The following is a 57,671-nucleotide window of genomic DNA, read 5'->3' on the forward strand; positions in this document are numbered from 1 at the left end:
TGTAGGTACAACTACCAACGATTTGCAGTTTGACCTGCGCGAAACCAAATACCTGGCAACCAACATTTATGCCGAGTTTGAAAATAAATTTGGTAAAGATCATTACCTGAAAATAATGGCTGGTTACAACTACGAGCAATCAACCTATAACAGGTTATTGGCGCAACGTAACGGTATTATTTTTGAAGACGCTATCGATATCAACCTTGCACCCGGCCAATCTGTTACCACAGGTGGTGGTTATGAGCAATGGGCTATATTAGGCGGTTTCTCAAGGTTAAACTATACGTTTAAAGACCGTTACCTGTTAGAGGTAAACTCACGTTATGACGGTTCATCAAAATTCCCGGCTAACCAGCGTTATGGCTTCTTCCCTTCGGTATCTGCCGGTTGGAGAATCAACAGCGAACCGTTCTGGCATGTATCAGACAAATTGATATCTGACTTTAAATTAAGAGCATCATACGGTTCATTAGGTAATGGTAACATTGGTTCATACCAGTTTACCGAAAACTTTAACATCGGCCAATTAGGCTACATCCTTAACGGTGCAAGGCCGCAAAACATAACCAGCTTTAACATTATACCTGATGGCTTAACCTGGGAAACATCAACCACAACCAACTTTGGTTTGGATTTGAGCATGTTGCAAGGTAAATTAAACTTTAGCGGTGATATTTATACCCGTAAAACCACCAACATGTACACTACCGGTTTAACATTACCGGCTGTATTTGGTGCCGCCCCACCTAAAGGTAACTATGCCGACCTAACCACCCGCGGCTGGGAGCTATCATTAACCTGGAGTGACAGGATCGGCGACAGCGCGAAACCCTTCAGCTATAATATTAGGTTTACTTTGGCTGATAACATCACCAAAATTGACAAATACAATAACCCTACTAAACTGTTAAGCGATTACTATGTAGGCCAAACCATTGGCGAGATATGGGGTTACGAAACAGAAGGTTTCTTTATTGATGCGGCAGATATCGCATCACACGCTAAACAAGATCCGCAGATGCGTGCTTCGCCTTCAGGCTTATGGTTCCCGGGTGATATTAAACTGCGCGACTTAAATGGCGACGGTTTCATCAACGTTGGCGAAAACAAAGCTGATAAATCAGGCGACAGAAGAATTATTGGTAACTCGGCTCCACGTTATACTTATGGTTTAAACCTGGGTGCTAACTGGCACAATATCTCGTTCTCTGCTTTCTTCCAGGGTGTGGGTAAACAACAATGGTATCCAAGTACCGAAACCGAAATGTTCTGGGGACAGTACAACAGGCCATATAACAACGTTCCTAAATTCCATTTAGGTAACATGTGGACGCCTGATAACGTTAATGCTTATTTCCCGCGTACCATGTCTCGTGCTGCGTCAAGCAATACCAACCGTACTTTGGGTGTGGCTCAAACCCGTTACTTACAGAACGTGGCTTACCTGCGTATGAAAAACATACAGGTAGGTTACACCTTGCCAAGCAAATGGGTTAACAAAGCAGGTATGCGCAGCGCTAAAGTATTCTTCAGCGGCGAAAACCTGTTCACTTACTCGCCTATGTACAAAATTGTTAAAAACACTATCGACGTAGAGAACGCTGTACCAACAGACCAGGACCTGAACTCGGGCACTACCAACGGTGATGGTTATAACTACCCGATTTTGAAGAGCTTCTCTTTCGGTTTAAACCTTGGCTTCTAAACAGAAACATTTAAAATTAAGATCAAGATGAAAAAATACACCCTATATATTTTGCTGGCCTGCCTTAGTTTTGCGGCCTGTAAAAAGCTGGATCAAAAACCGCAATCCACAGCCTCCAAAGAAGCTATTTTTGGAAGCGAGACCGGGTTGAAATTATACACCAACGCGTTTTATAACATGGGCTTCCTGCCACGTAACTCAACCGCGCAGGATGCGATGAGCGATTACCTGGCTGTAAAATCAGTACCCGATTTTATCCGCGAAGGTGGTTTTAGCGCTAACAACAGCTCGGGCTGGGGCTGGGGCGATCTGCGTACCATCAACTACTTCATCCAAAACTGTACCGACCAAAATGTACCTGCAGCAACGCGCAGAAACTACCTGGCCCTGGCACGCTACTTCCGTGCTTATTTTTATTATGATAAAGTAAAACGCTTTGGCGATGTACCATGGATAAACAGGGCACTTGATCCTTCCGATCCTGCCGTATACGCCGGTCGTGATAAACGCGAGTTAGTAATGGACTCGGTATTGGCCGACTTAGATTACGCTTGTGCCAACTTACCTGCCGCTAACGATGCTAGCCGTACCACCGTTACCAAATGGGTGGCTTACGCTTTTAAATCGCGTGTTTGTTTGTTTGAAGGTACTTACAGAAAATACCACAACGAATTAAACCTAACCGGTACTGCCGACAAATGGTTAAACGAAACTGCTTCGGCTGCCGATGCGATCATTAAAAACGGTGGTTACAGTATCAATACCGCCGGTGGCGCGGGTGCATCATACAGGGCTGTATTTACGCCTGCCATACCTTTGGCTGCCGAAGTATTGCAAGCCGCTGTTGCCGATGTGAACTTAGGTATATTAAGCGAAGCCAACTGGTGGTGGACCAGCGGTACCTATGGTGCTAAAGCAAGCTTTACCCGTACCTTTATCAATACTTACTTAAAATTGGATGGTACGCCTTTTACCAACACAGCGGGTTACGAAACCATGTTGTTTAAAGATGAGGTTAAAGGCCGCGACTTGCGCTTAAAACAAACAATCCGTTTGGGCGATTACAAACGTTTACGTAACGGTGTTGCTGTGGCTGCTCCGCCGGTATTTTCATACACCTTTACCGGTTATCAGCCAATAAAAATGACGCTAGATGACGAGTCGTTAGATAACGGTGCATTAAATACTAATGCTGTACCATTGTTCCGTTATGCCGAAGTATTGTTAAACTTTGCCGAAGCTAAAGCCGAACTAGGTACTTTGACCGATGCCGAGTGGGCCGCTACTATTGGTGTGTTACGCACCAGGGGTGGTATAACCGGTGGCCTTACTACCAAACCAACCGTTGCCGACCCTTACCTGGTAGCTAATTATTTCCCGAATATTGCCGACCCTACCATTTTAGAGGTACGCAGAGAGCGCGGCATTGAGCTAAGCCTGGAAGGTTTGCGTTTCGCGGATATTTTACGTTGGAAAAGAGGTGAATTGATGACACAAGTGTGGAATGGTTTTTATGTACCGGCTGTAAACACCCTGATGGACCTGAACGAAGACGGTGCACCAGATGTTTACTTTTACCAGGGCGCGGCTCCACCGCAAGCAAGCAGGGTTGCAGGTGTTACTTATGTTGATGTTAATCCTAAAGTGGGTGCTGCTACCAACTCACAACTACTGAAAAACGGTACATCAGGCGAATTAACCTGGATGAACGAGATACCACGCAAATGGCTGGATAAAAATTACCTATATCCAATCCCATTGAATGATTATCAAATGAATCCTAAATTAGGACAAAACCCGGGCTGGCAATAAGCCTGGGTTTTAAAAACCCCGATTACCATGAAAGTGAAATTTTTAACCCTGGTAGCCCTGATGTTTGTCCTTACTGCAAGCGCGCAAAAGCTTACCATCGGCACATTTAACATACGTTACGATAATCCGCGCGATAGCGGTAACCTTTGGGTAAACCGTGCGCCTGTTGTAGCTAACTTGATCCGTTTTCACCAGTTTGATATATTGGGTGTGCAGGAAGGTTTGTTAAACCAACTGAATGACATCAGCGGCGCACTACCTGAATATGCACGCTACGGCAAGGGCCGTGACGATGGCAAAGATGCCGGCGAACATTCGGCCATCTACTACCGTAAAGATCGTTTTAAACTACTTAAAAGCGGCGATTTCTGGCTATCAGAAACACCTGATAAACCAAGTATGGGCTGGGATGGCAAATGCTGCCACCGCATATGCTCATGGGTGCAGTTGCAGGATCTGAAAACTAAAAAGCAATTCTACGTTTTCAACGTGCACTTTGACCACCAGGCCGTAATTGCCCGCCGCGAAAGTGGTAAGCTGATGATCAAAAAGATAACCGAAATTGCCGGCAGCGCCCCTGCCCTGCTAACCGGCGATCTGAATGGCGGTCGCGACAGCGAATGGTACAAAACCATTGCTACCTCAAACACGGTGTTTGATACCCATAGCAAAGTGGAGCATCCATATGCCAACAATTCATCATCAAACGGCTTCCGTATACCACGCGGTACGGGTGTGATAGATCATATTTTTATGAGCAAAGCTTTCACCGCCACCCGCTGGGGTATTTTAACAGATACTTATTACGGCAAATACCCTTCAGATCACTTCCCGGTTTTAGCGGAAGTGGAGTTGAAGTAGGATATCTTATTTAGATTGATTGAAAACCCCTTCGCGAGAGATCGTGAAGGGGTTTTCTTGTTTTTTTAAGAGCCACAATAATATCCCGCTGTCCGAAGTCTCCAGCCTTCGGACTATTATGCTTGTAGTCTGCGACTACAATATCAAACACTAGTTCACATAAAACCCCAAACATCAAACAACAAAAATTAAATAAATACTACTAAATCCATAGACAAGGTAAATTATATTATTAATTTAGCCGAATGAAAAACACATTATACACACTTTACCCTATGGCAAACATCATCTTATCCACCTCCCACCTCCCCCAAAAATCACCGAGACATTACCACTTCAAAATGAGACGATTAGTACACGAGTTGAGAGAATTGTAACATTCTTGTTTGATAATATTGTAATGAACTTAAAATAAGCGGGATCCTTTCCCGCATGAATCCAATTATTAAACTATTTGTATGAAAAAAATTTTACACAAAATTATTTTCACGCTGTGCTTTGTATTTGCCTCGGTAACGCTGGCGTTGGCACAAACGCGTGTTAGTGGTACGGTAACTGATGACAAGGGAGAAACAGTTATTGGCGCCACTGTAACGGTTAAGGGGACGACGAACGTTGTCACCACCGGTGTTGATGGCACCTACGCCATCACTGCTCCACAAAACGCTACCCTGGTTTTCTCGTTTGTAGGCAGCACCACACAGGAAGTAGCCGTAGGCTCAAAAACCACAGTAGATGTTAAATTAAAAGCCGACGACCGATCATTAGACGAGGTAGTGGTTATTGGTTACGGTACCGCTAAAAAGAGCGACGTAACCGGTTCACTGGTTTCGCTAAAAGCGTCTGACCTTACGCCCGGTGCCAACGTTAACGTGCAGCAAATGATACAGGGCCGCGCGGCTGGCGTGCAGATAGGCCAGCGTAGTGGCGAACCGGGTAGCGCCATGAGCGTTAAAATACGCGGCGTAAGCTCCATATCAGGCGGTAACGATCCGCTGTATGTTATTGATGGTATGCCGGTAAACGATGGCGCGCCGGTTAGTGGCACTGGTGCCCAGTTTGTGGCAAACCCAAATCCGCGCAACCCGCTAAACTCACTAAACCCGTCGGATATCCAGTCGATCGAGATCTTGAAAGACGCTTCGGCTACCGCTATATACGGTTCGAGGGGTGCCAACGGTGTGGTACTAATTACAACCAAACGTGGTGCTACCGGTGCCATGAAGGTTAATTACAATGCTTATTTCGGGTTTCAACGCGTGGCAAACAAAGCCGATGTACTGGCTCCGCAAGATTATCACGACGTATTAAACGCCATTGTTGACGCCGGTGGCGGATCAGCAGCCGAACGTGTTGCTGATAACTTTGGCACAGGCACCGATTGGCAGTCGCAATTGTTCAGAAGCGCTAACACTCAAAGTCATGACGTATCGGTATCGGGTGGTAATGCCAATACACGCTACTTCGCTTCATTAGGTTATTATGACCAGGATGGCGTGGTGTTAAGCTCGGGATTGAAACGCTATACAGGCCGGGTTAATATTGAAAGCTCTGTAGCCGGTAAATACGCGGTAGGCTTTAACCTGTCATCATCTTACATTAAAGATAATATCGCTTCGGTAGGTACAGGTATTAACGAGTCGGGCAGTGCTTTATACTCGGCTATTTATTATGATCCTACATCGCCTATCTACAACCCGAACGGTACTTTTTACCGCTCAACATTTATGACCATGGATAACCCTGTGGCATTAATATACGGGCAAACAGCAAACAGCGACTCGTACCGCACTTTCGGTACAGCTTATGCCGAATACTTTATACTGCCATCATTATCAGTAAAAGCGCGTGTAGGCGGCGATGTTAACAGCAGCCAAAAAAACGTTTTCATTGATCCGTCGACCACCTTAGGTGTACAGGGCGGCATTGCCTCTATACTAACAGGCACACGTAACTATTACGTAGGCGAAGGTACTGTGGCCTATAAGCAAGGTTTTGGCAAGCACGATATTAATGCTGTTGCCGGTGTCACTTATGAGCATTTTGGCTCGTACTCTTTCAGCGGTAACGCGCGTGGTTTTGCCCTGCCGGATCTGAGCTATAACGCGCTGGGATCAGGCAACGCGGCTTTAAACCAGTTGGGCAGCGGTCGCGCGTCGGCCATCCTGGCATCATACCTGGCACGTGTAAATTATACTTACAATAACAAATACCTGTTAACGGTATCATTCCGTGCGGATGGTTCGTCTAAATTCGGGCCAAACTACGCTTTCGGCTATTTCCCGTCGGCGGCCCTTGCCTGGAAACTACAGGAAGAAGATTTTATCAAACAATATGACTTCATCAGCGAGTTAAAGCTGCGCACCAGTTACGGTGCCATTGGTAACCAAAACATTGCCAACTACCTGTACATCCCTACCTTCTCAATAGGTGGCGACGCGGTATTTGGCCCTAACAGGTTTACAACCATCGCTCCCTCAAGAAACGAAAACCCCGACTTGAAATGGGAAGCTGCAAAGCAGTTTGATGTGGGTGTTGATTTTGGTTTATGGAACGGTCGTGTTAGAGGTAGTATAGAATATTACAAACGTAACACAGATGACCTATTGCTGGCGCTTCCGTTGCCATTAAGCAGCGGCTTTGGCTCGCGTACGGTAAATATTGGCTCTATGACCAATTCGGGTGTTGATATACAATTGAGCGCTACCGTTATACAAAAAAGCGGTTTTACCTGGAGTGTTGATGGTAACGTATCATTCCTTAAAAATAAAGTGCTTGATCTTGGCGGCCAGCCACGTATCATCACCGGTGGTGCCGGCTTTATCACTAACGCCACTATCATCACCCCGGGCGAATCAATAAACTCGTACTATGGTTATGATATCGTAGGTACCTGGCAAACGGGCGATGATTTTTCGGTAGTAAAAGCGCCGGCGGTTGTAAAACCGGGTGACGTAAAATACCGCGACGTAAATGGCGATGGAAGCATTACCGATGCCGACAGGGTTATTTTAGGTAAACCGCTGCCGGATATGAACTATGGTATTACCAATACCTTCTCTTACAAAGGCCTTTCATTAACCGCTTATTTTGAAGGTACCAAAGGCAGCAGCATACTTAACGCCATGATGGTTGATACGTATTTCCCAATCAGTTTCCGTCGTAATAAACTGGCGGATGCTTATTTAAAACGCTGGACGCCGAACAACCCGACTAACGAGTATCCATCATTCGTAAATCCTACATCGCAGGGCCAGCGCCAGGTAAACTCAAAAACGGTTGAAAGTGCTGACTACCTTCGCCTGCAATCGGCAAGGTTATCTTACAACGTGCCTATCAAAAACACCTTTATTAAAAGCCTGAATGTGTATGCAACCGGTAATAACCTGTTCACCATTACAAAATACAAAGGTGTTGATCCGGCCGTTAACTCTACCGGCGACGATGTGCTTAAGATAGATTTTGCTTCTTATCCATATTCAAGAACTTTCTTATTTGGTTTAAACGTTCAATTCTAAATAACATGAAAACATTAAAATATATCCTTTTATCAACCTGCCTGCTGCTATCCACCACGGGTTGCAAAAAAATGCTGCAGGTAACGCCCGAAGCCGAGTTTGCGCCGGACAACGTATTAACTACCGAGGCGGGTATCAAAGCCCTGCTTTTTTCGGCCTACCAAAGCTACCAGGATCAGCCCGCTATGCGCGATATACTGAACATTGCTGATGTAACCACAGATGTGGGCTTTAACACAGGTGGTAACGAAAACCTGTTTTTAACCCAATTCATCAACTTTGCCTGGGATCCATCGATGACGCAGTTCCAGGGCGATAACTGGGGCCCGTCATACCGTATCATCCGCGACGCTAACCTTGTTTTGGAAAACATTGGCAACGTAAACGCGGCCGATGCCAGCAAAAAGCAGATTGCCGCCGAAGCAAAATTTTTAAGAGCCCTTGCCTACATTACCTTGTATAACTGGTACGGCCCGGTGCCTTTGCGTACCAGTAGTAAGCAGGAAGCTAACCTGGCCAAGGCTACAGACGACCAGATGAAAACCTTTATTGAAACCGAAATGAACGCCGCGGTGACCGATTTGCCTGATCCGGGTAAAGAGGAAGCTACCGGCAGGGCATCAAAAGGTGCTGCATTGGGCCTTTTAACCAAGTTTTTGTTAAACACCAAACAATGGCAAAAAGCCGCCGACGCTGCCAAACGGGTAATGGATTATAACTACTACCAGTTATACCCGGTGTTTAAAGACATGTTTAAGGTGGAGAACGAAGGCAACAAAGAAATGATTTTTGTAATGCCATGTATTAACCAAACCGACCAGGGCAACTGGATGGCTGCAGGCGCTATGCCAACCGCTTTCCTGTCAACCGCGCAATTGCCTGAATATAAATGGAACTCGGCTATTCAAAACTTTGCCACCATGTACCGCCTGCGCGATGCCTTTGTAAATACTTACGATGCAAATGATACCCGCTTTGTAATTATCCTGCGTACCTATGTAAACACTTCTAATGCAACCGTAAACTTAAAAACCACTGTTGATAATTGCCGTTGCCTGAAATACTTTGATAATGCTGCCGTGAAAAACGATCATGGTAATGATTTCCCGATCATTCGTTATGCCGATATTTTGTTAAGTCGTGCCGAAGCGGTGAACGAACTGAACGGCCCTACTTTAGAAGGCCTGGGCTACATTAACCCGGTTAGGGTAAGGGCAAACCTGGCGCCGTTAACGCTGGCCGACGTACCTACCAAAGATGCTTTCCGCGACGTGATATTACGCGAGCGTGGCTGGGAGTTTGTGATGGAAGGCAAACGCCGCGAGGACCTGATCAGGCAAAACAAATTTATTACGTTTGCCAAAGCCCGTGGCCTAACCTCGGCTAAAGATGAGCAGGTATTGTTCCCTATCCCGCAAACAGAGATCGATGCCAATAAAGCCATTGTGCAAAACAAAGGCTACTAATTTTTCCGGAGATGCTAAAAATAAAAAAGCCCCGCTTGCACGGGGCTTTTTTATTTTTAAAAAGATGTGATCACGGGGCTTCAAATTTCCAAAGTTGTGGGTTTGCGCCGTTCCATGTCCATGAGCGTACGTTGGCGCCGGGTGTAGCGCTGCCATTCTCAATATCAAGCACGTTGTTGCTTTTCTTGGACATGATGCGGTAGTTACCGTTGCCGCGGCTTTCTATACGCCATAGCTGGCAGTCGTTGTTCAGGGCGTCAAAAACGCGCACATCGGCACCCGGTGTTAATGAGCAGGCATCCAGGTCAAGCGCTTTATGTGTTGATTGTTCGGATATGATCTTATAAAAACCGTTTCCCTGGTATGTAATGCTCCAACGCTGGCCGGCACATGTAGGTGATCGGGTCCAGGTGCGTACATCATCATTGCCTGTACCGCATGCCGGGATATCCAGGTAAAGCCCCGCCCCTGCCGACGTATTGATAACCGAACGAATGGTGTATATACCATTAGCAATAGGGTTAGGCACAAAGCAAGCCGTTGTACCCGGCGATTGTGTAACACCCGAAGTTGTGATATTTACCGGCATTATATTGCCCGATGCATCAAAAAACATTCTGTCGATAGCTACCTGGCGCTCGTGTATATTGGTGCTGGTGCGCCTGTGGTACACAAAGAAGTATTCTTCGGCACAACCAGGCTTCCGGAGTACAGCGTGGTGGCCCGGGCCTTTAATTGCACCCAACGGCGAGGTAATACGGCCTTTATATGTCCACGGCCCCATTGGGCTGGTTGAGGTAGCGTACTCCACATGATAATCATCGCTGCTAAAATCGTTTATAGAATACATGAGGTAATAGGTACTGTTACGTTTAACAACATATGGCGCCTCAAAGTAATTAGAAGGCTTGTTATGCCCCAGCGCACCGGTAAAAGATATCATATTGGTGTTTAGCTGCTGTATGTTAAGCGTAGTGTTACCCCAATATAAGTACGGTGTATTGTTCGAATCAATAAACACCATCGGGTCAATCGGGTCCGGGCCATCGCCAGCAGCCAGGGCACTGCCCTTGTCAACAAAAGGGCCTTTAGGGGTTGCGCCGGTGGCTACGCCTACCTTTTTTTCGGCAGTAAAGTAAAAGTAATATTGCCCGTTGCGCGCCACTACGCTGGGTGCCCAGCCGCCGGTATGCGCCCAGCTTACGTTGGCCAGGTCAAGTATAATACCTTCGTCGGTCCAGTTCAGCAGGTCGGTTGATGAATAAGCGTGAAACTGGCTGGCGTTTGGTCCGGTGGCGGTTGGGTATATCCAATACTTGCTGTTAGCGTAAATAATATCCGGATCGGCAGTAAAAAGTGGTAAAATGGGGTTGCCGCTCATCAGGTCTATCGCGGCAGCAAGCTGCAATTTTCCTTTTGCCACACTGGCCGAATCGGCACCGTTTAATCCTTCAGCCGCCACAATGGACGCGTCTTTCTTACTGCAGCCCGCAAAGCACAATGCCGCGCAGACTACCGCATAGGTTAGTAGTTTTCTCATGGTTTTTAATTTATGTTTACAAATAGTTTTTCATAAAGCAGATGCCCGCGGCAATAGGTAACAGCGCACATCCTTCGCGAAAAAATCGCGACAGCATATTAACAGAGCTATTTGTATGATTGAAGCATACAAAATCCCCTATCCGCGAAGCGGAAATAAATTGGCATACACCCTTAAGTGCTTAAAATCAATAGGTTTATAATTGCAAGGTAGATACAATAACGACCGGATGAATCGTAGTTTTGTATCGATGTTTCAGAATATCGTCTCAAAATTAACCGTACCGGAACTTATAACTAACTAGTCAACAGCCTTTTTGTTTCCGATCCGCTTCCTTATCCGGCTTAGCGAAGGGTTGGTTATGCCCAGGTATGATGAGATATGATAGGCCGGTATACGCTCCACAATATGTGGGTGTTCTTCCTGTAAGCGAAGGTAACGTTGCTCGGGCGAGAAAAATATAAACTCTTCGGTACGGCTTTGGGCTACGGTGAAGAAATGTTCGGCCAGCAGGCGGCCAAACCTGGCCCAGTTGGGATGCGTATCGTACAGGTTGTTCAAATCTTTGTGCGAGATAAAATAAATCTCTGAATCCTCCATCGCCTCGATAAAATACCAGCACACCTTGCGGGATACAAAACTGCGGAAGGATACCACAAACTGGTCTTCCGAGAAAAAGAAGATGTTTTTGTCCTCTTTCGTCTCCGGGTCGCGGTAATAAATGCGGAATATGCCTTTTACCACCAGGCCCAGGTCATTGCACACCATGCTTTGCATATTAAAAAAGTCGCCTTTGTTAATTTTGCGCGGCTTCCAGTAAGGTTTGCTGTCGCTGATATCTTTATCATTTAGCGGGGCGAAATTTTGGAGGTATTGTGCTACGGTGTCTGTCATCCGGGTATGTTTAATCAAATATAGCAGGAATTATCTGCTCCCAATTTTCACTTAAGTTAAAATCGCGCCAGCTATAAAACGGTAATCCCTTCGTCAGTTTCGACGGCATTTTCACTTAAGTGAAAAACCGGGCGCTGCATCAGCTCCAACTTTGGCCCTGTAAACATTAAACACCAACATCGTTATGACAACTCATTCATCAACCACTACAGCTAACACACAGGCAACTGAAACAGCCATATCATTACGCAACCTTTATTTTACCCGCGCGGGATTTTCTATCATCTGGGTGATATTAGTATCGCTTTTTGCAAAAACACATGCGGGCCTGGCCGGCATACTTCTTATTATTTACCCGGCTTGGGATGTGATAGGCACTTTCCTTGACATCCGTGCTAACCAGGGCCGCACATCGGCTACGCCGCAATATGTAAATGCCGTTATTAGTGGGATTACTACCTTGGCGGTAATTTTCGCTTTACAACAAGGCATCCCCCAAACGTTGATCGTTTTCGGTGCGTGGGCCATAGGTACCGGGCTTATACAATTAATATTGGGCCTGCGCCGCCGCAAAGCTTTAGGCGGCCAATGGCCCATGATCATTAGCGGCGGTCAATCTATGTTGGGCGGCACGTCGTTTATAATACTGGCGCATGATCCTACAAAAGGCATTACCAGCCTGGCCGGTTACGCCGCGTTTGGAGCGTTTTATTATTTGCTGGCGGCTTACAGGTTGCATAAAAAAGCTAAACAAAGCATGTCATAATTAACCCCAATGTTGTCGTTTTTGCCCTTTTGCCGGTGTATGACACTGGCGTACCTTTGGGTAAATCAAAAAAGAAAATACTTATGGCAACTCAAATTTTTTTAAACCTACCGGTAAAGGACCTGAACAGATCTATAGATTTTTTTACCAAACTGGGCTATACTTTTAACCCGCAGTTTACCGATGAGAAAGCAACCTGCATGATCATTAGCGATACTATTTTTGTTATGTTGCTGAAGGAGGCATTTTTCCAAACGTTCACCACAAAACGAATTATTGACGCGCATACCGAAGTGGAGTGTTCGATATGCATATCGGCAGATAGTAAAGATGCCGTTAATGCAATGGTAGACAAAGCCGAAAAAGCAGGCGCGGTTGTACCAAACCCGGCAACCGACTATGGCTTTATGTACCAACATAGCTTTGCCGACCTTGACGGCCACCACTGGGAATTTGTTTGGATGGACCCAAATGGTGTACCTGAGCATCAAGCGTAATAACAACCACTCCTCCCGCTGTCAATTCGAGCGATAGCGGGAAATCAAGGCATCCCGATAGAGGACCCTGCGTTGTGCCAGGCAAATCCCGACGCAGAGTCCCTTTCAGGATACCTTACTGAAACAAGATCGAATTAGTTTCGGTGTCAGTGAGTCTAGCCTTATCAAGTCACCTATCGTTCCGTCCCAGCAGGGTCTCTCGATAGAGGACCCTGCATTGTGCCGGGCAAATCCCGACGCAGAGTCCCTTTCAGGAGCCGCTGCTGAGGCACGAGTTTGGTGTGCACCCTTATTGCTCTTTATGATCGCGCTCTACCGTAATTTTCAGGGCTTCGGGCAGGCAGGGGTTACTTTGCAAAAATGCCGCACGCTCGGTGCCACTTAGGTCGGGGTTAAGCCAGGTTTTTATCTGGTTGCGCTCTAAAATGGAGGGCATGCGGTCGTGTATTTCGGCCATGGCGCGGTTGGGCGGCATGGTTATCATGGCAAAGGTGGGCAGCAATACGTTGGTTTGTATATCAATCCAAATGTCCCACAGGCCGGCAATATAAAATGGTTTGCCATCGGCACGCTCTACCCGGTACAGCTTTTCCTGCAGTTTATTGTACTCAAAAAAAGCCTGTATGCGTATTACGCAATGCTTTTTGCCCAGCAACTGTCGCCACAGGCCCACACTGTGCAGGTTCTCTATTCGCGCGTGTTTGTTTTTGCTGTGGATCTTGTCATCGTCAATAGTGAGCAAGCCCCACCTAAACTGCTGCACCTTATCGGGCATGGCATCGGTTACTACCGGCAACATGGAGCCGGGATTGCCCGCACCATTTGCTTTGGGCTTGTACTGGTGGCCATCCCTGCCGGTTATTAATATGTCTTTATTTTCGCCTACTAAAACTCTTCCGCACATAGTATCAAATTAACGCACAAAAATACTAATTATTTTAGTAATTAAATAAATTTCTTACAACTTAACGGGTGGTGATAATATCTGTCCACTGCGTGGTATACTGCTTGCTCAAAAAGTCCTGTTTCATGCGCCAGGTTTTATCAAAGCCTTCGGCAGCCAGCCTTAACGAACCGCGGCCGTAACGCGCGTTTATATCATCAATTAAGCCGCTCAAGGCTTGCTGGCGCGAATTATCATAATCATTAAAAACGTTAAACTGTACTTCGCCTGCCGGGATTATGCCCGTGGCGCGCACCCCTGTTTTAAGGTAGTTATAACCCGGCTGCCAAATAGCCCGCAGCGCCTGCACGCAAATTTTGGTAAACTCCTGCGTGCTGTTGGTGGCAAAAGGTATTTTTATGGTGATGGATGGATAATGCTGATCATGCTTAACGTTATGCTTGTTGGTGCGCAGGTAAACGGTAAGCGTTAGCGCCATGCTTTTTTGCTGCCTTAGTTTAAGCGCCACGGTGCCCGCGTGCATAGCCACGGCTTCCTCAATTTGTTCCTGCCGGGTTTGGTAGGTGTTAAAACTCTGACTGCTTTCAATACCTTTCGATCGGTCGGCTACATCACGGATGATGTTGCAGGGTATGCCCCAAAGTTCCTGGTGCAGGCGCCAGCCTTGTACGGTCATTTGCTGGCGCACAAAATCGGGTTTCAACTGGCGGAAGTCTTCGGCGGTGTTGATGTTAAATTCGCGCAGCTTTAAAAAATAGGCCTGGCCCACGCCCCAAACGTCTTCAATAGGGAAGGTGCGGGTTACGGCATTGATCTTTTCTTCGGTATCCAACACTAAAAAATCTCGCCCCTGTTTTTTGGCCGCTTTGTTAGCCAGCTTAGCCAGCGAAAGGGTAGGCCCAACGCCCACGGTAATAGGCAAACCGGTGTTGCGCATTACGCTGGCGCTGATGGTTTCGGCATGTTTCTCCAGGTCTATGCCCATTAAATCACCCAGGGCCATAAATGCCTCGTCAATACTGTAAACCATTAAAGTGTAGGTATAACGGGCCAGGTTATTCATCAGGCGGGCGCTCATATCGGCATACAGCGCGTAGTTGGAGCTAAATATTTCGGCGTTATATTCTTTTAGTTTCTGGCGGACCATAAACTCGGCGTCGGCCATTTTTATGCCTATAGCCTTGGCCTCGTTACTGCGGGCTATCACACAGCCATCGTTATTACTTAAAACCACTACCATGCGGCCCTCCAGTTCGGGGCGAAAAAGCCGCTCGCAGCTTACGTAGCAATTATTTATATCAACATGCGCAAACATGCATATACCTCCCCACACGTTGCTGCGGCATAATTAACGGATTAAGCGCCACCGTAACTACTCCCCAACAGGTCCAAACCTCATCTTTCTCAATAATAATACTATCGCCGGGCATATCGGCCTTTAACACCACACGCGTAGCCTCGGGCGCGTACTCGCGGGTATAAAAACTGCCTTCATGAAAAAACACCACAATACAGCCCGGCACAGGTTGCAAAGTACGGTCGACCACCAAAATATGATCCTTCAGCAAACAATGGCCGCGCATGGCATCGGTACCCATACGCATGTAAAAGGTATTATCAGGGTCTATCACAATAATTTCGGATACATCCAGCTCAGGTTCCTCGTGCGTAAGCATAGGCAACCGGAAGCCCAGTACGTCGCGTTTTTCGCGGTGTTTTCGTAGTCGTAACATATTGGCGGTTGGGTTTAATCGTTAACCGCTATGTTATTTAAAGCCGCCTGTAAATCGGTATTTAAGGCAATATGCTGCTCAAAACGTTTGCGCAGATGGCTGTATTGCTGCCGCTGAAACATGCCGAGGTTACAAAAAGCATCGTCAAGCAGTTCCATAGCTTCGTTAAGCATGGCTTGGGTATGTTTGGTATCTGGGTTTGCTTCCATCGTCGTCATTATTACCTGGTCCAAAATTACCAAACAATAATTAAAATACTAATATTTTTAGTAATTTAATTATAGCGATAAGTGATAAAGAGAGGATCGACTAGTTTTTCAGTTCTTCTTCCTTGCTTTGTATCTCCAGCCTATCCTTCCTGATGTCAACTTTGATCAATGCCATCAGGCTCATGTACACATTGGCTATCCATACCAGCGCAAAACCGGCCAGCAGGTAGCCGCGCCAGTCATCCAACAAAAAATGAAAATTGGTGAGAAGAAGCGCGCCGATGGTAACATAGTGGCTAAAACAATACTCGCAGGTAAACAGGTAAAAAAATTTGCGGGTAAAAAGGCTTTTACTTTTTTTGCTGCATTGCACGCAGTATTCGCGAGGCTCTTTAAAGATCTCTTCGTGCGTAACCGTCCATGCCACGCAGGCAATGGGTATGGCCAGTAAAAAAAGCCAGGCAACCTGGGTGGCTAAGGGCATCATAATTATAGTACAATTTTTGGGGGATAAGGTTTGGTTGTTAGTTGATTAGAGATTGGTTGATCAGAGATTAGTTAGGTAACAATTAAAACTATTTACTAATCTCTGATCAACTAGTCTCTAATCTCTATCTTTACCGCACATGACCACCCTACCCGAATACACCAAACAGCAACTGGCCCTCCGCAACGGGCAGGATAAACCCGAAATATGGATTGCCTACAAAGGCCTGATATATGATGTGGGCCGCAGCCGGCTCTGGAAAAACGGCAAACACTACGAACACTGGGCCGGGCAGGACCTTACTGCCGAACTAGCCGACGCCCCGCATGATGAATGGGTTTTCCAGAATTTTGATGCGATAGGGAAGTTAATATTATAAAAAAAGGGGCTTACGCCCCTTTTTTTATAATATTAAAGCCATCGCCCTTGGCAAGTGCCCGGAGGGGTTTTATATCTCAAATGCAGATAGGTTGATAAACTCCTTAACGCGTTCTGCTATTTCTTCCTCAGTCAAATTTTTGATCTTCTCGGTACCAAACTTCTCTACACAGAACGAAGCCAGTGCCGAACCGAAGATGATCGCGTTTTTCATATTATTAAAGTTAACCGTACCTACTTTGGCCATGTAACCGATAAAACCACCTGCGAAGGTATCGCCTGCACCGGTTGGGTCAAACACTTCGGCAAGCGGCAGGGCCGGGGCCGAAAATATTTTATCTTCATGAAACAGCAACGCGCCGTGCTCACCTTTTTTAATGATGAGGTATTTAGGGCCCATGGTTAATATTTTACGCGCAGCCTTAACTAACGAGTATTCGCCTGATAGCTGGCGGGCCTCGGCATCGTTAATGGTTAACACGTCAACCAGTTTAATGGTAGCCAGCAGGTCGTCCATGGCAATGTCCATCCAGAAGTTCATCGTGTCCATCACGATCAGTTTAGGGCGGTTTTTAAGGCGTTTGATCACCGTTTGCTGCACCTGCGGAGTAAGATTACCTAACATCAGGTACTCGCAATCCTGGTAGCTGTCGGGGATGATGGGATCGAAATCGGCTAGTACATTCAGGTCGGTTACCAGTGTATCGCGGCTGTTCATATCATTGTGGTACTTACCGCTCCAGAAGAAAGATTTTTCGCCTTGTTTTACCTGCAAGCCTTCGGTATCAATGCCGTGGCCGTTAAAGTCGGCAATTTCGCTTTCGGGAAAATCATCGCCTACTACGGCAACAATTTTTGCTTTATTATAAAAGTATGAGGCCGCTAAACCGGCATAAGTAGCCGCGCCGCCAACAATTTTATCTGTTTTACCAAACGGGGTTTCAATAGCGTCAAACGCCACAGTACCAATAACTAATAAACTCATTTAATACGTTATGATTTTTTACGGTGCAAATATTGCGAAATTACCGCAGTAATCATATTTAACCTGTAGCATTTAGCTGTAAAAATAAATGCGCTCATAATTAAGTATTTATAAATTTTTTGAAAAAATATTGTGAAATGTCGGTGGAAATCCTACTTTTGCACTCTCCAAACCGGAAAATACTCCTGAGTAGCTCAGCCGGTTAGAGCATCTGACTGTTAATCAGAGGGTCGCTGGTTCGAGCCCAGCCTCAGGAGCAAAAGCCCCGCACGTCCGCGGGGCTTTTTTTGTTTTGATACCTTTCTGTAAATTTGTTTAATACCAACCTGTTGAACCTCTATGCGGGCAAAGCATTCAATTTTTAAAACATTTCATTTTTGGGTTCTTTTAACAGCAAACTTATTTACAGCCTGCATTAATAATGATAAAGAAACCAAATTACTAAACTATGGTGTATTTACCATGCGAGTGCCGACAAGTTGGAAACGCGTCGACGTGAAGGGTATTGATTCGTTCGTTGGTAGGATAGATGTTGATAGCGTTACTTCAATAGGTTTTGACCTAGGTTGGTATTGTGACACCCTTGGGGAAGGAAGGCACACAGCGTATTACAGCATTGAAGATGGTAACGTTTACGTGCCTGATAGCAGTTTTAAACAGAATCTTAACGACCCAAACCATTGGAAATATTGGGGCAAGGCTGATAGCATAACTGTTGAGCGCTTGAAACGCGACAAGATATCATGGCAACTAATAGATAATTACAACGCAAAAATTGTAACTCCAAAAAAGGTACAGTTAGGTACTACGGGCATACACATTGATAGTTTATGGAGAACGGGCGATAATTGTGATGGATTTGTAATGGCCGGCCACAATCTTACTTTGCAACAACAGGAACAATTACTGGCGGCTATAAAAACGCTCAAATTCAGGCGGCCCAAACAGAAAAATAACTAGCGGCTGCTTTACCGTCACCCCATAAAATTTTCGTTCCTTTGCGCATAGAGGAATAACTATGTTTTGGTACGAAGACGACATAAAACGTTTAGAGGCGCAGGCACAAAGCCTGGCTTCGCAGCCGGTAACGCTGTTTTACGGCAGTTCCTCTATCAGGCTGTGGAGTACCCTTAACAACGATCTTGGCGAATACGCGCCCGTTAACCTGGGTTTCGGCGGCTCAACACTGGCGGCCTGTACCTGGTTTTTTGACAGGGTAATGGCCGGCTACCAGGCCAAACAATTGGTTGTTTACGCCGGCGATAACGACCTGGGCGATGGCCGGCATCCCGAAGAAGTTTTCCTTTTCTTCCAGCAGCTGGCCGCGCGGGTTGAGAAACGTTTTGGCGCCATACCTTGCTACTTTATTTCGCTTAAACCCAGCATGGCGCGCTGGCACCTGGCCCCCCAGTTTCATTTTACCAACCTCATTATCGGTGCCGGGATAGAAAAACTTTCTAACTGGCAGATGGTTGATGTGTATAGCAAAATGCTGAACAAAGATGGCAATCCCGACAGGTCATACTATGATAACGACGGACTGCACCTAAGCCCAAAGGGTTACCAGCTGTGGACAAACATTGTTAAAAACGCGTTAAACAGTTAACCGTTTAATCATCCATAATTAATATTAAACGGGGATATTTCTCCAAATTTTTTGATAGCCGTAATGCACAGAGAATATCACCGGTGGCACAGCCATGCGCTGGGCCGGGATATGGAATTACTTGTTTTTGGTTACGCCGGCAGGGTGGTGCTGTTTTTTCCGCCCCGCATGGGCCGTTTTTTCGATTACGAGAACTGGGGCATTGTAGCCGCGCTTGCCGATAAACTCAATAGCGGTCAGTTGCAATTATTTTGTGTAGATAGCGTTGATACCGAAAGCTTTTACAACGATAACGCGCACCCCCAACAAAAAATAAACCGCCATTTACAGTACGAGCAATATATTTTGCAGGAGGTACTACCCCTTATGCGCGTTAAAAATGCATACAATGACTTCGGCGTAGCCGGGTGCAGTTTAGGCGCTTATCATGCTGCCAACATCGCCCTAAGGCACCCGCAACTGTTTAACAAACTGGTGTGCTTAAGCGGCAGGTATGACCTAACCCGGGCTGTAACCTATTTCCGCGATCTGTTTGATGGGTATCATAACCAGGATGTTTACTTTAACATGCCCCTGCAGTTTATGGCCAATATGTATGATGAGCAACAGCTTAACCACATCCGCCGCATCAATATCTTATTGGCCATTGGCGAAACCGATCCTTTTTTTAACGACAATCGACAGTTTAGCAATGTACTAAGCGGGAAAAGCATACAGCATCAGTTTTACACCTGGGATGGTTATGCGCATTCGGCCAGGAGCTGGCGCAAGATGGTTGCTTTGTATGTTTAACAGGGCGTTACCCCGATGAAGGACCGCGGTCGCGCTATCCGTTCATACGCCTGCAGGCCTTAGGCCCGGGGCCGGTATCCACTCCTATTACTAACGCGGCAATTTTTCTTCAGCCAATATTTCCCACCCCAAAATTGAGACGATTTTTAGAAAGAATGAATCAAAAGTTAGATACTGCTGTAAAAGCTCGCCTTTAGTTTTGAGGGGCCTTTAGTAAGGGTAGTTTAAAACAAGCTCATCCCTTGCAAAAACTCCGGGTAAAGTGCTTGTTACAGTTAATGGCCTGTAATAATCTTAATTAACTTTATCATCCGGATATCCTAATCAATATAAACTATATATATGAACCCCATTAGTAACCTTAAGCACACGCTGGTAAAAAGCATGGCTTTAATTGTATTTGCAGGTACAAGCTATTTTAGTAAAGCCCAGGCCCAGGCCCAAACCTGGAAAAACCCAATGACCCTGGATAACGAATGGACGCAATACGGCATTGGCGACCCTTATATTTTTAAATACCGCGGCGTGTTTTACATGTACCCCAGCACCAAAAACCGCGACATTGGCGCCAAAGCCTGGAGCTCGACCAACCTTATTAATTGGAAATACGAGGGCAATATCTCGGCCGACTCAACCACCCTTGGCGCTTATGCCCCCGAGATCATGTATTGGAATGGCAAGTTTTATATGTATAGTTCGCCGCGGGGAAGGGGGCACTACGTGTATCAAAGCGATAGCCCTACCGGTCCGTTTATACGCGTTACCGAAAATTACGGCAAAAGTATTGATGGTTCTGTTTTTATTGATGACGATGGTAAGTGGTATTTCTATCACGCGTCTGACAAAGGTATACAGGCCGCTGCTATGGGTAGCCCGCTAACTTTTGGCCCTGATATACTTACCGGCGCCTGGATGAACAACGCCTGGACAGAAGCCCCAACCGTTATTAAACGAAACGGTGTTTACCATATGGAGTATACCGGCAACCATATTAACAGCAGCGGTTACCGTATTGATTATGCCAGCTCAACCAGCCCTACCGCAGGTTTTAAACCTCACCGGGATCAAAACCCCATAGTTCTAAGTACAGAAGAGCTGGCATTTAAGGGGCTTGGCCACGGTACGTTTTTTATAGGGCCCGATCTGGATTCGTATTACCTTACTTACCACAATCACGTAAGCCGCTCGGGCCCGGTGCGCCAGTATAATTTTGACAGGCTGGTTTGGAACGGTGATAAAATGAAGGTGCTTGGCCCTACAAACTTTAGCCAGGAAGCCCCTAAACTGCCGGATGCTTTCGATTATTTCGACCGTGCTACTATAGGTAAGGCCTGGGCCTTTCCTACAGGTGGCGACTGGAGCATTGTTGATAAAGATCATCTATCACAAAAGTTAAACAGCGAAAAGAAAGGCGAATTAAGGCTGGCCATATTTTCGGCCATAGCGGCAGGAAACTTTACCGCCGAATTTAACTTTAAACAGCTGGATGCAGCCAACCCTGCAGCCAAACTGGGCGCTGTTATAAACTATGTCGACGTAAAAAACTATGGGATAGTGGCCGTAAGTAAAGACTCAAAAAAACTGGAGATAAACTACCTGGTTAACGGCAAATGGGGCACTCCGCAATTGGTGAACATACAGCCCGATCTGGATTTCTCAAAATGGCAAACCTTGAAGATCGAAAAGTTTGGTACGCAGTATAAGATATTTATTCATGACCTGCTTATACACCAAACCAACAGGCAAGCGCCCAAAGGCAAAATTGGCTACTTTACCAATGCCTGCCAGGCCGATTTTGCTTTTATAGCTTTGAGTAACCAGGTTCAGGGTTCGGGGATATTTGATGTGCATAAGCCTATACCGGGTACTTTTGATGCTGTGCATTACAACTCAGGCGGCGAGGGTGTGGCCTACCATAAAACCGGCGGATCTATCGCTAAACTCTACATACGGGATGATAAAGTTGCCAAAGTCGGCTCAGATCTGGGCGGCTATGCGGTTGACCATATGCAGGCCGGCGAATGGCTAAACTACAATGTAAACGTAGCCATAACCGCCGAATATAACGTACAGCTTGCCTACACAGCCCTTGCGGGTAGTGCACTGCAATTGCTTTTAGATAATAAGGATATATCGGGCACGGTTAAGTTGACCGCTACGGGTGCCAACGGCGGTTCGGTAATTATAAAAGGCCTTAAAATGCCACAGGGCTACCACGTATTAAAGCTGAAAGCGGTAAGCGGAAACTTCGGCTTTTACTCGTTAAAATTTGATAAGGCCAATAACGCGCCTATACAGGTTAATGATTTTGATATGGGCACAGCATCCAACTGGAAATATACTGATGGCGAGTGGACGGCCGCCAACGGTGTGTTAACATCAACAGCTACAGGTAAACGTATCATGGGCGATTACAACTGGAGCGATTATACTATAGAAGTAGACATTAATTACACTACCGGGGCAGACGCCGGCCTGATATTCAGGTCTCGCAACCCTTCTTTAGGCAATTCTGGCAACAGCGCGCCGGCGGGTATTGACTTTTTCCAGGGCTATTACGTAAACATTGGCGAGAAGCAAGTGAATTTAAGCCGGCACAATTATAATGTAACGCCGCTGGCATCATCGGCAGACAGCGCTTTTAAACCCGGCGTTTGGCACCATTTAAAAGTTGACGTTAGCGGTAACAATATCAATGTTTTTGTTGATGATATGGACCATGCTGTTTTAAAATACAATGATAAATTGCCGCTGCTAAACGGCGGAGTTGGCATCAGGGCCAATAAAACTACGGCTATGTTTAAAAACTTTAAGGTGAATCATAAATATTAAAAATACCGGAGTCTACCAACTTCGGTATTTAATATGCTCCTGTTTTTAATAATATTGCGGCATAATTTATACGCCTATGTTATTAAACAACGCTTCGGCTATACCGGCCGAAAGAGTAGCGGCTGTTGAAGCCGCGTTACTACAAACTTTTAATACCACCGATATTACCGAAATAAGCTTACTGGCGGGCGGCTTGTCGGGCTCATCAGTTTACAAACTGGTGTTGCAGGGGCAGCCATACACGCTAAAGTTAAATCCGCCTTCGGCAACAAATACAGTTGAAACTGGTGCCACGGCACTGGCATCAACGGCAGGTGTGGCGCCTAAACTATATTATAATAACCCTGCGCAGGGTATTGCCATTAGTCATTTTATTGAAAGCAAACCTTTGCGCACCTCCTTAAGCCCCGAACAACTGGCTATCCAATTGGCCGAAACCATAAAAACTATTCACGCCATACCTTTTACTACGCCAGGTACCGATGTGTTTGAAACGGTTGACGGGCTGATAAGCGGGTTTAAAATGCATGCCAGGTTAATGGGCCCTGTGTTTGATGAGGGTTTCAGCCATTATAACCTACTGAAAGAAAAATATCCCCGCCGGGACACCGATAAAGTATGTAGTCATAATGACCTTAACCCTAACAATATTTTATATGATGGGGACAATATTTGGGTGATAGACTGGGACGCGGCCTCGTTAAACGATCGGTATATCGACTTGGCAAGCGCGGCTAACTTTTTTATACATACACCTGAGCACGAACGCGCGTTACTGCATACTTACTTTGGTACTAATGCTGATGAAAAGCAGATGGCTTGTTTTTACCTCATGCGTCAGCTTAGCCGCATTGTTTACGCGTTGCTGATGTTTCAGCTTGCCTTACAGTCAAAACCGGCCGATTTTGAGCACGACCGGGAAATGGATGGCATGGATATGAAGGCTTTCGGCGCTTTAATGGGCGAAGGAAAAATATCACTGGCACAATACGAAGGGCAGTTAATGTATGGCAAAGCGTTGATGAATACCGCGGTTGAACAAATGCGCGCGCAGCGGTTTTTGGCTTCGCTGGCGGTTTTGTAGTGTTTTCCGGCCGGCATCTTGAACGAGGAACGAGAGAGAATTTTATACGCGCGACAGTAGTAAAGCGTATAAGCCTGGCAGGAATTGATAACGAAAGATTGACAACTAAAACCCGGCAACAACCTGCCGGGTTAATTTTTTTGCCAATAAATTAAACAATAACTTAGCCTGCACCGTTGATTTTGTAGCATTATTACTATGAAAGCACTCATCATCAACTGCACCTTAAAACGGGATGCGCAGTTTTCAAACACCGGCGCCATGGCCCAAAAAGCCGCGGCACAGTTTTATGAACAGGGTATTGAAACCGAGATCATCCGCCTTAACGATTACAACGTTTTAACCGGCAATACATCCAACGAAGGCGAAGGCGACGAATGGCCGCAGATACTGGAGAAAATAAAGAACTGCCAGATATTTATTATTGCTACGCCTATATGGATGGGGCACCTGGCCTCTACGGCGCAAAAAGTTATTGAGCGCCTGGATGCAGTGTTTCGCGATGAGAGCCTGGCGGATCAGGACAATGGGCAGTACATGCCCTACAACAAAGTAGCCGGCTGCCTGGTAACCGGCAACGAGGATGGGGCGCATAACTGTGCCGCACAGGTGCTATGGGCCATGCAGGAAGTGGGCTTTACCATCCCTGCCAATGTTAACGCTTACTGGGTGGGTAAAGCCGGTGGCGAAACGGACTATGTAGCAGGTGGCGGCGAACGCTACCTGTATACCAACAAAACCTTGCGCTACACCACAGCCAACCTGGCCTTCATGGCCCGCCTGTTGCAAGCCAACCCTTACACTACCAATTTATTGAACGAAGCCAAAAAGGCCGAAGCCGAAAGCGACAAAGAGGAATAGGCAGCGGAGACCAAAACAGTAAAAAATCAGCAGGTTGTTTCGTCTAACGAAACGGACAAGAAAACGCAACCGTTATTTTAATTAATAAAGGTACCGACGACGTAATTCGGATAATTAGAGAAACAAATATATCAATTCAGGACCCGTCCGGACAGTTTTTAAGAAATAATAAGCGGGGTCCGACACTTAAAAAACAAGGCTAATAAGGCCGTTAACGGCAAAAAACACCACTTATTATAGCTAAATAGCGTATGCTACAACCTAATTGGCTAATTGTTTAACTAGCTTTTAAATTATTTTCAAATTCTGACGAATAAGTCAGTAAGAATCTCGTGGACTGTACTTAATTTTAGGGTATCTAAACCTGATCACAATTTCCCCGCTACCGCGAGCTTCGGCTTGCGGTAGCGCAAGGAAGCCCTGATCCCTTTCTGTTAACTGGAAGTTTTTTTGCTTAAAAAAGATGCCCCCTCGTACGATTAACTACAAAGGAAGGTTTCGTTTATTTAATATTTTCTGAAGGGGCTTGATAACGACCAGGCGATCAACTGACAAAACACTGCCACCACAAAACATAAACACCTGATTACAAATACTGTAGCATGCTACACCTGGGTGTAGCAGTGTAGCGTGCTACGCATACGGTGCTACACTTCGCCTCTATTTAAGCGCTTTGGCAATTTCCTTTTCGGCTAAAGGTTCCATTATTTTATAGCCTGCCATGTTGGGGTGTACGCCATCCGTGGCAAGTTCCTTTTTCATGCCGCGGTCGGTATTTACCATAGCGGTGTAGTAGTCTATGTAGCCCAGCTTGTTTTTTTCTGCATAAGATTTTAGCATGGCATTAAGCTGGCTCACCTGCTCGCGCGGGTCTATCGCAGGCTTCCACGGAAAAGCTGCCGCAGGCAAAACCGATGACAGGATGACTTTGATGCCGGCGGCCTTAGCCAGTTCGGCCATGGAGAATATGTTCCCCGCCACGTCCCCCAACCTGGCCGGACCGGTATTTTGGGCGATATCGTTTATGCCGGCCAGTATCACCACCACCCGTGGTTTCAGGTTAATCACATCCTCCCTAAACCGTACCAGCATTTGCGGTGTGGTTTGCCCGCCAATGCCGCGGTTAATATATGGGCGGCCTTTAAAAAAGTCAGGGTCAATATTTACCCAGCCCTCGGTGATGGAGTTGCCCATAAATATCACGCGCTTCTCGCCGGGTACCGGGGCAGGAAGTTTGTCGTTATCGTCCTGGTAGCGCTTCAGCCAGGCCCAGTCTTGATGAGTGCGTTCTTCAATAACCTTCTGGAAGTTGGCCCAGGCTTCGGCTTTCTTTTGTTCTTCGGTTTGCTGGGCGTTGGCCTGCAGGGCAATGCCGAACAGCAGGCAAATGATCAATGTCAGGTTTTTCATATTGGGCTTATAGATGCTTAACCTCAAATATAGCCAACTAAAATGGTTTAGCAAGTTTTGCCGGAGCAATTGGGTATCCGTTGGCTTTTATGTAAATTAGCCTTATGCCGAAAATTAAATTAGTTATCACCCTCGTACTTGCATTTTGCCTGGGCACAGCCATCGCCCAGCCAAACCAATATATAAAAGTGGAAACCCCGCAAGGGTACTGCATTGTGAAATTGTACAATGAAACGCCTGTCCACCGGGATAATTTCATCCGGTTGGTAAAGACCAAATATTTTGATCAGACCACGTTTAACCGCATCCTCAAAAATTTCGTCATACAGGGCGGCGACCAGGATTCGCTGTACGAAAAAGGCCGTAAACTTAACCCACAGCAAAAGTGGATAAAGCCTGAATTTAACCCTGCCCTATTCCATAAACGCGGTGTGCTGGCCATGGGTCGGGATGATAACCCGGGGAAGGAATCGTATACCACCCAAATATATTTTGTAGACGGCCGCCCCCAAACCGATGCACAACTGGATGCCATCGAAAAACGCAAAGGCACTAAAATTCCCGAGGATCACCGCCAGGTGTATCGCACCACAGGCGGCACCCCACACCTGGATGGGAACTATACCGTATTCGGCGAAATTGTAAAAGGTATTGAACTGATAGACAAAATTACCGCCCTAAAAGTTGACAAAAACGGCAACCCTGACACCCCGGTTTGGATGAAAGTAACCGTCCTCTCCCCCAAACAAGTATCCGAAGAACTGAAATAGTCATAAACAAAGAAGCCCTGCTATAGCGGGGCTTCTTTGTTTATTTCTTAGCCAGACCATCCGGCTGGAAATCCAGCGAGACGGAGTTCATACAATAACGCTTATAAGTTGGTGCCGGGCCATCGTCGAAGATGTGACCCAGGTGCGAGTCGCAGCGGGCGCAAAGTACCTCCACGCGTTGCATACCCAGCGTATTATCGGTTTTATAGATCACACTGTTTTTGCGTACGGCTTCAAAAAAGCTGGGCCAGCCGCAATCGCTGGCAAACTTGGCATCGCTGCGGAAAAGTTTGTTGCCGCAAACGGCGCAATAGTATGTTCCCTTTGCGCTCTTGTCCCAGTATTTACCGGTAAATGGGCGCTCGGTAGCGGCTTCGCGGGCGGTGGCGTATAGGTCCTTGGGTAATATTTTTTTCCACTCGGCATCGCTCACGTTCAACTTTTTGGTGTCGGTGTTTGAGTAGTAAGGGTTGTTTTGGTTGCCGCCATCAGTTTTTAGCTGTTGGGCGTAACTGCTTAAGGTAACCGTAAGCAATACCAATGCTATGATGATCTTTCTCATTTCTTCAATTTGTCTTTAAATACCTTTCTGAATTTATCCAGCTCAGGCTGTATAACATATTTACAATATGGGTTGCTACCGTTTAAAGCGAAATAGTTTTGGTGGTAATCTTCCGCAGCGTAAAACACTTTATAAGGTGCTACCTGGGTCACTATTTTGTCTTTGTAGGCATGTTCGGCGTTTAGCTTACCAATGTAGTAATCGGCTTTTTGTTTTTGGGCCGCGTTGTGGTAAAATATAGCCGAACGGTATTGCGTGCCTACGTCATTGCCCTGGCGATTAAGTGTAGTTGGGTCATGCGCCACAAAGAACGCAGATAGTAGTTCATCGTACGAGATCACCGCCGGATCGTAAACAATATTGCAGGCTTCGGCGTGGCCGGTGGTGCCTTTGCAAACTTCTTCGTAACTGGGGTTGGCAACCTTGCCGCCCGTAAAGCCCGAGGTTACTTTTTTAACGCCCTTTAATTCTTTAAACTTGGCTTCGGTACACCAAAAGCAACCGGTAGCGAAGGTTGCGGTATCTAGTTTAGCCGCTACAGCTTTAGCAAATACTCCGTTTGCCAAAGTCAATATCATTGCTGTTAACAGGATTATCTTTTTCATTACTATCACTTACGGTATAATTACGTACTAAGATATGCTATTGGTTTATTATGATAGTGGGGTGACAATTTTTTAAAGGTTCGTTAGCTAATTATTAACCACCAACCGGGCCGTTTCTGGCGCTATGCTGATGCTGGCCACCGCGCCGCTATTAAACCGCAGAAAGTCAGCCTCTATCCCATCACTAAAAATTACGCCATTGGCCGGCATAAGTGACGCTATGGATAAGGCCGACTGGCTTTTGATAGAACCCAAGGTAATACCGGCTTGAGTTCTGATACTTTTAAAGGGTTCTCTCACCGCAAATACCAATTCATCATCTTTAAAAACAGGCCTTTTTAGTTGATCGTGCCCGCCCAGGGCATGAGTAATACCGTACGACATGTTCATGATAGAACTTAACCAACCGGTTGAGCCGGCTTTGGTAGATACGATAAGCCCGCTTGACGAATGCTCTTCGGTTTTTGCCTGGTGCGTGATGCGATAGCGTGCTGAAACATGGGATGAAGCACCGATAAACAGATCATTAAAAGCCAGCAAACGTTGCCCGTCATTTAACCGGGCTTCAGCAAAACGACGGATGTCCGCGGTAAAACGATCTGCAATTACTTCCTCTACAGCCTTCACAAAGTTTGCCGGGATAAATGGCAACAATACGCCATCATACCTGTTTACATCGGGGTTTATGGCGATGATGGGCACACCTTTAGCGTATTTTGCTGTATTAGCAACCAGGCCGTCCTGACCAATAACGATGATCACATTCTTATCAGAAAAAATAAATGATGACACGAACGCCCTATCAATGATCTTGTACTTTAACACCCGGGTAAGCTTTGCTTGTACTTCGTTTAACGAAGCATGAAAAATCTCATGCTCCATTTCATAGTCTTCAAAATTTTCGCCCAAGTTTTCAATATAAAACCTGGCCTGGGCTTTGGTATTAAAACGCTCGATCAAGTGTTCAAGCCGTGTTTTATTTTTTACAATAATAGCGTACTCGATCATTTTCTTTTATCTGTTTTGTTGGTCATCAAAGTATCCAGTAAGTCAGGGCTGATATTTAAGTTGCCTATCTTGTCGGCATTCTCGGCAAGCTCTCTAAAAGCCAGCGCTATGTTTAAACGAGGGTCGGCATTACCGTTTAAGGCGGTCAACATTTTCCAATCCATTTCTTTATAAGGCTTTAAAGTAGCCTCCAATACATAGCCCTGGGTTTCGGCCTCTAGTTTATCATTGGCGGTTTTTTGCTCAACAAGCTGTGTACGTTGGTTCTCAACAGCAATATCGGCCTCCAGTTGCATCTCGCGCAGCTTACGCTCATTATCGGCCTGCTGAACCTTAGACTCCATCCTTTTCTCTGCAATTTGCTTTTGTTTCTCCTCTACGGCTATCTCCGTGTTCAGCTCGGTTTCTTTTATAATACGTTCCTGTTCAACGGCAAAGTTGCGGCGTTCGTAAATAGCCTGGTCAGCTTCCTGTTGCAGTTTTTCGCGGGTTTCGGTTTCAAGCGCCCGGGCCATTTCGGGCGTTGCCGCAATGTTTAAAATGTTGGCGCCCAAAATCTCAATACCCAGCATACCTACCGCGGCCGAAGCTTTTAAACCTTCCAATATTTTTTCCTCTATTGCTTTTGCAGAACGTATAGCATCTTTCAATTTAATGCCGTGTATAAAAGCTGATGTTGCAGTTTGCGCCTCGTTAATTATACGTTGATTAAGCTTCTCTAAGTCGTTCTTTTTATAAACACCGCTATCAGTCACTGTAAAATCCAAAACGTCTGCTAATTGCTTAGGTTGATTTATTTTGTAGCTGATCTGACCTTGAATGGTTATTTGCTGATAGTCATTGGTCGACTCGGCGAAAATAAACGGCAAGTCGTTACTGCCCATCGGGATAGCTACTATTGAGCTGTTGGGTGAAAAGTAAAAAAATGAAAGACCGCGTCCCTCCTTTTGAATGTTTCCATTTTTAAAGTGCAAAACATAAGTCATTGAATCGAATTTGATGTGCTTGATGCCGAACATGATATTTAAAGTTTAGTGAATTAAAATACTATTTGCGTTATTATGACACAAATAAAGGGACTTATTATTTCATATGCAAATAATTTGTGTAAAAAAAACACAAATTATTTTTTATAGTAAGCTATTCAAGTTAAAACCATTAGTTTTCAATTGCTTATACTTATCACCATCAAAAGCATATAAGTTCCCCGGCCGACCGGCTCCCACGGCAGGTGCTTTTTCATTTAGCTCGATGATCAGGCCCAACGACATTACCTTACGTTTAAAATTCCGTCTGTCTATATCTCGCCCCAATAATTTCATGTACAATTGCTCCAAGTCAGAAAACAGAAATTTACTATCAAGCAATTCAAACCCTATTGGCTCATAAGTAATTTTAGCCCTTAAGCGGGCAATTGCTTTGGTTACAATGTCATTATGATCGAAAGCCAATTTCGGCAGATCATAAATTTTAAACCAAGCAGCCTCAGCTGCATCTGAGGATGCAAAAAGGTCAAAATCGGCAGATTTTACTAAACCGAAATAAGAAATGGAAATAACGCGCTTACGCGGATCTCTGCCAGGTGTACCAAAAGTAAAAAGTTGTTCAAGATAATTTATAGTTACCCCGGCCTCCTCTTTTAACTCCCGCTCTACCGCTTGTTCCAACGTTTCGCTATTAAGCACAAAGCCACCCGGCAAGGCCCACTCATTTATATATGGTTCAATTTTGCGTTTAATTAACAACACAGATATGCCGTTTTCCTGGTTATAACCAAATACTATAGCATCTACACTTACTTTAATATCCTGCCTCAGGTAAGAATTTGTGTTATTCATACACAAAAGTAATAATATATGTTAATCGAAGTGTTCTGTCATGCTCCATATTTACGGATGAAAGATCGATTTGAGCGTGCGATCATCGCAATTTTTCAAAAATCTACGCAAACGTTTCCAAGGAGCTAAAAGGGTCAAAAAGGCCATAATCAACTTAAAATCAGCAATTATCCGGCAAATAGGCATTTGTAAATACGGCTTAAATATTTCTATAATTGCTCAACCAATTTACAACCAAACATCCAATGAAAAACTTTAAGATCTCGATATTTTTGGCTTTAGCCTTATTTGCCTGCGTAAACACTGCATCGGCACAAAAAACTAAAAAAGCATCCGCCAGCCAAACACCTTGTATGGATGTGCTTAATTTGTTCACCGCAGCTAATGTGCCTGCGCTGGCACCACAGGAAGAAGCCGTAGAATGCGGAAACCCAAACGCCGTAATGCCTGCCAACCTGCCGGGCAATGGCCTGGCCCAACACCCTATGCTTTACGTAGGCGAAAACTGCAACAAAATGTATTTAGTAAAAGACGGCAAAACCATCTGGACCTACCAAACCGGCAAAGGCCCGGAGTATGACGACATCTGGATGCTATCAAACGGTAATATTTTATTTAGTCGCATGCAGTATGTAGCCATGATAACGCCCGATAAAAAAGTGCTTTGGCGCTTTGATTGCAATAACAGCAAGGGTATTGAACATACCGAAATACACGCCTGCCAGCCTATTGGTTTGGATAAAGTGATGCTTATTGTAAGCGGCCTGCCGCCTAAACTAATGGTGGTAAATATTAAAACCGGCAAGGTTGAAGTAGAGCAGGTATTACCATCTAATCAACCGCCAACGGTTGGCGATATTCACCCGCAATCGCGCAGGGCACGTTATACCGCAGATGGAACCTACCTGGTATCGTTTTTAAATATGGGTAAGGTTATTGAGTATGATAAAAACTTTAAGGAGATATGGAGCTATAAAACCCCTAAACCATGGGCCGCTATCCGCCTAAAAAATGGAAACACCCTTATTACCGATGAAGCTGATGCCGCAACAAAAGAAGTTAATAAGAAAGGCGAAATAGTTTGGCAGTTTAACTGCAAGACCGATCTACCGGCCGAATACCAGTTTTTATCGGCGCCGCAAACCTGTACCCGCCTGGCTAATGGCAATACTATATTCGCTTCGCGCGGGCAGGGTGGCAAGGGCCCGCAGCTTATTGAGGTTAATAAAGACAAAAAAATTGTGTGGGTTTTGCAGGATTGGAGAAACATTGGCGACGCTACAGCCGTACAAGTGCTGGACGATCCGGGGATACCGGAAATACCGGGACAATCAGAACACTAAAAAGCTTTTTTACGACCAATTTATACATACTCGAAGCCCCGCCAAAAGCGGGGCTTTTTTTGTCCGTCTATCGTCATTAGTCATAAATTTCACAAAATTTTGTAACACCTGTAACGTATTAAGCGTCAATGTCGATATACGCAATACAGCGCGGCAAAGCGCTGAGTTTAATTTATCACAATAATGAAAAAAACGTTACTTATGGCGCTGGGCGTCATCCTTATCAGCGCTTGTCGCAAAGAAAACACCGAAAAACAAGTCCCTACTATTGAACAGATACCTCAGCAGGAAACACAACAGGCTGTAACCGGCACACCGGTTAATACCAATGGCATAAGCTATACCGAAGTTAGCCAGCAGGTGGCCTACAATAAATTTATCACTATTGATGCCGATAAAAACGGGAAGAACGATTTCTACTTTACCAGCGTGCTTATTTACCATGATAACCAGGCCCATATGTATTTAATGGCCAGCGCGGTATCTGCCAGCGGCGCTAAATTAATGTTGGACAACAGCCAGGAACTGGTAATGAACGGCATGTGGGGTAAACCACTTACCGAAGGTACCGAAATTAATGCCACAGCAGCAGCCAATACCAGCTGGAACAATTTTATGATAAAAGGCGTAGTGCTTGATGTAATTGATCATGGTAATGCAGTTAAAACCTACCAGGGCCCTTGGGTAGCTAAAAACGATAAATACCTGGCCATCCAGTTATCAATAGAAGGAAAAGTACATTACGGCTGGATAAAAATAACACATACTGCTAACGAAGCCGCGTATACCATAACCGGTTTTGCTTACAACACAACTGCCGGCGCTAAAATATTGGCCGGGCAAAAACAATAATACATACAAAACACAGAGCCTCGCTTTATAGCGGGGCTTTTTTATTTTTGTGGCGATGGATTTTAGCAATATCAATTACCTGGCGATGGGCAATTCGCGACAGCAAAACGCTTTCAAAACCTTAACCGACTATATGGTGATGGAAAAGCTAAGAAGTTACGAAGCTTTGCTGGTAGGCACCATCCCCATAGATATTAATATTGAGGGCAGCGATCTGGACATTATATGCCATGCGCGCAACCTTATTTATTTTAAAGCTGATGTGATCTCCAAATTCGGTATGCAGCAAAACTTTAGTATCCGCGAAGCGGAAGTAAGTAAGCAGCCGGCTGTGGTAGCTAATTTTGGGTTGGATGAATGGGAGATAGAAATTTACGGGCAAACTACCCCTCCCCTGCAACAAAATGGCTATAGACATATGTTGGCAGAATACCAATTGCTACAACAAAATGGTGAAGCTTTCCGCCAGCAAATTATCACCCTGAAAAAACAAGGCTACAAAACCGAACCTGCTTTTGCCAAGGCTTTAAACCTGCCGGGAGATCCGTACCAGGCTCTACTGAATTTATAACCCGTCTGCTTACTCGAAGCCTATTTTACTGGGTAGGTAACCAAACTGCTTTTTAAAGGCCACTGTAAAATGATGCGCGTTTTTGTATCCCACTTCATGGGCTACTTCGCTTACCGTGTGGGTAGCTAGCATGGTTTTGGCTTTCTGCATGCGCAGATCAAACAAATAGCCAAACACTGTAGTACCGAAGGCTGCTTTGAACCCTTTTTTCAGCTTAAAATCATTTAATCCTACTTTATGCGCAAGCTCCACCAATGATAATGGTGATTGCAGGTTAGCAGCCACCAGCGTTTTAGCCAGCTTTAGTTTCTCCAGGTCGTAAGCTTTAATGGTATTAGCTACGTTATCATCTGTTTGGTTGAGTTGCTCCAGGTCGAGAAATAAAAGTTCGAGGGTTTTGGCGGCCAGCAACATGCGGTGCAGGCGGTTGTTTTGTATACTATCGGCCACGATGTTAATGATGTTGGCCATGGCGGGAGTTGTGGCACGGCCCTGCATATGGCTAAGCTTTTCCATCAGCATGGCTTCCTCTTCTGTTTTCAGTAGCTTTTTAAATCCCCCATCGCCCAGGCAAATCATAAACAGGCGGGCATTACCCTGTATTACTATGTCATAAACATCATTACATCGGGCCATTAAACTATAATGCGTATGCTCGTTAAGGCCGATATTTTGCACACTGAACTGTCCGCCCAGCAGGTAGGTTTTAACCCAGGCACATTGTGCCATATGCGTATTTACCAGCACACTTTCGGGGCTATCCATATCCACCATAAAAACCGTCAATTCATCTATCCGGAAGCTTTTAACGTTGATCGAAACCGTTCCCCGCACTTCGTCAAACCGATTTACTACCACCTCATCGTATTGACCCTCAATATATTGAAAGCCATCATACAGCACTTCATCAGTAAATGGAATTGTGAGTTTAAACATGGTTCGATAATCCGTTTAGCGTTTATTTAAATCCGTTTGGCGTTGACCGCAGGCCTAAAAATCGCTCAAATTTGCAACATTATTTTTAATTAGTCTAAATAATGATAAAATATATTCCCCTGTTAATTTTTATACTATTCATTTCGCCCATAAAAACATCGGCGCAAAAAACAAGCGGAAGTGTTGAAGGCCAGGTATTAACCAATGATGGTAAGCCGGCTGCTGGCGTCACCATTTTGTTGTTAAATACCAACTACGGCGCGGTAACGCAGGCCAATGGCAAATACCTTATTAAAGCCAAAGCAGGTAACTACACCCTGCAGGTAAAAACCCTGGGCATGCTGGCCAAACAACAGGATGTTATTATAACTGCAGATAAGGTGGCTACGCAACCCGATGTTACGTTGGAAGTAAGTTCCTTTCAACTGAAAGATGTAGTGGTTACCGGGCAGTACGCGCCGCAATCGCTTAAAAATTCCGTTTATATGGTGCGAACCATTACCAACGAGCAGATACGCCTGCGCAATCCATCTAAAGTACAGGATGTACTGACCGACCAGCTAGGCATCCGTTTCACTAACGACCTTACCCTGGGCACTTCAGACATAACGATGATGGGTATATCGGGCCAGCGCGTTAAAATACTATTGGACGGTGTGCCTCTGCTTGACCGTGGCGATACCCGCGAAAGCCTGAACCAGATAGATGTTAACAGCATTGACCATATCGAGATCGTTGAAGGCCCTATGTCTGTTAGTTATGGTAGCGATGCTTTGGGCGGGGTAATAAACCTCATTACCAAAAAAGGCGGTGGCGGCGAAGTGCTGCGGGTGTACGGTCGCGTACAGGAAGAAACCGCAGGCAAAAAATACAAACCTTTTACCGATGACGGCATACACCACGAAAGTGTAGGCGTAAACTGGGAGCATAAGGGCTGGCAAACATCGGCCAACTTTACGCGCAATAACTTTAACGGCGCAAGCCTGGGCTGGCTGCCTAAAGACCAATATCTGGGCAGCGGTGTTGTGGGTTACCGCAACAACAAACTACACTTATGGTACCGCTTTGATGGCGAAGACGAAACCATTTTAAGCGAAGGCCGGGTTAACACCAACAATACCAAAATTGATAAGCAATACCTAAGCAACCGCTGGATGCACCAGTTGCAGGCCGATTGGCAGGTTAATGATCGTTTAAGCTTTACCGGTGCGGCATCGTATACAGATTACAGCAGGCGCACCAAAACCACCAGCTTAAATGTATTAACAGGCGATCTGCGCCTGACCTTAGGGCCCGGCGAACAGGATAAATCGGTATTTGATACCAAGTTTTTCCGCGGTACTGCACAGTATAAGATCAGCGACGCGGTTTCTATACAACCGGGTGTTGAACTAAGCAATACCGGCAGCAGCGGCGCACGTATTACCGGCACGCCTACTATTAATGATTATTCATTTTTTGTTTCTTCGGAAATTGCGCTTAGTTCTGCTATCACAATACGCCCGGGTGCAAGGTTTAACAAAAACTCGGTTTACAGCGCGCCGCCTATTATCCCGGCCTTTAATGCCAAGATCAAATTATCAAACGATGTGGATCTGCGTTTGGCTTATGCCCGTGGTTTCCGTTCGCCGGCCTTGCGTGAGTTGTATTTTAACTTTATTGATGCCAGCCATACCATTTTGGGTAATGATAAGTTAAAAGCCGAATACTCGCACAGCACCAACGCGTCACTATCATGGCAAACGCTAAAAACCGACGCTATAAAAATACGCTCAACCCTGGGTGCTTTTTACAATTACTTTGATAACCTCATCACAACAGGTATTGATCCGGCTGCGCCGACGGTTACGACCTACATCAATATAAACAAATACAAAACCACCGGCGGTACTTTCGATAATACCATCAGCTACAAAAATCTGCAGGCTAAAGTTGGCTTTGGCTACACGGGTATTTACAATGAGTTTACCGAGGGCGATAAATCATTACCTGATTTTACCTGGTATGGCGAAGCTAACGCGAATTTGATATACCACCTAACCAAGTTGAAGGCTGATGTAAGCCTGTTTTACAAATACAACGGCAAGCTGCCTTTGTATGAACTGGTATCGGTTGGCGGCGTGCCTACTATCCACCTGGCGCAGCGCTCGGCATTCCACACTGCCGACCTAACGCTTAACAAATACATCAACCGCTTTATTACTGTGGCAGGCGGGGTTAAAAACCTGTTTAATGTAACTACGGTGTACAATACATCACTTAACCTGGGTGGCGCGCACAGCACCGGCGGACCGGTACCTATCGGCTATGGCCGCTCTTACTACCTAGGCCTCAACTTTCAATTCAGCAAATACTAATCAATAATCATATAAACAATAATTAAATACATCATGAAAAAACTGTTCTACTGCCTGTTAGCTGTCGGAATGCTGACGCAAGCCTGTAAAAAAAGCGACCCTGCATTACCTGATAATCAATTAAGCTTTACGGCTTCGGCACAAGGCTTGGCTACTGCCGATCAATCATTAAAAGTTACCCTTACTTTGGGTCGTGCTGCTGATGCGGCCGTACCTGTGGTTATCAGCCTGCAAGGTACAGGTGTTACTTATGGTACCGAGTTTACTACTACACCTGCTGCCGTTAACAATGAGTTAAGCTTGAGCATCCCTGCCGGTGGTACATCGGTTAGTTTTGATGTGGTTAAAAAAGCGGGCATCTTCTTGAATGGTAATGAATCATTGGCTTTCGAGATCAAATCGGCAGGTTCGCCAATTGTGTTGGGTGCTAATACCAAATTTAAGTTAAGCTTCTCTTCTATCACTTCTACCGGTTCTGAATTGACACTAAACGGCGGTACAGGTGGTTCGGCGGCTATCAATTCAGTTTATGTTGATTTGAGCGCTAATGCCCAAACATCGATCAAACGTGCTGATTGGGACCTGGGTTTCTACAGCGGTGATGACTTCCGTGTTATCCTGAACAACTTCGCTGCAGCTTCTGTAGTAGCGGTTAACAAAACCGATATCAACGCGGTAACCGCCGCCGATGTTAATACTGCCGACCTGGCATTAGGCTTTGGCGCGGGTACTTTCACTATTTTTGATGACGTGAACGGCGATATTACCAAAACGGCTATCGCACAGGTATCAGCTACTGATGCCAGCAACAAAGTATATGTAATTAACCGTGCGGGTGGCTCGGGCGTTGTTGCTCCGGCTGCTGATCTGTACAAGATCCGCGTTTTACGTGCACCAAACGGCTATACTTTACAGTACGCTAAACTGACTGAAACTACCTTCAAAACTTTAACCATCAACAAAAACACGGCTAAAAACTTCAGCTTCGTATCGTTTGATACCGGCGCGGTTAGCGTTGAGCCTGATAAAGACCGTTGGGATTTTGTGTGGAGCTACAGCATTTATTTCACAGGTACTACGCCTTACGCGTTCTCTGACCTTGTATTTGTTAATCACTTAGGCGGCGTACAATCTGCCGAAATTGTAGGCAACTACGATACTTATGTTGAAGCTAATGTAGCTACTACCACCTTCGTTGCAGGTCGTAACACCATTGGCCAAAACTGGAGAAATACCACCGGGACTATCGGCGTAAAAACAGACCGTTTTTATGCGGTTAAAGACGCTGCCGGCAACGTGTACAAACTGAAATTCATCAACTTCACTACGCAGGATGGCGGTACCCGCGGGTTCCCTAAAATTCAGTACGCTTTAGTGAAAAAAGGCGCGTAAACTAATAATTGCTCATACCTCATAACAATGAAAAACGGCACCGTTTAGGCGGGCCGTTTTTTCCGATTTATTATAACACCCCCATAAAATGAAAACCATCAAATTAATAATAGCCTTGTTTTTTGCTGTCGCGATAGCAAAAGCCGACAGTAAACCTGCTGGACAAAAAATTGTATCCCTAAACGGCACCATCAGCGAGATATTGGCCGGCATTGGCCAGGAGCCTAACGTGATAGGCACCGACATTACCAGCAACTACCCCGAAAGCATGAAGCGCAAACCCAAAGTGGGCCACAACCGCAACATATCCGCCGAAGGCATCATAGCCCTGCAACCCGATATTGTTACCGGTTTAACCACCGAAGTAAAGCCGGAACTGGCTGCACAACTAAAAGGCGCGGGTATTAAACTGGTACTGTTTACGCAGGAATTTTCTGCCGATGGTGCCCGCAAGCTGATCAAAGATGTAGCGGCGGCTTTTGGTGGCGAGAAACTAGGTACTCCCCTACTTAATAAGTTAAATGCAGATTTAGCCAAGGCTAACAAGTTGGGCAAATCAGCAGCTAAACCAAAAGTATTATTCATTTACGCGCGTGGCGCGGGTACCATGATGGTAGCTGGTGAAGGGACATCAATAGAAAAAATCATCCTATTAGCTGGCGGACAAAACGCTGTTAAAGGTTTTAACGATTACAAGCCATTAACCTCAGAAGCTTTATTGGCTGCAGATCCTGATGTGATCTTGCTGTTCAGCAGCGGTATGGAAAGTCTGGGCGGTGTTACTGGCCTGGCGCAAGTACAAGGCATTAACCAAACCAAAGCGGGCAAAAACAAAAAGTTTGTTACCATGGATGGTGAGTTGTTGACGGGTTTTGGTCCGCGCTTGGGTTTAGCAGTGGCAGAGTTATCACAAAAGCTGAAATAACACGTGTTTAAAAACTATAAATACATTTTAAGCGGCTTATTGGTGCTACTGCTGGTGGCCATAACCGCCGGCGTTTGCATAGGCGCGGTGCATATCAGCTTGCCGCAATTTTGGTCGATGGTGGCCAAGGGCACCGGGCTAAGTGAGACTGCTTTGTACACCGAGCAGCAAATGGCGGTAGTATTAAATTTACGCTTGCCAAGAGTTTTGCTGGGCACCATTATAGGCGCTGCGCTAGCTATATCGGGCGCGGGTTTGCAGGGCCTGTTCCGCAATCCATTGGCCGAGCCGGGGCTGATAGGTATATCATCGGGCGCTACGTTGGCTACGGCTTTAATGATCGTGCTGGGTGGTACTATTCTGAATAAGATTGGCTATGACTATGGTTATTACGCTTTGGCTATTTCGGCTTTTGTAGGTGCTTTTATTACTACGCTTACAGTTTACCGCATGGCTATGCACCAAGGCAAAACGGTTATTACGGCTTTGCTGCTTACGGGTATTGCTATTAACGCTTTGGCATTCGCTTTTACGGGTTTGCTCACCTACATGTCTACCGATGAACAGTTGCGTAACCTTACTTTCTGGAGCCTGGGCAGCCTGGGTGGTGCCAGTTGGGTATCATTTAGCGCGGCTTTGCCTTTTATTGTGATACCGGTTATTGGCTTGCCTTTTCTGGCTAAGTCGTTAAACGCTATCGCCCTCGGCGAAGCGCAGGCGGCGCATATGGGTATTAATGTTGGGCGTACTAAAACGCTGGTTATCGTGCTTTCAACCATGGCGGTTGGCGCATCGGTTGCGGTGGCGGGTTTGATCAGTTTTATCGGGCTGGTTATACCGCATATCCTGCGTATGGCATTCGGGCCGGATAACCGTTTGATCATCCCGGGCTCGGCTATTTTGGGCGCGGCGGCCCTTACGGCTGCCGACCTGGTATCCCGCACCATTGTATCCCCTGCCGAACTGCCTATTGGTATCGTTACAGCCATTTGCGGTTCGCCCGTTTTTATTTATATGATCTATACCCAGCTCAAAAAACAGCAGATATTATGATCGAAGTAAACAATTTATCCTACCGGGTAGGTAATAAGACTATCCTTAATAAAGCCTCGTTCAGCCTCGCCAAAGGGCAAATGATGGCGGTTATCGGAGCCAACGGCGCGGGTAAAAGCACGCTGTTAAAGCTGCTATGTCGCGAGCTAAACGCAACTAGTGGCAGCATTAAATTTAATGGTAAACACATAGAAGCTTATACCATTAAAGAACTAGCGTTGACACGATCGGTACTTACCCAGCATAACACGGTGAGCATGCTGTTTAATGTGAAAGAGCTGGTGCTAATGGGCCGTTATCCTCATTTTGAAAGCAAACCTTCGGCACATGATATCGATGTGGTAAATAAAGCCATGGAAGAAACCGGCATTACTCATCTCGCTTCGCGCGATTACAATACACTTTCGGGTGGCGAGCAGCAGCGGGTGCAACTGGCAAGGGTTATTGCCCAGATCTATGATCGCCCTAATGCTTTTTTGTTTTTAGACGAGCCAACTAATGGCCTCGACCTCCTCTATCAACAACAAATACTGCAACTGGCCCGCAGCATGGCCGACCGGGGCTATACCGTTATCAGCATTATACACGATATCAACTTCGCCTCACAATACGCCGATCAGATACTGATACTTAAAAACGGTGATACGGTGGCATTAGGTTCGCCATTGGAGGTTGTTAATTGCGAGAACATCCACACCGCCTTCAGCATAAAAGTACGCATGATGGAGTGCGAGGGCTTTAAATGCCCGCTGGTGATACCAAGCGGCGCACTGGTTTAATTTATCAACACACAGAAAAAACGAATATGGAGAATACAGTAATATCATTAAAAGATCAATGGGAAAACCTGAAAACACAGGAACCCAAACTACGTATCCGCGACGCGGCAACCAAACTGGGCGTTAGCGAAGCCGAACTGGTAAACACCGATGCCGGCAATCAAAATACTTTGTTGACCAATAACTTCCAGGAGCTTTTAAAAGACACGCATACCCTGGGCTATGTAATGGCCCTAACCCGTAATGACCATTGCGTGCACGAGCGTAAAGGCGTTTACACCAAGGTAGGCTTTAACGGTCCGGTTGGATTAATCGTTACGCCGGATATCGACCTGCGTTTATTCATGAACCAATGGCACTTCGGCTTCGCTGTAAACGAAAGCGAACGCCTAAGCCTGCAGTTTTTTGATGCCTATGGCGTGGCGGTACATAAAATTTATTTAACTGATAAAAGCGACGTAGCGGCCTACCATGCCCTTGTTGCCAAATACAAAGCCGAAGACCAGCACCAGGAATTGCCCGTAAAACTGACCGCCCCGGCAACCGTTGAAAAAGCCGACGCGGATGTTGATGTAAAAACTTTCCAGGAAGAATGGCTGGCGCTGAAGGATACGCACGAGTTTCACGGCCTTACCCGCAAGCATGAGCTTACCCGCACACAGGCCTTACGTTTGGCTCCCGAAGGACACGCGGTGCCAATTAGTCTTGACGCGGTAAAACAGATACTGACAAAAGCTTCAGAAACGCAATTGCCTATCATGGTGTTTACCGGCAGCGCGGGCTGTATCCAAATACATACCGGAACGGTTACCAAGCTGGTGCAAACCGGTCCGTGGTTTAATGTGTTGGATCCTGAGTTTAACATGCACCTGCGCGAGGACGGCGTGGCCAACATATGGCTGGTTAAAAAACCGACTACTGACGGGCATGTACACAGCCTGGAGCTGTTTGATAAAAACGGTAACACCATCGTACAATTCTTCGGCAAGCGCAAACCGGGCGTGCCCGAGGATGAGGGCTGGAGGGCGGTATTATTTAACTAAGGCCCGAGGCTAAACATCTACCTATGTCAATACCTCGACGGGCCGAAGCCTTCTTTGATTTTTGTGATAAAGAGGGCATCAAACTTTCGGCTAAATGTAAAGTACTGCTGGAGGATTTCTGCATGGTACCCGGCTACATTGATGCCGAAAGCCTTTGGTTCATGATCAAAAAAGAAGGGCGGCAAATCAGTCGCGCTACGGTTTATGCTACGCTGGCCTGGCTATGCACTAAAGGCTACGTAAGCTACAAAAAAGAGAAAGGCAGTAATAGCAAGGTTTATAGGATAAACCTCCCGGTTTAAAATCAAACTGCCCAACGCCCGGACCATAGCCCCGGGCGTTTTTTATTTTATGGCTTGGGACACAAGCTCATGCTTTGGGGAACAAATGCGTTTTTGACATTGGGATTCTTGCATACAATTACCCCATGCTTATCAAACCCCATGGTATCCTTTACATACTTAACCGTACCAAAAAGGGCACTTGTGCTCAAAGTAAAAACAAAAGCTATTATTAATTTATACAGATGTTGCTTCATGATAAAAGGCAATTATTTAGTGAATGTAAGGTTTAATATAACGGGTATCTCTTCGGCGATTATCTTATCTTTCATGGCCGAAATAAGGCCCCATTGTTGAGGTTTGCTGTTGGGTTTAATATTCCAGGCCGAGCGGTCAATAGCCAACGAACCGGTTACAGTAAGGCCTGTTTTAGTTGGTGTAATGGTAGCTGTAAACTCAATGGGTTTGGTAATGCCTTTCAGTGTCAGTTCGGCAATTATTGAATAGATATTGGGTTTATCTGTAGGGGTAATTTGCTTAACGTTCACAGCGCCTGTTGGATAATGTTTAACATCGAAAAAGTTATCGGCCTTAATTTCATCATCAACTTCCTTATTATCCGCAGCCCGTTTATGGTCGGTACTTCGGATGCTGTTCATGTTAAGGCTGAACGTACCGTTAAGCGGCTTGCCATCTGCCGTATAGCTTAAACTTCCCAAGTTAAACAACAGGTAGCCATAATGGCGGTTGCCCATGGCTTTGGGTGCTTTCCAGTCTATCCTACTGGCTTTGGTATCCAGTTTATAGGTTTGCTGCGCGATAGCGGGAATGGTCAACACCGACCATAATAAAACAATAATGCTTGCCTTCAACATAAATAAAATTTGATGAAGCAAACGTAGTAAGGCCCGTGCGACCGGGCCTTATTCTAGCTGTAAAATAAAGTGTAAACTTTGTAAATATTAAGATCACTGCTTAAAAGCTTTCGCACAAGTATCAACCTGAAAAGAAATTCATTGCCGTTGACTTTAGTCAACGGCAATGAATTATAAGCAAGTGGGATTAGTGTTGATTGCTTAGTCTATTAGAACTATTACATCTCAAAATAATAGCTAATTGTTCCCTGTGGTAACACGGTTTGATCTGTCGTAATAGCTTTATCCAATTTCTCATCCGCCAGGCAACTGTAAAGCTTTTTGGGCTTGCCATTTGGCCATGTTAGTTGTACTTTCTCCGGCTCGTCGGATACGGAACGTACGCGCAGCACTATGCCTTTGCCGTCGTCACTTTGTTTAAGGGTGGAGATGAATACTTTTGGATTGCCAATTTTCACCCAGCTTTTGGCTACCGGGTCTTTATCTACCGGCACGGCAATCAGCGGGCGGTTTTGCTCCATGCCGAAGCGATTGGCCGTAACGGCATCATAGGTGCCATGTGGCAGTATGCCGTAATGCAGGTTCATTACACCGCCTTGTTCCAGGGGGAAGTTGGTGCCCCAGTGGTTATTCAAAGGCCATGAGAATATAGTTTTTGAGCGTGGTACCGTTTTATACCAGTTAGGCCGGCCATGCGCGCCGCCAAAAAGGTTTGACATTGCACCTATTTCAAACAACGGTGCTTCTATGGCGGCCAACGTAACGCCGGTATTTTGGTTTGATACATCAACCCAACGCTGCATAATTTGCCAGTTACCGTTTGATGCCGGGATCTGGTCAAAGTTGGGTTGCATAATTCCCCAGGGGATATCAATATGCGTTTGTCCGTCGGGCACGTTAAAGTCAAAACCGAAGTGAATACCTTCTTTGGTGCGGGTGCTGATCTTATCAAAAGCATTGGCAATTTCTACCCAGGGCTGGCCATACACCACCTTTACCTCTCGCGTTAGCCATTTCACACCATCCGCATCAGCCTCCACTAATATAGATGCTACCAGCGGACCGCGTTCTCTAATTTTCAAACGCACATTCGTCGGCTTCGCGGCATCGTAACTGCTATCGCCTTTTAATAAGTAACGATAGCTGTTTACCCCGTTGGCGGATTTTTTATCTACATACTCCTGCCCTGTTTTTACGTTGACGATACTAGCTATATCGCCATTTTTAGGATCGATGCTTACAGAAATAATACCGTTAGATATGGTGTTTCCGCTGGCAGTGCATCCCGTACCGGTAAAAGTGCCGGAAGTTACAGTATAGGTACTTGAACTTAAAAACGGTGATTTTTCCGCCAAAAACGCCAGCTCGCCGGTTGACAAACGTTGTGATGGCACTGCCTCGCCTTTAGCATTCAAAACCTTGTTACCCGCTTTTGATTGCGATGGTTTTAGCGTTACCAGGCCGTCGCGCTCCCACGACAAGGTGTTAAACACAGCAATTTTATTGCTTTCCGCGTTGCGGATGTCTTTAAATGTTTCGTCTAATAGCGTATTGCTGTTCTTCAACGAATTTTCAAAATAGCCCGCTTTGGTATCTTCTATCTGCTTGGCCAAAGGCGCGGCTGGGTCCTGGTAGCCCCAGGTATGTTCGGCACCCAGCAGGCAGTTTTCCCAGGCGCTGTCAATCAGTTTACGGGGCGACGGTGTGCTGGCTTTAAGCATGGCCCAGGCGGTTTCGGCCTGTACGATGTTTTCTTTACCTATGCGGTATTGGCCAACGCGGCGGGTATCGGCACCCAGGCCGTCGGTCCAGTATTCAGTGTAGTCTCCTTTTATTTGGGGGATGATGTTGCCGTATCGTTTCTCATAATCATCCAATATGCGTTTTGAGCCGGATATGATGAGCTTAGGGTAAGCGTATTTTTCGTTCCAAAGTTTAACCGCGTCGGGCAGGTCGGCATCTATCAGGGCGTTATCGGCCAAGGCCCATGGCGCCACAAATATGCTGTACGGCGAATTGGCCAATTGCGCGGTTTCGGTGAAAATAGCCGGATCAAGGAAGTTAACCAACGGTTTACCGGTAGTGATCCTATCAGCCTCCTGGCGCACATCCTGCACTTTGCCCAGGCCTATTTTTATGCCTTTTATATCCCAGCCAAAGCCATAAGGCCATGCCTGCAGGAAGAACATTTTGGTTTTACCATCGGGCGCTACCCAATAAAATGGCATGTGCTCCCATGGACGGCGCACGGTGCCAATGTTGGGGTATAAAAACATACCACGTACACCGTTCTGGTAAGCAGCCTGCACCGTTCCCCACGAGGCACCGGCAACGTCCATTTGTACCATGGTGCTTAGCGGCACGCCGGTAGTTTTGGCAATATCGTGCGAGCTGTGGAACAGTCGCAGCAATTCCTCGTCGCTACAGGCGCTGGTGTTTACGTTACCATAATCGGCATCTAAACTTATCCAGCCTTTGCGTACGGCTTCAATAAATAGTTTCTTTTTTTCGGGCGATGCCTCTTTCAGATAGTTCTCGGTTACCCAGTTAGCTTCAGGGTTCCAAACAAATCTGGCTCCTTCGGGGTAGCTTTGTGTTTTGCGGGCGATATCAATAGCAACATCAATATTGCGCATATGCAGTTTGCGCACAAACTCTTGTGTATTGGTATAACCAATATCCACGTGCGAGTGTGGATAGATATAAACTGTCCACTGCTTTAGCGGGTTAACAAATATCGACTGATTTAAACTAACACCCGGGGCCGTTATAGATATACGGGCCTGCACCAGGGTCTCAACGCCAATGCCCTCGGGTAACAGTACAGACAGGCTGTCGGCACCTTGTGGTTCGTTTACGGCACTCTGTTCAATTATACCATTGCAGTCAACTTTAAGAGAGGCATTGCCTGTTAGCTTCCCACCTTTAAAATACAGCATAATTTCCCTGCCGGGCTTGCCGTCTTTCCGGTGTTTGTAGTAAGGTTTCACCCTACACTCGAAGGAGGTAGGTTGATTGGTTGTTTGCGCTAAACCTGTGTAAGCCGTTAAAGTTGATAAAGCCCAGCATATTGCAGCTATGCGGGGCGATAGTGATAGATACTGTTTCATAAAAAAAGTATAGGTAGTACAATGACCGGCATACAGTTTTGCCAACCGTTGCGATGTAGGGACAGAAGAAAAATCAGTATAAAAAAAGGGAGGGCCTAAGCCCTCCCGATTGTGTTGTTGTTATTTTACAGTTGCCATTTTTATGGTGCTGTAGTTATAGTAGTTAGCACCGGCGTTGGTTGCGCTGGTTCTGGCGCCTATGCGCAAAAAGTAATCTTTTTTAGGTAGTACGCCACCTATGGTAGTCAATGTTAATGTAGTGCCTAATAAAGCTGTACCGGTAGTACCCGCGTAAGTTGTACGCGCCGAGTAACGGTTATCATAGTTGTTATTACCTACATACTGGCTAGGGCTAACATACAAACCAATTTCTACAACGTTTTGCTGCCATAGCGGGTCGGTGGTGCCGCGGGTTACTTTGGCTTGAACGGTGATTGTACCGTTAGCATTAACAACCGGTTCACCTACCCACTCAACCACTAACCAGGGGTCAACCACAAAGTTTACAGTGGTGGTACCACCTTTAACTTCTAGGTTCACACTTTTATCAACCGGGGTTGGCGTAGTTTGCACCAATGGTACAAAAGCACCTTCGGCTACGATGTTATAAGTAGCAGCAAATATTTTGCTGTTGTTATAAGTACCATCTTGCTTGGTAGCTACGTAAAGCGGTGTTGGGTTGCTGCTCCAGCTGGTTTCCAGTAATTTAATACGGGTACCTTTACCGTTATCGCCTGATACTTCGCTTTGTACGTTAACACCGTTTTTGTCTACAATTTTACCGGTTAAGGTTTCTGTAGGGCCGGCGTAGTTATCGTATTTTTTGCATGAGCTAGCTGTAAGTACAGCCAGGCTAAGCGCTAAATAATATATCGTCTTTTTCATATCCTGAAATTAATTTGGGTTTTGTACAATGTTTGGGCTTTTGTTTATTACCGCGGTTGGTATTTGTGCATAGTACCATCTTGGGTCGAACGTCATGGTAGTAGCTCTTTCATTGTAGCGATCATCATAAAAATATTTACCGGCCTGGGTTGAGTAAAAACCGTTAAGGATATGGTAAATTTTACCATTTTGCTCCTTGTCGATAATTCTCCATCTTCTCAGATCCCACCAGGTTTTGTTTTCAAACGCCATTTCTTTACGGCGCTCTTTACGTACTACATCAACTGTAGTTAAGTCGCCTAAAGTAGCTAAGCTGGCACCGGCACGCTCACGAATAGCGTTAATGTCAGTTAATACTGTTGGCAGATAGCTTGCACCCTGACCGGCAGCATATAACTCATACGCGGCTTCAGATTGGTTTAATAATATTTCTGCATAACGTAATTCTATCCAGGCCTGCTCAGAGCGGTCGGTGTTGATATCAGCAGTAGGTTTATTAGGGTCTAAGTATTTACGAACCGAGAAACCTGAGATACCTGTAGCTACACCGCTAATATTGGTAACAAAACCGCTTTTACCGGCCGGATCCATTTTGCTGCCATCAGGCAAGGTAACCGGAGTTTGATTATAGTCTACAGATTGTTTTAGGTCTGTACCCGGATAAGCAGCAGTTGTATTTGAACCTACTAATTTGGTTATACCGCCGGCAACTGATCCTGTATAAATGCCACGACGGAATTCCATGATCTGGTTTTTGAACGGATCACCAGGGAATAATACCTGGCCACGTAGCCTTGGCTCAACGTTAGCGAATGGTTCGCTTTCAGTATTCCATAAAATGTATTTGTTAGCTGCGTCAACAGTTGCAAAACCACCGGCAGCGTTGCGTGGGATACCTTCAAACATCTCCACAAACTCCAACGTAGGGTTGGTTTCTGCAGAGTAACCACCGTTCCACAATTGTCTAGGAATTTGGTTGGCATCATACCAGTGCGCCGCATTAGGCACTTTGTACTGCCTGATAAAGATATTCTCGGCACTTGACGGATCAAGGAACAAGGCAGCATAGTTATTGGCTTGTGCCAGTTTATCGGTAGCGCTCCAGCTGTTTTTGTACAAACTAAATTTACCAACAACCAACGTAGCGGCATCATAAGCGGCTTTAAAGTAATCGTTAGCTTTAGCAGCCGGTATACCGCAAACCTGTACGGCACCACTTGTAAAGTTGATAGTGTTATACTTAGCTACGCAGGCAGCGTTTAACATAATCCTTGATTTGAAACCTGCAGCCGCCCATTTGGTAGCGCGACCTTTTTTTACCGTTGTGGTAAAGTTATCAGGCAGATTGGTGTAGGCATAATCCAGATCGGCAGCAATAAAATCATAAACCTCCTGCTCAGATGAACGAGGGATACGGAATGATGCCATGTTAGCAACTATATCATCAATAGTTTGGCCCGGCTGCGTAAGTTGCTTGCTAACCAAAGGTACACCACCATACCGCTTAACTAAAGCGTAGTATGTAAGGCCGCGTACAAAACGCGCTTCGGCTAACCAATATTTAACTTGCTCGGCATTAAAGTTACTTGCGTATGATGGCAGGGTTTCCATAATGATATGGCAATCTCTGATCAAAGCGTAGGCATCGGCCCAATAGTTAAACGTTTCGGTTGTGTTGTTGATGTCACGGCTGATCGCTTCGCCGGTAGCCTGGTATGGCGAACCGAAGAAAAACGCTTTAAAGCCGGTGGTTTGCTGATATTTAAAATCCTCTATCGGCAATTGGCTGTAAATACGCGCTATATAGGCCTCAACACCCGCAGTCGACTTAAACACTTCCTCTTCCGACAAAATATTGCGAGGCGGTTCGTCAAGGTTCTTCTTGCAGGAAGTAGCAAATGTTGCTACCAATGCAATTAATAAGATATATACTTTTCTTTTCATCTTCTTAAGTATTATAATTTCAGATTTATACCGAATGAGTATTTTTTATCCAGCGGATAAGCATAGTCATACTGATTGCTGTTAGCTGTAAACTGCGAAGTGCCTGATGGGTGCTCCGGGTCGACAAATTTCAAGCTGGTAAAGGTTAACAGGTTATAGGCGTTAGCAAATATCCTGATACCTTTTATGCCCGATTTACCTAACCATTTATTTGGCAAAGTATAACCAACATCTAAACTTTTTAAACGGATGTATGCTGAGTTATGCAAGTTGCCACGGGTATTAACAAAAGGTAATGAACCGGTGTAAGCGTAGTAACCAGGTATCCATTTAGTATCAGGGCTGTACGGATCGGCGTTAGGATCCTCAGGGTGCCATCTGTCCAGGAACTGGGTAACCGCGTTACCGCCTGCCCAAAGTGGCTCGCGTAGTTGCTCAACATAAGTTTGGTTAACCAAAGCAGCACCCTGGAACTGGGCCGCTAAGTCAAAGCCTTTGTAGTTGGCCGCTAAGTTAAAACCAAAGTTGATCATCGGTACACCAAACGTGCCTATAGGGTGGCTATCGTCAACACCTATCTGGCCGTCTTCGTTCCAGTCTTCGTATATATAATCGCCCACAACAGCAGCTTTACCTACATAGATAGGGCTGAACTCGATATCGCGGTATGACTGGTACTGACCAGCCGAACCATAACCAATATAAACGTTGTTGTAACGGTTAGGGCCGGTACCTACGTTGTTGCTACGTTGCACCCAGTTAAGGTATGAGTTACCCAAACGGGCAGCAACTATATTAACGTTCATGGTACGGGTGTAACCAAATGTACCGCCAACCATGTAGCCAAATTCGCCAATGCGATTTTTATGGCTAACCGAGAAGTCGAAACCTGATGTACGGTCGCTGTTTAAGTTTTGCTGTGGCAGCGGTGCACCTACCACATCAGGTAGCGCATCTAACTGCGTAGCTAACAAACCTTCGCGGTTACGCACAAAGTAGTCAAATGTAAAGCCGAATAAACCGTTATTGATCTCCACATCTACACCGGCATCAAACATTTTAGCGGTATACCAGGTAAGGTTTTTGTTTACGATACCCCTGTTTTGTACAGCAGCAATGTAAACACCATCAAACACGGCACCACCAGGCTGACCTACGTTCGAGCCGCTTGCAGGATAAGTATAACCCGGCAGGAACTGGAATTGAGAAGCATTCTCGTCACCCGTTAAACCGTAGCTGGCGCGAACTTTAAAGCTGGTAAGCGATTTAAGCAACTGCGTATTTTTCCAGAAATTTTCTTCAGATAATCTCCAGCCGATCTCGCCCGAAGGGAAGAAACCCCATTGCTTAGGCGTATCAAACATAGAACTACCATCTTGCCTGAAACCAAATTTGGTATAGTAACGGGCTTTGTAATCATAAGTGAATGATCCTACTAGTGATGCCGTTCTAACCGTAGCATAGTTAGCAACACTGGTGCTCATACCGTTATTAATGTTGTTGGTATTACCGGCAAACAAACCGTCAATAGGGAAAGTTAACTCGCGCTGCGCGTTAAAGTTATCGGCTTTACGGGTTAAGCCTTCATACAATAATAAACCGGTAATATTATGTGTACCATTACCAAAGCTACGGTTGTAGTTTAATGATAACTGAACCAGGTTTGATGGTTTTTGATAATACTCGCGACGGATAGTGCTTGGCGACTCCTGTGCAGCGCCGTTGTAAGCACCTGTTGAAGCTACATAGCTATATAGGTTATAGGCTTTTTTGAAAATGGTATTATCATTAAATACCATATCAAAGTTGAATAAACCTTTTAATTTCAAACCTTCAATAGGCGTATCATAAGTTAATGACGCTGTTGACTGGAAGTAATAGTTTTTAAACACCTGGTAACCGGTTGCATCGGCATCGGCTTGTGCTACCGGGTGCAGCGGGTTTGGCAATTGGTTATAATATGCAGGGTTATCATTTGCATAAACCGAATAAATTGCCGGTTGGTACCACATACTACGGAAGATCCACCATGGCGATTGGTATGGCTGGTTCTTTTTATCCATCGTACCGGCCAGGTTCAGATCAAACGTCAGGCGTTTTGATATTTTGGTAGATAAATTGCTACGCAGGTTATAACGGGTATAATCCAAATCATTGCTTCTTAATAAACCATCCTGTACCAGGTAGCCTAAGCTTAAAAAGTAATTGGTGTTCTCGTTACCGCCGGTAGCGCTTAGGTTATGCTGTTGCTGCATAGCGCTTGGCTTAATGGTAGCATCATACCAATCAGTACTTTTGCGGGTACCGTTTCTAAACGCTTCAATAGTTGCATCATCATACAGCCTTGCACCTCTTACACCGTTACCCGGGGTGTTGTGCACGTTTTTCTCGTTGGCTAATATTAAATAGTCAACAGCGCTAACACCGCGCGACATGCGTGAAGGTACCTGTGCAGTAAAGTTGCCAATGTAGTTTAACTCCAACGAGCCTTTTTTACCGCGTTTGGTGGTAATTAAAACAACACCGTTGGCACCCTTAACACCGTATACGGCTGCCGACGCGTCTTTCAATATCGAGATGGTCTCGATATCGTTAGGGTCAACACGCTCAATACCGGGGCGAGGCACACCATCAATAACAACCAGGGCATTACCCATGCCACGGATATCGAAGTTGTTGGCGAATGAACCCGGCTCTGAAGTGTTTTGAACCACGCGTAAACCCGGTAACTTACCTGCTAAAGTATTCAGTAAGTTCTCGTTTTTGGTGGTTACGATCTCCTTTGCGCTTAAGCTGGAGATCGCACTGGTCAGCTCGCTCTTTTTCTGCGTGGTATAACCAGTTACAACCACCTCGTTTAATGAGGTATTGGCCGGGTTTAACTTAACCGTAATGTTTTTTTGCGCGCCAACAGTGCTTTGGCCGGCATCATAACCTATAAAGGTAAATACCAACACGTCGCCATTGGCCGCGTTAAGCGAAAAACGACCGTTAGCATCTGTTTGCGTACCTGCGGTGGAGCCTTTAATGGCTACGCTTACACCCGGCAATGAAGCACCGCGCTCGTCAACAACGGTACCTTGCACAGTATTTTGCGCATATACCGAAGCCGAAAACAGCAATGCCATTAATAACATAAGCGCCGGCATAAGCGCTCCTTTTAATAAAGGCAATCCCTTATTGCGGAATGCCCTTCCATACAAAGCCAAAGACCCGGCAATGCCGCGCTCCGTTTTTGCAGTTTGATTATGTGAATAAGATCTCATAAAAGTAAATACTAAATCATGTGTGTTATTGGTTTATAATGAATTAATTGAATGCGTTACTAATTTTTCCTAGGTGGGATGCGTTAAGCACCGGCCGGCACTAAATACCTGTTTAACAATGCTTTGTCTGTTTTTTATCATTGAGTTTAATTTAGAGTTTATATAATCAAGAGTACTTTATAGCAACAGCAACAAGTTTGTAGAACCGGACATTATAGGTAAATGCACGCCTTACAGTATATATAGTATCGATGTTTTATAATGTTTGAACATTTGTTACTACTATTTAAGCACATTGGTGGGCGCTTAAGCATATACAAATGTTCGTAGGTTTATATATGTTATAATGTACAAACATATGAATAATTTTAAAAATCCAAATCTTTTTCAAAATATTTTTCGAAATCGTAATAGTTTGATGCAATGTTATATAAAGCAGGTCGCTAAAAAAATATCCCGTCAAAAACATAACATTGGCTATAGGGTAGGCTCGTTTATTTAAAATACTGTATAACAGTGTATTAAATACACTATTTAACGACAGCGAAAATCAGGCTTAACAAAAAAATAATTTTAATGTTATAATGTATATACATAATAAAATCCATATACTTGCAAAACCAATAAAACACCTATGCAATTAAAGCCTTTTCTAGCATCCATCGCCTTTATAGCAGCCGTTTTTACTGCATCTGCGCAGCAAAAGCAAACAGCTATCACAGGCAAGCCTAATATCATATTTATTATGGCTGATGACCATGCTTACCAGGCTATAAGCGCTTATGGCTCAAAACTGATCAACACCCCAAATATTGATCGTATAGCCCGCGAGGGCGCTTTAATGCGTTCGGCCTATGTTACCAACTCGGTGTGCAGCCCCAGCAGGGCGGTTATATTAACCGGCAAGTATTCGCATATCAACGGAATGAAGGATAATGGCACCTATTTTAATGGCGTCCAGGAAACCTTGCCTAAAATATTTAAGCGCAACGGTTACAGCACCGCTATCATAGGTAAATGGCACTTGTTTAGCCAGCCAACGGGGTTTGATTATTGGGATATACTCCCCGACCAAGGCAATTACTATCACCCCAAATTTATCAAAATGGGTAAGGATACCAGCTACAGCGGGTATGTTACAGATATTATAACCGATCTATCCATAAATTGGATAGACAAACAAAAAGGTAAGCCTTTCTTTTTAATGCTGCATCATAAGGCACCGCACCGTAGCGCCATGCCGCCTATAAAATATTTGGATAAGTTTAATGGTGTGAAGTTCCCACTGCCATCAACGTTTTATGATGACTATAAAGACCGCGTGGGTTTACAACGCCAAAGCCTCACCATTAAAAACGACCTTGATATACGATACGATAGCAAAATTGCCTGTGATACCTGCCCGGTAAACAAAATAAACGCCTGGGCACCGGCCGAGTACCAACGCGAACTGGCCGGCCTTACGCCCGCCGAGCGCGCCATATGGGACAAAACCTATCAAAAACAATACGACATCTACAAAACCTTAAAAACTAAGGATGAGATAGCCCGCTTTCAATACCAGCGCATGATGGAAGACTACCTGCGTTGTATTATGAGTGTTGATGATAACGTGGGCCGTGTATTAAAATATCTGGACGATACCGGCTTAGCTAAAAACACGATAGTTGTTTATATGAGCGACCAGGGTTTTTACTTAGGCGAACATGGTTTGTATGATAAGCGCTTTATGTACGAAGAATCCTTCCGTACGCCGATGATGATACGTTACCCTAAAGCGGTAAAACCGGGCAATAAATTAGACCAGTTTATTCTGAACCTGGATATAGCCCCCACCCTGCTCGATCTATCTAACATAAAAGTACCGGCTGATATGCAGGGCGAATCGCTTAAACCGCTATTGGAAAAGAAACCTTTGGTAAAAAAATGGCGCGATGAAATCTACTATCACTATTACGAATTATCCTTTAACGCCACAGCCCATTACGGCATCCGCACCAGGCAATACGCGCTTATGCACTTTTACAATCCGGTTGATGGCTGGGAACTGTACGATCTGAAAAACGATCCGACTGAAATGAAAAACGTTTATAACAAACCCGAATATAAGGCCGTTGTTGCCGACCTGAAAAAACGCCTCACGGCACTGCAGGAAAAGTACAACGACCCGGAAAGATCCTTCCTCAAATAAATTTGTAAAGTAAATTGGTTATTTACAAAAATTGGTTGCAGAAAAAGGGGGTAGTTCTCAGCTACCCCCTTCTGCGTTTCTTATGGTTTCGCTTTTCTAAGCGTCTCTTCTGCTTTCTATCGTATAAATAAAGCTGTCGGCGCGGTAATAACCCAGGTTAAACTCAATCGGCCTGTCGCCCTGGTCGTACACAAAACGTTTACGGAACAGTATGGGGCTGTGCAGTTCTATCTCCAGTTTGCCGGCTATGAATTTATCGGCAGCCTTGGCGCTTATTTCTTCCTTGGAGAGGTTGGCAATGGTGTTATGGTCTTTTTCCAGTATCTCGTACAATGGACGTTTAAAATCCTCGTCGCCGGTTAGGCCAACACGTGGGTGAAAGTAGGATACAAAGTACACAAAAGCGCCTTCAACACGGCCACGCAAACGTTCCAGCTTTAATACTTTTTTATCGGTGCCTATTTCAAAAAAATTAGCTATCTGCTCATCGGGGGTTACCCAACTAATGTGCAATTCGAAGTTTTTAATGGGGATGCCACGGGCAGTCATCTCCTGCGAAAAACTTAACCAGTTATTTGATTTTGAACTCACCGAAGCACCGGCAACTTTAGTACCTATCCCTTTTTTACGAATTAGTAAACCCTCGTAAACCAGCTTGTTAAGCGCCTGGCGCAACGTAGTGCGTGATATGGCCAACTGTTTGGCCAGGTCAACTTCGTTGGGCAAAAACTTGCCGTCACTGTATTGCGGGTCGGCTATTATTTTACGTAAAAGCTCCTCAGCCTGCAGGTGCAGGGGGATGGGGCTTTTATGATTAATTGAAAACTTCATTTATGAAATATTATATCGGTTTAGCATTATTTATTATAAAATACAACCTACCTTAAATACATAAGATAGGCTGCGGTAATTTTTACGATTTAAAATTACAAAAATATTTTGTTAATTAGTAACATGTTTATATGTTTGTACATATCAAACACGTAGATCATATCTTTCTGTTAATAATACCAGTTATATATTCAAAGCCTACCATTGTACCGTTTTTTGCTTCCGGCAGCGCATTTGTGGCATACATACATATGGCTTAACATTTAACATTAACATAAATATATGATTGTGTTACCCTTTTATTGTAATTTATACTTTTTATATGGACTTAAGCTTAAATGTTTTGAAAAATAATACCATGACGGATTGGAGAACGGGTTTGCAACCTTTAATGCCTGCACAGGCAAGGAATACCGCCCCCAACGGCTATGATATATACCCTCAACACGCATTAGCTGCCAACAAAATTTTTAATGGTTACGCGTCGTTTGCGGCGTGGATAACCGACCAGAAATTTGTAGCGCTTGATGGTTATGTAGGTGTATTTTGGGATGATGTTAGGCAGGGTCTGGAAGACGAGTTTGTGAAAACCGGCACCAAAGTTACCTGGTTAAACGCCGCCGACAGCCTTAAGCCCGTTGCCGAAGTACAGGAAATGGTTAACCCCTACATTGGCCAGCCAAACACCGTTTGGGGTACCAAAGCGCAACTTAAACTGGCGGATTTTTTCAATTTTGAAGCTCCGTATACTGCCGCCGAAGGTGTTACCATCGCCTACGGCGTAGGCTCGAGCCTGAACGCGCCGGACGCTCATTTAGCTTATTTTGATCTGCCAAAAAACGAATTACAATTACGTATGCGCGCTAATAGCATTACCAACCTGGGTAACGATACTACCGACGCCAATGCCGAAATGTACAAACGCTACTACTTTGTTGATTGGGTAGTTTTAAACGAATACAAACAACAGGTACTGGATAAAATTGAAGTTATTGCCGATACCCAATGGAAAGACAACATCAACTGGATGTACGGTGCCGACCTGCGTGCCGGTTTACAGCATTTAGGTAAAGGTGCTTTCCGTGTGCGCCCATGGTTTGAAGCCGGTGCCTGGGGCGGCCAATGGATGAAGGAACGTATTGAAGGCCTGAACAAAGACGAGATCAACCTGGCCTGGTCGTTTGAGCTGATCGTGCCGGAAAATGGTTTGGTTTTCGAGAGCGATAAAAACCTGCTGGAAGTATCTTTTGATTTCCTGATGTTCAGCCAGAACCAAAACGTGTTGGGCAAACATGCCGATCGTTTTGGTTATGAATTCCCTATCCGTTTCGACTTTTTAGATACCTGGCAAGGTGGCAACCTGTCTATCCAGTGCCATCCATCGCTAAAATACATACAGGAAAACTTTGGCGAAACCATTACCCAGGACGAAACCTATTACATTTTAGATTGCGAGAAAGACGCGACAGTATACTTAGGTTTCCAGGACGATATCAACCCCGAAGAATTTAGAAAAGAGCTGGAAAACAGCCAGGAGAACAGCGAAGAGATTGAGATCACCAAATACGTGCAGTCATTCACCGCAAAAAAACACGACCTATTCCTGATCCCTAATGGAACAGTGCACAGTGCCGGTGCAGGTAATTTGGTGTTAGAGATCAGCGCTACGCCATACATTTTCACCTTTAAAATGTACGATTGGGTGCGCCTCGGCCTTGACGGCGAGCCACGCGCCATCAACATTGAACATGCTTTCAATAACCTGAAATTCGACCGCAAAGGCGATAAGGTAACCGAGGAACTGATATCAAAACAAAGCGTGATTGAAACCGGTGCGGATTACCAGATAGTGCACTGCCCTACCCACGCGGATCATTTCTACGATGTAGAACGTATTGAATTTGACAGCAC

The 57,671-nt window shown here is 45.3% G+C and carries 48 protein-coding genes and 1 tRNA gene (2 of these 49 running past the window's edge); 28 read left to right on the plus strand and 21 right to left on the minus strand.

Annotation, left to right across the window (positions count from 1 at the left end; all coding sequences use genetic code 11):
- The 5 genes from AC59JT_RS12060 to AC59JT_RS12080 form a co-directional block, all read left to right on the plus strand.
- Nucleotides 1-1,708, plus strand: the 3' portion of a protein-coding gene (locus AC59JT_RS12060; protein ID WP_497399103.1) for a SusC/RagA family TonB-linked outer membrane protein. The gene continues 1,595 nt to the left of window position 1, outside the view; 1,708 of the gene's 3,303 nt are visible here — the last part of the coding sequence; its start codon lies beyond the left edge, outside the window; it ends in the stop codon at nucleotides 1,706-1,708.
- Nucleotides 1,709-1,735: 27 nt separating this feature from the next.
- Nucleotides 1,736-3,520, plus strand: a complete 1,785-nt coding sequence (locus tag AC59JT_RS12065) for a RagB/SusD family nutrient uptake outer membrane protein (RefSeq protein ID WP_497399105.1) — start codon at nucleotides 1,736-1,738, stop codon at nucleotides 3,518-3,520.
- 27 nt (nucleotides 3,521-3,547) lie between these two features.
- Entirely contained in the window at nucleotides 3,548-4,381 is an 834-nt protein-coding gene (locus AC59JT_RS12070) for an endonuclease/exonuclease/phosphatase family protein (RefSeq protein WP_497399107.1), read from the plus strand.
- A gap of 458 nt (nucleotides 4,382-4,839) precedes the next feature.
- On the plus strand, nucleotides 4,840-7,899 hold the full coding sequence (locus tag AC59JT_RS12075) for a SusC/RagA family TonB-linked outer membrane protein (RefSeq protein WP_497399110.1): 3,060 nt from the start codon (nucleotides 4,840-4,842) through the stop codon (nucleotides 7,897-7,899).
- 5 nt (nucleotides 7,900-7,904) lie between these two features.
- Nucleotides 7,905-9,365: a RagB/SusD family nutrient uptake outer membrane protein gene (locus tag AC59JT_RS12080; RefSeq protein ID WP_497399112.1), complete on the plus strand. Its 1,461-nt coding sequence runs from the start codon at nucleotides 7,905-7,907 to the stop codon at nucleotides 9,363-9,365.
- Nucleotides 9,366-9,435: 70 nt separating this feature from the next.
- Here the strand turns inward: AC59JT_RS12080 and AC59JT_RS12085 are convergent, their stop codons facing one another.
- Together AC59JT_RS12085 and AC59JT_RS12090 are read right to left on the minus strand one after the other, a co-directional pair.
- Entirely contained in the window at nucleotides 9,436-10,905 is a 1,470-nt protein-coding gene (locus AC59JT_RS12085) for a family 43 glycosylhydrolase (protein ID WP_497399114.1), read from the minus strand.
- A gap of 300 nt (nucleotides 10,906-11,205) precedes the next feature.
- Nucleotides 11,206-11,799: a Crp/Fnr family transcriptional regulator gene (locus tag AC59JT_RS12090; protein ID WP_497399116.1), complete on the minus strand. Its 594-nt coding sequence runs from the start codon at nucleotides 11,797-11,799 to the stop codon at nucleotides 11,206-11,208.
- 184 nt (nucleotides 11,800-11,983) lie between these two features.
- On the opposite strand from AC59JT_RS12090, the gene AC59JT_RS12095 reads away from it, so the two are divergent.
- A complete protein-coding gene (locus AC59JT_RS12095) occupies nucleotides 11,984-12,565 on the plus strand; it encodes a hypothetical protein (protein ID WP_497399118.1) in 582 nt (193 codons plus the stop codon).
- An 83-nt stretch (nucleotides 12,566-12,648) separates the two neighbouring features.
- Nucleotides 12,649-13,062, plus strand: coding sequence for a VOC family protein (locus AC59JT_RS12100; RefSeq protein ID WP_497399120.1), 414 nt, complete (start codon nucleotides 12,649-12,651; stop codon nucleotides 13,060-13,062).
- Between the two features lie 289 nt (nucleotides 13,063-13,351).
- Here the strand turns inward: AC59JT_RS12100 and AC59JT_RS12105 are convergent, their stop codons facing one another.
- The 5 genes from AC59JT_RS12105 to AC59JT_RS12125 all read right to left on the minus strand — a co-directional run bounded on the left by AC59JT_RS12105 (nucleotide 13,352) and on the right by AC59JT_RS12125 (nucleotide 16,395).
- Complete coding sequence (locus AC59JT_RS12105; protein ID WP_497399122.1) at nucleotides 13,352-13,966, minus strand: SOS response-associated peptidase family protein; 615 nt, start codon at nucleotides 13,964-13,966, stop codon at nucleotides 13,352-13,354.
- A gap of 61 nt (nucleotides 13,967-14,027) precedes the next feature.
- Nucleotides 14,028-15,281, minus strand: coding sequence for a Y-family DNA polymerase (locus AC59JT_RS12110; RefSeq protein WP_497399124.1), 1,254 nt, complete (start codon nucleotides 15,279-15,281; stop codon nucleotides 14,028-14,030).
- A complete protein-coding gene (locus AC59JT_RS12115; protein WP_497399126.1) occupies nucleotides 15,265-15,699 on the minus strand; it encodes a LexA family protein in 435 nt (144 codons plus the stop codon). The genes AC59JT_RS12110 and AC59JT_RS12115 overlap by 17 nt, the downstream gene beginning before the upstream one ends.
- A gap of 14 nt (nucleotides 15,700-15,713) precedes the next feature.
- Nucleotides 15,714-15,908, minus strand: coding sequence for a hypothetical protein (locus AC59JT_RS12120; RefSeq protein WP_497399128.1), 195 nt, complete (start codon nucleotides 15,906-15,908; stop codon nucleotides 15,714-15,716).
- A 100-nt stretch (nucleotides 15,909-16,008) separates the two neighbouring features.
- A complete protein-coding gene (locus tag AC59JT_RS12125; RefSeq protein ID WP_497399130.1) occupies nucleotides 16,009-16,395 on the minus strand; it encodes a hypothetical protein in 387 nt (128 codons plus the stop codon).
- A gap of 139 nt (nucleotides 16,396-16,534) precedes the next feature.
- Between AC59JT_RS12125 and AC59JT_RS12130 the strand changes: the two genes are divergently transcribed.
- The gene (locus AC59JT_RS12130; protein ID WP_497399132.1) at nucleotides 16,535-16,774 is read left to right on the plus strand and encodes a cytochrome b5 domain-containing protein; all 240 of its coding nucleotides are present in this window, start codon (nucleotides 16,535-16,537) and stop codon (nucleotides 16,772-16,774) included.
- Between the two features lie 69 nt (nucleotides 16,775-16,843).
- On the opposite strand, the gene AC59JT_RS12135 is transcribed toward AC59JT_RS12130, so the two are convergent.
- Nucleotides 16,844-17,758 (minus strand): PfkB family carbohydrate kinase, encoded by a 915-nt coding sequence (locus tag AC59JT_RS12135; RefSeq protein WP_497399134.1) that lies wholly within the window; start codon nucleotides 17,756-17,758, stop codon nucleotides 16,844-16,846.
- 183 nt (nucleotides 17,759-17,941) lie between these two features.
- On the opposite strand from AC59JT_RS12135, the gene AC59JT_RS12140 reads away from it, so the two are divergent.
- The 7 genes from AC59JT_RS12140 (at nucleotide 17,942) to AC59JT_RS12170 (ending at nucleotide 24,933) form a co-directional block, all read left to right on the plus strand.
- Nucleotides 17,942-18,015, plus strand: a tRNA-Asn gene (locus tag AC59JT_RS12140).
- A gap of 205 nt (nucleotides 18,016-18,220) precedes the next feature.
- Nucleotides 18,221-18,718, plus strand: coding sequence for a hypothetical protein (locus AC59JT_RS12145; RefSeq protein ID WP_497399136.1), 498 nt, complete (start codon nucleotides 18,221-18,223; stop codon nucleotides 18,716-18,718).
- A gap of 58 nt (nucleotides 18,719-18,776) precedes the next feature.
- Nucleotides 18,777-19,364 (plus strand): GDSL-type esterase/lipase family protein, encoded by a 588-nt coding sequence (locus AC59JT_RS12150; protein ID WP_497399138.1) that lies wholly within the window; start codon nucleotides 18,777-18,779, stop codon nucleotides 19,362-19,364.
- A gap of 63 nt (nucleotides 19,365-19,427) precedes the next feature.
- Nucleotides 19,428-20,156 carry an esterase family protein gene (locus AC59JT_RS12155; protein ID WP_497399140.1) on the plus strand — a complete coding sequence of 243 codons (729 nt, stop codon included), beginning with the start codon at nucleotides 19,428-19,430 and terminating at the stop codon, nucleotides 20,154-20,156.
- Between the two features lie 342 nt (nucleotides 20,157-20,498).
- A complete protein-coding gene (locus AC59JT_RS12160) occupies nucleotides 20,499-22,988 on the plus strand; it encodes a family 43 glycosylhydrolase (protein WP_497399142.1) in 2,490 nt (829 codons plus the stop codon).
- 76 nt (nucleotides 22,989-23,064) lie between these two features.
- Nucleotides 23,065-24,072, plus strand: coding sequence for a phosphotransferase (locus AC59JT_RS12165; protein ID WP_497399145.1), 1,008 nt, complete (start codon nucleotides 23,065-23,067; stop codon nucleotides 24,070-24,072).
- Nucleotides 24,073-24,270: 198 nt separating this feature from the next.
- Nucleotides 24,271-24,933, plus strand: coding sequence for a flavodoxin family protein (locus AC59JT_RS12170; protein WP_497399146.1), 663 nt, complete (start codon nucleotides 24,271-24,273; stop codon nucleotides 24,931-24,933).
- Nucleotides 24,934-25,593: 660 nt separating this feature from the next.
- Here the strand turns inward: AC59JT_RS12170 and AC59JT_RS12175 are convergent.
- Nucleotides 25,594-26,343: an SGNH/GDSL hydrolase family protein gene (locus tag AC59JT_RS12175; RefSeq protein ID WP_497399148.1), complete on the minus strand. Its 750-nt coding sequence runs from the start codon at nucleotides 26,341-26,343 to the stop codon at nucleotides 25,594-25,596.
- A gap of 104 nt (nucleotides 26,344-26,447) precedes the next feature.
- Between AC59JT_RS12175 and AC59JT_RS12180 the strand changes: the two genes are divergently transcribed.
- The gene (locus AC59JT_RS12180; RefSeq protein ID WP_497399150.1) at nucleotides 26,448-27,113 is read left to right on the plus strand and encodes a peptidylprolyl isomerase; all 666 of its coding nucleotides are present in this window, start codon (nucleotides 26,448-26,450) and stop codon (nucleotides 27,111-27,113) included.
- 40 nt (nucleotides 27,114-27,153) lie between these two features.
- On the opposite strand, the gene msrB is transcribed toward AC59JT_RS12180, so the two are convergent.
- From msrB to AC59JT_RS12205, 5 genes are all read right to left on the minus strand, one after another.
- On the minus strand, nucleotides 27,154-27,675 hold the full coding sequence (msrB, locus tag AC59JT_RS12185) for a peptide-methionine (R)-S-oxide reductase MsrB (protein ID WP_497399153.1): 522 nt from the start codon (nucleotides 27,673-27,675) through the stop codon (nucleotides 27,154-27,156).
- On the minus strand, nucleotides 27,672-28,280 hold the full coding sequence (gene msrA, locus AC59JT_RS12190) for a peptide-methionine (S)-S-oxide reductase MsrA (RefSeq protein ID WP_497399155.1): 609 nt from the start codon (nucleotides 28,278-28,280) through the stop codon (nucleotides 27,672-27,674). Before msrA ends, msrB begins: the two co-directional genes overlap by 4 nt.
- Nucleotides 28,281-28,367: 87 nt before the next feature.
- Nucleotides 28,368-29,288 carry an NAD(+)/NADH kinase gene (locus AC59JT_RS12195; protein ID WP_497399158.1) on the minus strand — a complete coding sequence of 307 codons (921 nt, stop codon included), beginning with the start codon at nucleotides 29,286-29,288 and terminating at the stop codon, nucleotides 28,368-28,370.
- Nucleotides 29,285-30,307 carry an SPFH domain-containing protein gene (locus AC59JT_RS12200; RefSeq protein ID WP_497399160.1) on the minus strand — a complete coding sequence of 341 codons (1,023 nt, stop codon included), beginning with the start codon at nucleotides 30,305-30,307 and terminating at the stop codon, nucleotides 29,285-29,287. The genes AC59JT_RS12195 and AC59JT_RS12200 overlap by 4 nt, the downstream gene beginning before the upstream one ends.
- Before the next feature lie 111 nt (nucleotides 30,308-30,418).
- Nucleotides 30,419-31,126 carry an NUDIX hydrolase gene (locus tag AC59JT_RS12205; RefSeq protein WP_497399162.1) on the minus strand — a complete coding sequence of 236 codons (708 nt, stop codon included), beginning with the start codon at nucleotides 31,124-31,126 and terminating at the stop codon, nucleotides 30,419-30,421.
- Nucleotides 31,127-31,371: 245 nt separating this feature from the next.
- Here AC59JT_RS12205 and AC59JT_RS12210 point away from each other — a divergent pair, with 245 nt between their 5' ends.
- The 3 genes from AC59JT_RS12210 (at nucleotide 31,372) to AC59JT_RS12220 (ending at nucleotide 33,892) form a co-directional block, all read left to right on the plus strand.
- Entirely contained in the window at nucleotides 31,372-32,469 is a 1,098-nt protein-coding gene (locus tag AC59JT_RS12210; protein WP_497399164.1) for an outer membrane protein assembly factor BamB family protein, read from the plus strand.
- A gap of 183 nt (nucleotides 32,470-32,652) precedes the next feature.
- Nucleotides 32,653-33,321 carry a hypothetical protein gene (locus AC59JT_RS12215; RefSeq protein ID WP_497399165.1) on the plus strand — a complete coding sequence of 223 codons (669 nt, stop codon included), beginning with the start codon at nucleotides 32,653-32,655 and terminating at the stop codon, nucleotides 33,319-33,321.
- 55 nt (nucleotides 33,322-33,376) lie between these two features.
- Entirely contained in the window at nucleotides 33,377-33,892 is a 516-nt protein-coding gene (locus tag AC59JT_RS12220; protein ID WP_497399167.1) for a DUF4269 domain-containing protein, read from the plus strand.
- A 9-nt stretch (nucleotides 33,893-33,901) separates the two neighbouring features.
- On the opposite strand, the gene AC59JT_RS12225 is transcribed toward AC59JT_RS12220, so the two are convergent.
- Nucleotides 33,902-34,828, minus strand: coding sequence for a helix-turn-helix transcriptional regulator (locus AC59JT_RS12225; protein WP_497399169.1), 927 nt, complete (start codon nucleotides 34,826-34,828; stop codon nucleotides 33,902-33,904).
- 101 nt (nucleotides 34,829-34,929) lie between these two features.
- Here AC59JT_RS12225 and AC59JT_RS12230 point away from each other — a divergent pair, with 101 nt between their 5' ends.
- The 7 genes from AC59JT_RS12230 (at nucleotide 34,930) to AC59JT_RS12260 (ending at nucleotide 42,679) form a co-directional block, all read left to right on the plus strand.
- Nucleotides 34,930-37,185, plus strand: a complete 2,256-nt coding sequence (locus AC59JT_RS12230; RefSeq protein ID WP_497399171.1) for a TonB-dependent receptor — start codon at nucleotides 34,930-34,932, stop codon at nucleotides 37,183-37,185.
- Nucleotides 37,186-37,218: 33 nt separating this feature from the next.
- Nucleotides 37,219-38,577 (plus strand): HmuY family protein, encoded by a 1,359-nt coding sequence (locus AC59JT_RS12235; RefSeq protein ID WP_497399172.1) that lies wholly within the window; start codon nucleotides 37,219-37,221, stop codon nucleotides 38,575-38,577.
- A gap of 88 nt (nucleotides 38,578-38,665) precedes the next feature.
- On the plus strand, nucleotides 38,666-39,502 hold the full coding sequence (locus tag AC59JT_RS12240) for a heme/hemin ABC transporter substrate-binding protein (RefSeq protein WP_497399174.1): 837 nt from the start codon (nucleotides 38,666-38,668) through the stop codon (nucleotides 39,500-39,502).
- Between the two features lie 3 nt (nucleotides 39,503-39,505).
- Entirely contained in the window at nucleotides 39,506-40,555 is a 1,050-nt protein-coding gene (locus tag AC59JT_RS12245; protein WP_497399176.1) for a FecCD family ABC transporter permease, read from the plus strand.
- On the plus strand, nucleotides 40,552-41,334 hold the full coding sequence (locus tag AC59JT_RS12250; RefSeq protein ID WP_497399179.1) for a heme ABC transporter ATP-binding protein: 783 nt from the start codon (nucleotides 40,552-40,554) through the stop codon (nucleotides 41,332-41,334). The genes AC59JT_RS12245 and AC59JT_RS12250 overlap by 4 nt, the downstream gene beginning before the upstream one ends.
- A 26-nt stretch (nucleotides 41,335-41,360) precedes the next feature.
- The gene (locus tag AC59JT_RS12255) at nucleotides 41,361-42,377 is read left to right on the plus strand and encodes a hemin-degrading factor (protein ID WP_497399181.1); all 1,017 of its coding nucleotides are present in this window, start codon (nucleotides 41,361-41,363) and stop codon (nucleotides 42,375-42,377) included.
- A 23-nt stretch (nucleotides 42,378-42,400) separates the two neighbouring features.
- Nucleotides 42,401-42,679, plus strand: a complete 279-nt coding sequence (locus AC59JT_RS12260) for a transcriptional repressor (protein ID WP_497399183.1) — start codon at nucleotides 42,401-42,403, stop codon at nucleotides 42,677-42,679.
- Nucleotides 42,680-42,927: 248 nt separating this feature from the next.
- On the opposite strand, the gene AC59JT_RS12265 is transcribed toward AC59JT_RS12260, so the two are convergent.
- From AC59JT_RS12265 to AC59JT_RS12285, 5 genes are all read right to left on the minus strand, one after another.
- Nucleotides 42,928-43,533 (minus strand): YceI family protein, encoded by a 606-nt coding sequence (locus AC59JT_RS12265; protein ID WP_497399185.1) that lies wholly within the window; start codon nucleotides 43,531-43,533, stop codon nucleotides 42,928-42,930.
- Between the two features lie 218 nt (nucleotides 43,534-43,751).
- The gene (locus tag AC59JT_RS12270; RefSeq protein WP_497399187.1) at nucleotides 43,752-46,643 is read right to left on the minus strand and encodes a glycoside hydrolase family 38 N-terminal domain-containing protein; all 2,892 of its coding nucleotides are present in this window, start codon (nucleotides 46,641-46,643) and stop codon (nucleotides 43,752-43,754) included.
- A 120-nt stretch (nucleotides 46,644-46,763) separates the two neighbouring features.
- A complete protein-coding gene (locus AC59JT_RS12275) occupies nucleotides 46,764-47,528 on the minus strand; it encodes a DUF3823 domain-containing protein (protein WP_497399189.1) in 765 nt (254 codons plus the stop codon).
- A gap of 9 nt (nucleotides 47,529-47,537) precedes the next feature.
- Nucleotides 47,538-49,472 carry a RagB/SusD family nutrient uptake outer membrane protein gene (locus AC59JT_RS12280; RefSeq protein WP_497399192.1) on the minus strand — a complete coding sequence of 645 codons (1,935 nt, stop codon included), beginning with the start codon at nucleotides 49,470-49,472 and terminating at the stop codon, nucleotides 47,538-47,540.
- An 11-nt stretch (nucleotides 49,473-49,483) separates the two neighbouring features.
- A complete protein-coding gene (locus AC59JT_RS12285; protein WP_497399194.1) occupies nucleotides 49,484-52,738 on the minus strand; it encodes a SusC/RagA family TonB-linked outer membrane protein in 3,255 nt (1,084 codons plus the stop codon).
- Nucleotides 52,739-53,372: 634 nt separating this feature from the next.
- Here AC59JT_RS12285 and AC59JT_RS12290 point away from each other — a divergent pair.
- Complete coding sequence (locus AC59JT_RS12290; protein WP_497399196.1) at nucleotides 53,373-54,929, plus strand: sulfatase family protein; 1,557 nt, start codon at nucleotides 53,373-53,375, stop codon at nucleotides 54,927-54,929.
- Nucleotides 54,930-55,025: 96 nt separating this feature from the next.
- On the opposite strand, the gene AC59JT_RS12295 is transcribed toward AC59JT_RS12290, so the two are convergent.
- On the minus strand, nucleotides 55,026-55,760 hold the full coding sequence (locus AC59JT_RS12295) for a GntR family transcriptional regulator (RefSeq protein ID WP_497399198.1): 735 nt from the start codon (nucleotides 55,758-55,760) through the stop codon (nucleotides 55,026-55,028).
- Between the two features lie 322 nt (nucleotides 55,761-56,082).
- On the opposite strand from AC59JT_RS12295, the gene AC59JT_RS12300 reads away from it, so the two are divergent.
- A protein-coding gene (locus AC59JT_RS12300) for a class I mannose-6-phosphate isomerase (RefSeq protein ID WP_497399200.1) crosses the window boundary here: on the plus strand, nucleotides 56,083-57,671 show its 5' portion. Its footprint extends 202 nt past the window's final position; 1,589 of the gene's 1,791 nt are visible here — the first part of the coding sequence; its start codon is at nucleotides 56,083-56,085; its stop codon lies off the right edge, out of view.

The organism is Mucilaginibacter sp. A3364 (assembly GCF_059690715.1).

Excerpts from the sequence above, each read along its gene's own strand:
- AC59JT_RS12200 (WP_497399160.1), bottom strand. The coding sequence starts at position 30,307 with ATGTTCGGCATCAAGCACATCAAATTCGATTCAATGACTTATGTTTTG.
- AC59JT_RS12230 (WP_497399171.1), top strand. The coding sequence starts at position 34,930 with ATGATAAAATATATTCCCCTGTTAATTTTTATACTATTCATTTCGCCC.
- AC59JT_RS12125 (WP_497399130.1), bottom strand. The coding sequence starts at position 16,395 with ATGATGCCCTTAGCCACCCAGGTTGCCTGGCTTTTTTTACTGGCCATA.
- AC59JT_RS12220 (WP_497399167.1), top strand. The coding sequence starts at position 33,377 with ATGGATTTTAGCAATATCAATTACCTGGCGATGGGCAATTCGCGACAG.
- AC59JT_RS12165 (WP_497399145.1), top strand. The coding sequence starts at position 23,065 with ATGTTATTAAACAACGCTTCGGCTATACCGGCCGAAAGAGTAGCGGCT.
- AC59JT_RS12290 (WP_497399196.1), top strand. The coding sequence starts at position 53,373 with ATGCAATTAAAGCCTTTTCTAGCATCCATCGCCTTTATAGCAGCCGTT.
- AC59JT_RS12265 (WP_497399185.1), bottom strand. The coding sequence starts at position 43,533 with ATGTTGAAGGCAAGCATTATTGTTTTATTATGGTCGGTGTTGACCATT.
- AC59JT_RS12170 (WP_497399146.1), top strand. The coding sequence starts at position 24,271 with ATGAAAGCACTCATCATCAACTGCACCTTAAAACGGGATGCGCAGTTT.
- AC59JT_RS12080 (WP_497399112.1), top strand. The coding sequence starts at position 7,905 with ATGAAAACATTAAAATATATCCTTTTATCAACCTGCCTGCTGCTATCC.
- AC59JT_RS12155 (WP_497399140.1), top strand. The coding sequence starts at position 19,428 with ATGCACAGAGAATATCACCGGTGGCACAGCCATGCGCTGGGCCGGGAT.
- AC59JT_RS12205 (WP_497399162.1), bottom strand. The coding sequence starts at position 31,126 with ATGAATAACACAAATTCTTACCTGAGGCAGGATATTAAAGTAAGTGTA.
- AC59JT_RS12130 (WP_497399132.1), top strand. The coding sequence starts at position 16,535 with ATGACCACCCTACCCGAATACACCAAACAGCAACTGGCCCTCCGCAAC.
- AC59JT_RS12275 (WP_497399189.1), bottom strand. The coding sequence starts at position 47,528 with ATGAAAAAGACGATATATTATTTAGCGCTTAGCCTGGCTGTACTTACA.
- AC59JT_RS12110 (WP_497399124.1), bottom strand. The coding sequence starts at position 15,281 with ATGTTTGCGCATGTTGATATAAATAATTGCTACGTAAGCTGCGAGCGG.
- AC59JT_RS12210 (WP_497399164.1), top strand. The coding sequence starts at position 31,372 with ATGAAAAACTTTAAGATCTCGATATTTTTGGCTTTAGCCTTATTTGCC.
- AC59JT_RS12070 (WP_497399107.1), top strand. The coding sequence starts at position 3,548 with ATGAAAGTGAAATTTTTAACCCTGGTAGCCCTGATGTTTGTCCTTACT.
- AC59JT_RS12240 (WP_497399174.1), top strand. The coding sequence starts at position 38,666 with ATGAAAACCATCAAATTAATAATAGCCTTGTTTTTTGCTGTCGCGATA.
- AC59JT_RS12285 (WP_497399194.1), bottom strand. The coding sequence starts at position 52,738 with ATGAGATCTTATTCACATAATCAAACTGCAAAAACGGAGCGCGGCATT.
- AC59JT_RS12075 (WP_497399110.1), top strand. The coding sequence starts at position 4,840 with ATGAAAAAAATTTTACACAAAATTATTTTCACGCTGTGCTTTGTATTT.
- AC59JT_RS12195 (WP_497399158.1), bottom strand. The coding sequence starts at position 29,288 with ATGATCGAGTACGCTATTATTGTAAAAAATAAAACACGGCTTGAACAC.
- AC59JT_RS12215 (WP_497399165.1), top strand. The coding sequence starts at position 32,653 with ATGAAAAAAACGTTACTTATGGCGCTGGGCGTCATCCTTATCAGCGCT.
- AC59JT_RS12175 (WP_497399148.1), bottom strand. The coding sequence starts at position 26,343 with ATGAAAAACCTGACATTGATCATTTGCCTGCTGTTCGGCATTGCCCTG.
- AC59JT_RS12280 (WP_497399192.1), bottom strand. The coding sequence starts at position 49,472 with ATGAAAAGAAAAGTATATATCTTATTAATTGCATTGGTAGCAACATTT.
- AC59JT_RS12225 (WP_497399169.1), bottom strand. The coding sequence starts at position 34,828 with ATGTTTAAACTCACAATTCCATTTACTGATGAAGTGCTGTATGATGGC.
- AC59JT_RS12105 (WP_497399122.1), bottom strand. The coding sequence starts at position 13,966 with ATGTGCGGAAGAGTTTTAGTAGGCGAAAATAAAGACATATTAATAACC.
- AC59JT_RS12090 (WP_497399116.1), bottom strand. The coding sequence starts at position 11,799 with ATGACAGACACCGTAGCACAATACCTCCAAAATTTCGCCCCGCTAAAT.
- AC59JT_RS12160 (WP_497399142.1), top strand. The coding sequence starts at position 20,499 with ATGAACCCCATTAGTAACCTTAAGCACACGCTGGTAAAAAGCATGGCT.
- msrB (WP_497399153.1), bottom strand. The coding sequence starts at position 27,675 with ATGAGAAAGATCATCATAGCATTGGTATTGCTTACGGTTACCTTAAGC.
- AC59JT_RS12115 (WP_497399126.1), bottom strand. The coding sequence starts at position 15,699 with ATGTTACGACTACGAAAACACCGCGAAAAACGCGACGTACTGGGCTTC.
- AC59JT_RS12135 (WP_497399134.1), bottom strand. The coding sequence starts at position 17,758 with ATGAGTTTATTAGTTATTGGTACTGTGGCGTTTGACGCTATTGAAACC.
- AC59JT_RS12095 (WP_497399118.1), top strand. The coding sequence starts at position 11,984 with ATGACAACTCATTCATCAACCACTACAGCTAACACACAGGCAACTGAA.
- AC59JT_RS12255 (WP_497399181.1), top strand. The coding sequence starts at position 41,361 with ATGGAGAATACAGTAATATCATTAAAAGATCAATGGGAAAACCTGAAA.
- AC59JT_RS12270 (WP_497399187.1), bottom strand. The coding sequence starts at position 46,643 with ATGAAACAGTATCTATCACTATCGCCCCGCATAGCTGCAATATGCTGG.
- AC59JT_RS12100 (WP_497399120.1), top strand. The coding sequence starts at position 12,649 with ATGGCAACTCAAATTTTTTTAAACCTACCGGTAAAGGACCTGAACAGA.
- AC59JT_RS12085 (WP_497399114.1), bottom strand. The coding sequence starts at position 10,905 with ATGAGAAAACTACTAACCTATGCGGTAGTCTGCGCGGCATTGTGCTTT.
- AC59JT_RS12235 (WP_497399172.1), top strand. The coding sequence starts at position 37,219 with ATGAAAAAACTGTTCTACTGCCTGTTAGCTGTCGGAATGCTGACGCAA.
- AC59JT_RS12145 (WP_497399136.1), top strand. The coding sequence starts at position 18,221 with ATGCGAGTGCCGACAAGTTGGAAACGCGTCGACGTGAAGGGTATTGAT.
- AC59JT_RS12295 (WP_497399198.1), bottom strand. The coding sequence starts at position 55,760 with ATGAAGTTTTCAATTAATCATAAAAGCCCCATCCCCCTGCACCTGCAG.
- AC59JT_RS12260 (WP_497399183.1), top strand. The coding sequence starts at position 42,401 with ATGTCAATACCTCGACGGGCCGAAGCCTTCTTTGATTTTTGTGATAAA.
- AC59JT_RS12180 (WP_497399150.1), top strand. The coding sequence starts at position 26,448 with ATGCCGAAAATTAAATTAGTTATCACCCTCGTACTTGCATTTTGCCTG.
- AC59JT_RS12120 (WP_497399128.1), bottom strand. The coding sequence starts at position 15,908 with ATGGAAGCAAACCCAGATACCAAACATACCCAAGCCATGCTTAACGAA.
- AC59JT_RS12150 (WP_497399138.1), top strand. The coding sequence starts at position 18,777 with ATGTTTTGGTACGAAGACGACATAAAACGTTTAGAGGCGCAGGCACAA.
- AC59JT_RS12250 (WP_497399179.1), top strand. The coding sequence starts at position 40,552 with ATGATCGAAGTAAACAATTTATCCTACCGGGTAGGTAATAAGACTATC.
- AC59JT_RS12065 (WP_497399105.1), top strand. The coding sequence starts at position 1,736 with ATGAAAAAATACACCCTATATATTTTGCTGGCCTGCCTTAGTTTTGCG.
- msrA (WP_497399155.1), bottom strand. The coding sequence starts at position 28,280 with ATGAAAAAGATAATCCTGTTAACAGCAATGATATTGACTTTGGCAAAC.